The organism is Dyadobacter sp. CY327 (assembly GCF_021390415.1).
Classification (GTDB): Bacteria; Bacteroidota; Bacteroidia; order Cytophagales; family Spirosomataceae; genus Dyadobacter; species Dyadobacter chenhuakuii.
Map to the genome: position 1 here is coordinate 173,015 of NZ_JAJUXJ010000005.1, position 57,671 is coordinate 230,685.

The 57,671-nt window shown below is 46.0% G+C and carries 55 protein-coding genes (2 of these 55 running past the window's edge); 25 read left to right on the plus strand and 30 right to left on the minus strand.

The genetic code is table 11. From position 1 onward, the window contains the following. The 3 genes in view from LZG74_RS14275 to LZG74_RS14285 are tightly spaced (at most 39 nt apart) and all read right to left on the minus strand, a layout consistent with a single transcriptional unit that may run on beyond the window. Window positions 1-219, minus strand: the 5' end (the start) of a protein-coding gene (locus LZG74_RS14275; RefSeq protein ID WP_233797234.1) for a methionine aminotransferase. 939 nt of this gene lie to the left of the window's left edge; the window shows 219 of its 1,158 coding nt (coding positions 1-219); it begins with the start codon at window positions 217-219; its stop codon lies beyond the left edge, outside the window. A gap of 39 nt (window positions 220-258) precedes the next feature. Beyond that, a complete protein-coding gene (locus tag LZG74_RS14280) occupies window positions 259-735 on the minus strand; it encodes an NUDIX hydrolase (protein ID WP_233797235.1) in 477 nt (158 codons plus the stop codon). An 18-nt stretch (window positions 736-753) separates the two neighbouring features. Continuing rightward, window positions 754-1,791, minus strand: a complete 1,038-nt coding sequence (locus LZG74_RS14285; protein WP_233797236.1) for a LacI family DNA-binding transcriptional regulator — start codon at window positions 1,789-1,791, stop codon at window positions 754-756. Between the two features lie 275 nt (window positions 1,792-2,066). On the opposite strand from LZG74_RS14285, the gene kduD reads away from it, so the two are divergent. The 7 genes from kduD to LZG74_RS14320 are packed head-to-tail and all read left to right on the plus strand — an operon-like array spanning window position 2,067 to window position 9,363. Further along, complete coding sequence (kduD, locus tag LZG74_RS14290; RefSeq protein ID WP_255699283.1) at window positions 2,067-2,837, plus strand: 2-dehydro-3-deoxy-D-gluconate 5-dehydrogenase KduD; 771 nt, start codon at window positions 2,067-2,069, stop codon at window positions 2,835-2,837. Between the two features lie 40 nt (window positions 2,838-2,877). Continuing rightward, window positions 2,878-3,708, plus strand: coding sequence for a 5-dehydro-4-deoxy-D-glucuronate isomerase (gene kduI, locus LZG74_RS14295; RefSeq protein WP_233797237.1), 831 nt, complete (start codon window positions 2,878-2,880; stop codon window positions 3,706-3,708). After that, entirely contained in the window at window positions 3,708-4,055 is a 348-nt protein-coding gene (locus LZG74_RS14300) for a cupin domain-containing protein (protein ID WP_035360201.1), read from the plus strand. The genes kduI and LZG74_RS14300 overlap by 1 nt, the downstream gene beginning before the upstream one ends. Window positions 4,056-4,078: 23 nt before the next feature. Next, window positions 4,079-6,019, plus strand: coding sequence for a glycoside hydrolase family 88 protein (locus LZG74_RS14305; RefSeq protein WP_409014485.1), 1,941 nt, complete (start codon window positions 4,079-4,081; stop codon window positions 6,017-6,019). A gap of 13 nt (window positions 6,020-6,032) precedes the next feature. Further along, window positions 6,033-7,556: a tagaturonate reductase gene (locus LZG74_RS14310; protein ID WP_233797238.1), complete on the plus strand. Its 1,524-nt coding sequence runs from the start codon at window positions 6,033-6,035 to the stop codon at window positions 7,554-7,556. Window positions 7,557-7,606: 50 nt separating this feature from the next. Beyond that, on the plus strand, window positions 7,607-8,887 hold the full coding sequence (locus tag LZG74_RS14315) for an MFS transporter (protein WP_026628387.1): 1,281 nt from the start codon (window positions 7,607-7,609) through the stop codon (window positions 8,885-8,887). 44 nt (window positions 8,888-8,931) lie between these two features. Next, window positions 8,932-9,363 (plus strand): nuclear transport factor 2 family protein, encoded by a 432-nt coding sequence (locus LZG74_RS14320; protein ID WP_026628388.1) that lies wholly within the window; start codon window positions 8,932-8,934, stop codon window positions 9,361-9,363. A 45-nt stretch (window positions 9,364-9,408) separates the two neighbouring features. On the opposite strand, the gene LZG74_RS14325 is transcribed toward LZG74_RS14320, so the two are convergent. From LZG74_RS14325 to LZG74_RS14340, 4 genes are all read right to left on the minus strand, one after another. After that, complete coding sequence (locus tag LZG74_RS14325; RefSeq protein ID WP_233797239.1) at window positions 9,409-9,954, minus strand: hypothetical protein; 546 nt, start codon at window positions 9,952-9,954, stop codon at window positions 9,409-9,411. A 117-nt stretch (window positions 9,955-10,071) separates the two neighbouring features. Further along, entirely contained in the window at window positions 10,072-11,286 is a 1,215-nt protein-coding gene (locus tag LZG74_RS14330; RefSeq protein ID WP_233797240.1) for an acetyl-CoA carboxylase biotin carboxylase subunit family protein, read from the minus strand. Window positions 11,287-11,394: 108 nt separating this feature from the next. Continuing rightward, the gene (locus LZG74_RS14335; RefSeq protein ID WP_233797241.1) at window positions 11,395-12,786 is read right to left on the minus strand and encodes a M17 family metallopeptidase; all 1,392 of its coding nucleotides are present in this window, start codon (window positions 12,784-12,786) and stop codon (window positions 11,395-11,397) included. Between the two features lie 76 nt (window positions 12,787-12,862). Next, entirely contained in the window at window positions 12,863-14,413 is a 1,551-nt protein-coding gene (locus LZG74_RS14340; protein ID WP_233797242.1) for a M20/M25/M40 family metallo-hydrolase, read from the minus strand. 64 nt (window positions 14,414-14,477) lie between these two features. Here LZG74_RS14340 and LZG74_RS14345 point away from each other — a divergent pair, with 64 nt between their 5' ends. Both LZG74_RS14345 and LZG74_RS14350 read left to right on the plus strand, forming a co-directional pair. Continuing rightward, complete coding sequence (locus LZG74_RS14345) at window positions 14,478-15,392, plus strand: UbiA family prenyltransferase (RefSeq protein ID WP_233797243.1); 915 nt, start codon at window positions 14,478-14,480, stop codon at window positions 15,390-15,392. A 4-nt stretch (window positions 15,393-15,396) separates the two neighbouring features. Further along, window positions 15,397-16,026 carry a bifunctional 2-polyprenyl-6-hydroxyphenol methylase/3-demethylubiquinol 3-O-methyltransferase UbiG gene (locus tag LZG74_RS14350; RefSeq protein WP_233797244.1) on the plus strand — a complete coding sequence of 210 codons (630 nt, stop codon included), beginning with the start codon at window positions 15,397-15,399 and terminating at the stop codon, window positions 16,024-16,026. On the opposite strand, the gene LZG74_RS14355 is transcribed toward LZG74_RS14350, so the two are convergent. Continuing rightward, on the minus strand, window positions 16,023-16,922 hold the full coding sequence (locus tag LZG74_RS14355) for an EamA family transporter (RefSeq protein WP_233797245.1): 900 nt from the start codon (window positions 16,920-16,922) through the stop codon (window positions 16,023-16,025). The genes LZG74_RS14350 and LZG74_RS14355 overlap by 4 nt on opposite strands. 181 nt (window positions 16,923-17,103) lie before the next feature. Between LZG74_RS14355 and LZG74_RS14360 the strand changes: the two genes are divergently transcribed. Next, complete coding sequence (locus tag LZG74_RS14360) at window positions 17,104-17,901, plus strand: HAD family hydrolase (protein WP_026628397.1); 798 nt, start codon at window positions 17,104-17,106, stop codon at window positions 17,899-17,901. 8 nt (window positions 17,902-17,909) lie between these two features. Here the strand turns inward: LZG74_RS14360 and fabF are convergent, their stop codons facing one another. From fabF to LZG74_RS14395, 7 genes are all read right to left on the minus strand, one after another. Continuing rightward, on the minus strand, window positions 17,910-19,160 hold the full coding sequence (gene fabF / locus LZG74_RS14365; RefSeq protein ID WP_233797246.1) for a beta-ketoacyl-ACP synthase II: 1,251 nt from the start codon (window positions 19,158-19,160) through the stop codon (window positions 17,910-17,912). Window positions 19,161-19,192: 32 nt separating this feature from the next. Beyond that, a complete protein-coding gene (locus LZG74_RS14370) occupies window positions 19,193-19,429 on the minus strand; it encodes a DUF2798 domain-containing protein (protein WP_026628399.1) in 237 nt (78 codons plus the stop codon). A 49-nt stretch (window positions 19,430-19,478) separates the two neighbouring features. Continuing rightward, window positions 19,479-20,228, minus strand: coding sequence for an SDR family oxidoreductase (locus LZG74_RS14375; protein ID WP_233797247.1), 750 nt, complete (start codon window positions 20,226-20,228; stop codon window positions 19,479-19,481). A gap of 70 nt (window positions 20,229-20,298) precedes the next feature. Next, the gene (locus LZG74_RS14380; RefSeq protein WP_233797248.1) at window positions 20,299-20,883 is read right to left on the minus strand and encodes a TetR/AcrR family transcriptional regulator; all 585 of its coding nucleotides are present in this window, start codon (window positions 20,881-20,883) and stop codon (window positions 20,299-20,301) included. Window positions 20,884-21,030: 147 nt separating this feature from the next. After that, a complete protein-coding gene (locus tag LZG74_RS14385; RefSeq protein ID WP_233797249.1) occupies window positions 21,031-22,299 on the minus strand; it encodes a sorbosone dehydrogenase family protein in 1,269 nt (422 codons plus the stop codon). 136 nt (window positions 22,300-22,435) lie between these two features. Then, on the minus strand, window positions 22,436-22,990 hold the full coding sequence (locus LZG74_RS14390) for a DUF2911 domain-containing protein (RefSeq protein WP_233797250.1): 555 nt from the start codon (window positions 22,988-22,990) through the stop codon (window positions 22,436-22,438). Between the two features lie 90 nt (window positions 22,991-23,080). Continuing rightward, complete coding sequence (locus tag LZG74_RS14395; RefSeq protein ID WP_233797251.1) at window positions 23,081-24,673, minus strand: serine hydrolase; 1,593 nt, start codon at window positions 24,671-24,673, stop codon at window positions 23,081-23,083. A 129-nt stretch (window positions 24,674-24,802) separates the two neighbouring features. Between LZG74_RS14395 and LZG74_RS14400 the strand changes: the two genes are divergently transcribed. Beyond that, window positions 24,803-25,945 (plus strand): DEAD/DEAH box helicase, encoded by a 1,143-nt coding sequence (locus tag LZG74_RS14400; RefSeq protein WP_233797252.1) that lies wholly within the window; start codon window positions 24,803-24,805, stop codon window positions 25,943-25,945. Here the strand turns inward: LZG74_RS14400 and LZG74_RS14405 are convergent. The 5 genes from LZG74_RS14405 to LZG74_RS14425 all read right to left on the minus strand — a co-directional run bounded on the left by LZG74_RS14405 (window position 25,939) and on the right by LZG74_RS14425 (window position 32,644). After that, a complete protein-coding gene (locus LZG74_RS14405) occupies window positions 25,939-27,075 on the minus strand; it encodes an exo-alpha-sialidase (RefSeq protein ID WP_233797253.1) in 1,137 nt (378 codons plus the stop codon). The two genes, LZG74_RS14400 and LZG74_RS14405, sit on opposite strands and share 7 nt — an antisense overlap. 57 nt (window positions 27,076-27,132) lie before the next feature. Continuing rightward, window positions 27,133-28,140: an NAD(P)H-dependent glycerol-3-phosphate dehydrogenase gene (locus tag LZG74_RS14410; RefSeq protein WP_233797254.1), complete on the minus strand. Its 1,008-nt coding sequence runs from the start codon at window positions 28,138-28,140 to the stop codon at window positions 27,133-27,135. A 160-nt stretch (window positions 28,141-28,300) separates the two neighbouring features. Continuing rightward, window positions 28,301-29,731: an efflux RND transporter periplasmic adaptor subunit gene (locus LZG74_RS14415; protein ID WP_233797255.1), complete on the minus strand. Its 1,431-nt coding sequence runs from the start codon at window positions 29,729-29,731 to the stop codon at window positions 28,301-28,303. A 67-nt stretch (window positions 29,732-29,798) separates the two neighbouring features. Further along, complete coding sequence (locus LZG74_RS14420; RefSeq protein WP_233797256.1) at window positions 29,799-31,292, minus strand: TolC family protein; 1,494 nt, start codon at window positions 31,290-31,292, stop codon at window positions 29,799-29,801. Between the two features lie 116 nt (window positions 31,293-31,408). Next, window positions 31,409-32,644 carry a nucleoside recognition domain-containing protein gene (locus LZG74_RS14425; protein WP_233797257.1) on the minus strand — a complete coding sequence of 412 codons (1,236 nt, stop codon included), beginning with the start codon at window positions 32,642-32,644 and terminating at the stop codon, window positions 31,409-31,411. A gap of 134 nt (window positions 32,645-32,778) precedes the next feature. On the opposite strand from LZG74_RS14425, the gene LZG74_RS14430 reads away from it, so the two are divergent. Continuing rightward, complete coding sequence (locus tag LZG74_RS14430) at window positions 32,779-33,246, plus strand: hypothetical protein (RefSeq protein ID WP_233797258.1); 468 nt, start codon at window positions 32,779-32,781, stop codon at window positions 33,244-33,246. A gap of 77 nt (window positions 33,247-33,323) precedes the next feature. Here LZG74_RS14430 and LZG74_RS14435 read toward each other — a convergent pair whose 3' ends face one another. The 5 genes from LZG74_RS14435 to LZG74_RS14455 all read right to left on the minus strand — a co-directional run bounded on the left by LZG74_RS14435 (window position 33,324) and on the right by LZG74_RS14455 (window position 38,505). Next, entirely contained in the window at window positions 33,324-34,442 is a 1,119-nt protein-coding gene (locus LZG74_RS14435; RefSeq protein WP_233797259.1) for a T9SS type A sorting domain-containing protein, read from the minus strand. Between the two features lie 408 nt (window positions 34,443-34,850). After that, the gene (locus LZG74_RS14440; protein ID WP_233797260.1) at window positions 34,851-35,498 is read right to left on the minus strand and encodes a hypothetical protein; all 648 of its coding nucleotides are present in this window, start codon (window positions 35,496-35,498) and stop codon (window positions 34,851-34,853) included. A 99-nt stretch (window positions 35,499-35,597) separates the two neighbouring features. Further along, window positions 35,598-36,176 (minus strand): Crp/Fnr family transcriptional regulator, encoded by a 579-nt coding sequence (locus LZG74_RS14445; RefSeq protein ID WP_233797261.1) that lies wholly within the window; start codon window positions 36,174-36,176, stop codon window positions 35,598-35,600. Between the two features lie 109 nt (window positions 36,177-36,285). Further along, window positions 36,286-37,239: a sugar phosphate isomerase/epimerase gene (locus tag LZG74_RS14450; protein ID WP_233797262.1), complete on the minus strand. Its 954-nt coding sequence runs from the start codon at window positions 37,237-37,239 to the stop codon at window positions 36,286-36,288. 6 nt (window positions 37,240-37,245) lie between these two features. Further along, window positions 37,246-38,505 carry a Gfo/Idh/MocA family protein gene (locus tag LZG74_RS14455; protein ID WP_026628416.1) on the minus strand — a complete coding sequence of 420 codons (1,260 nt, stop codon included), beginning with the start codon at window positions 38,503-38,505 and terminating at the stop codon, window positions 37,246-37,248. Window positions 38,506-38,729: 224 nt separating this feature from the next. On the opposite strand from LZG74_RS14455, the gene LZG74_RS14460 reads away from it, so the two are divergent. Next, window positions 38,730-40,325 (plus strand): Na+/H+ antiporter, encoded by a 1,596-nt coding sequence (locus tag LZG74_RS14460; protein ID WP_233797263.1) that lies wholly within the window; start codon window positions 38,730-38,732, stop codon window positions 40,323-40,325. Here the strand turns inward: LZG74_RS14460 and LZG74_RS14465 are convergent, their stop codons facing one another. Next, on the minus strand, window positions 40,326-41,852 hold the full coding sequence (locus tag LZG74_RS14465; protein WP_233797264.1) for a S8 family serine peptidase: 1,527 nt from the start codon (window positions 41,850-41,852) through the stop codon (window positions 40,326-40,328). It lies immediately after the preceding gene. A 132-nt stretch (window positions 41,853-41,984) separates the two neighbouring features. On the opposite strand from LZG74_RS14465, the gene LZG74_RS14470 reads away from it, so the two are divergent. The 11 genes from LZG74_RS14470 to LZG74_RS14520 all read left to right on the plus strand — a co-directional run bounded on the left by LZG74_RS14470 (window position 41,985) and on the right by LZG74_RS14520 (window position 53,722). Next, window positions 41,985-43,274 carry an aminopeptidase P family protein gene (locus tag LZG74_RS14470; RefSeq protein WP_233797265.1) on the plus strand — a complete coding sequence of 430 codons (1,290 nt, stop codon included), beginning with the start codon at window positions 41,985-41,987 and terminating at the stop codon, window positions 43,272-43,274. 62 nt (window positions 43,275-43,336) lie between these two features. After that, window positions 43,337-43,714, plus strand: a complete 378-nt coding sequence (locus LZG74_RS14475; protein ID WP_233797266.1) for a DUF5618 family protein — start codon at window positions 43,337-43,339, stop codon at window positions 43,712-43,714. An 87-nt stretch (window positions 43,715-43,801) separates the two neighbouring features. After that, window positions 43,802-44,431, plus strand: coding sequence for an MgtC/SapB family protein (locus LZG74_RS14480; protein WP_233797267.1), 630 nt, complete (start codon window positions 43,802-43,804; stop codon window positions 44,429-44,431). A 209-nt stretch (window positions 44,432-44,640) separates the two neighbouring features. Continuing rightward, window positions 44,641-45,489, plus strand: a complete 849-nt coding sequence (locus LZG74_RS14485; protein WP_233797268.1) for an EboA domain-containing protein — start codon at window positions 44,641-44,643, stop codon at window positions 45,487-45,489. An 11-nt stretch (window positions 45,490-45,500) separates the two neighbouring features. Continuing rightward, window positions 45,501-46,526, plus strand: a complete 1,026-nt coding sequence (locus LZG74_RS14490) for a TatD family hydrolase (RefSeq protein WP_233797269.1) — start codon at window positions 45,501-45,503, stop codon at window positions 46,524-46,526. Window position 46,527: 1 nt separating this feature from the next. Continuing rightward, window positions 46,528-47,397, plus strand: a complete 870-nt coding sequence (gene eboC / locus LZG74_RS14495; protein WP_233797270.1) for a UbiA-like protein EboC — start codon at window positions 46,528-46,530, stop codon at window positions 47,395-47,397. A 40-nt stretch (window positions 47,398-47,437) separates the two neighbouring features. Beyond that, window positions 47,438-48,601 (plus strand): 3-dehydroquinate synthase, encoded by a 1,164-nt coding sequence (locus LZG74_RS14500; protein ID WP_233797271.1) that lies wholly within the window; start codon window positions 47,438-47,440, stop codon window positions 48,599-48,601. Next, window positions 48,598-49,800 (plus strand): metabolite traffic protein EboE, encoded by a 1,203-nt coding sequence (eboE, locus tag LZG74_RS14505; RefSeq protein ID WP_233797272.1) that lies wholly within the window; start codon window positions 48,598-48,600, stop codon window positions 49,798-49,800. Before LZG74_RS14500 ends, eboE begins: the two co-directional genes overlap by 4 nt. Next, a complete protein-coding gene (locus LZG74_RS14510; protein ID WP_233797273.1) occupies window positions 49,793-51,157 on the plus strand; it encodes an alkaline phosphatase family protein in 1,365 nt (454 codons plus the stop codon). Before eboE ends, LZG74_RS14510 begins: the two co-directional genes overlap by 8 nt. Window positions 51,158-51,213: 56 nt before the next feature. After that, on the plus strand, window positions 51,214-52,419 hold the full coding sequence (locus LZG74_RS14515; protein ID WP_233797274.1) for a sorbosone dehydrogenase family protein: 1,206 nt from the start codon (window positions 51,214-51,216) through the stop codon (window positions 52,417-52,419). A 91-nt stretch (window positions 52,420-52,510) separates the two neighbouring features. Next, entirely contained in the window at window positions 52,511-53,722 is a 1,212-nt protein-coding gene (locus LZG74_RS14520) for a saccharopine dehydrogenase family protein (RefSeq protein WP_233797275.1), read from the plus strand. A gap of 148 nt (window positions 53,723-53,870) precedes the next feature. Here LZG74_RS14520 and folB read toward each other — a convergent pair whose 3' ends face one another. From folB to LZG74_RS14535, 3 genes are all read right to left on the minus strand, one after another. Beyond that, window positions 53,871-54,221 (minus strand): dihydroneopterin aldolase, encoded by a 351-nt coding sequence (gene folB / locus LZG74_RS14525; protein WP_082216098.1) that lies wholly within the window; start codon window positions 54,219-54,221, stop codon window positions 53,871-53,873. A gap of 6 nt (window positions 54,222-54,227) precedes the next feature. Further along, window positions 54,228-55,295: a DivIVA domain-containing protein gene (locus LZG74_RS14530; RefSeq protein ID WP_233797276.1), complete on the minus strand. Its 1,068-nt coding sequence runs from the start codon at window positions 55,293-55,295 to the stop codon at window positions 54,228-54,230. Window positions 55,296-55,399: 104 nt separating this feature from the next. Beyond that, window positions 55,400-56,302, minus strand: coding sequence for a WD40 repeat domain-containing protein (locus LZG74_RS14535; protein WP_233797277.1), 903 nt, complete (start codon window positions 56,300-56,302; stop codon window positions 55,400-55,402). A gap of 57 nt (window positions 56,303-56,359) precedes the next feature. Between LZG74_RS14535 and LZG74_RS14540 the strand changes: the two genes are divergently transcribed. Next, window positions 56,360-56,989: a 4'-phosphopantetheinyl transferase superfamily protein gene (locus LZG74_RS14540; RefSeq protein ID WP_233797278.1), complete on the plus strand. Its 630-nt coding sequence runs from the start codon at window positions 56,360-56,362 to the stop codon at window positions 56,987-56,989. Window position 56,990: 1 nt separating this feature from the next. Here LZG74_RS14540 and LZG74_RS14545 read toward each other — a convergent pair whose 3' ends face one another. After that, on the minus strand, window positions 56,991-57,671 hold the 3' portion of the coding sequence (locus LZG74_RS14545; protein WP_233797279.1) for a transglutaminase-like domain-containing protein. 168 nt of this gene lie beyond the right edge of the window; only the last 681 of its 849 coding nucleotides appear in the window; its start codon lies off the right edge, out of view; its stop codon occupies window positions 56,991-56,993.

Consider the following 57,671-nt stretch of genomic DNA (forward strand, 5'->3'; position numbering starts at 1 on the left):
CTCGCGCAAAGGCATCACCCCAGCCATGGGCGCATATTGGTTTTTCCCTTCCGCAATGTATTTACCCACAAGCTTTTGCAGTTCCGGCGCACAATCAAATTCCGGAAAACCCTGCGCCAGATTAATCGCCCGATGCTCCTCGGCCAGCCTGGACATTTTGGTAAAAATTGTGGTTCCAACGCGTGGAAGTTTGGAGCGGAGACCGGCCTTGACTAACATAAAAAATCTATAAATCGATTGGAAAATGAGCCTTAATGATCAGGCTTTGTCCAAATCTATAAAACCGGAAGCAAATTGTTTTACACGAAGCGGATTTTGTGCCAATTCTGTGGTCAGAAACTCCGGATAAATTTTGATAGTGGAAAGTGCTGCAACCGGATGCCATTTGAATAACAGCTCACCATCGCCTTCCACGCCAATAAAATCGTTTTGATCCGCTAATGACTGAATTTCCATTTTGTAATAAAAACCCAGCTCGTGATGCTTGATGCCATTGTAAACGAAGAAATTTTCCGAAACCCAAAGCATTTCACCCACTTCCACATCCATTCCCGTTTCCTCCTGCATTTCCCGAACCAGTGTGTCCTTAGAAAACTCGAAAAGCGAAGCGCGGCCGCCGGGCAAGCTCCAAAATTTGTCTGACGGTGTTTTATGCAAAAGCACTTTTTCATCCAAGATCGCAACGCCAGCGACACGGTAATTAAATAATGCGCCGTCGATAGCCAGACTGATCATTTGATATCAACATTTAAATTACTGAATAGCTGGTTTTCCTGCCGTAGACTCCCGGATAATGAGCGAGGTTTTCAGGGATCGCGTCTCAAAAACATCTGTTTTTTGCGGATGCTCTATAAGCCTGATCAGCAGCTCCACCGCCTGCTGGCCCATCTCCATGGCTGGCTGCACAACGGCAGTCAAAGGTGGATTAAGCAGCTCAGCGACACTGATGTTGGTAAACCCGACAATGGCGATCTGCTCGGGGACCTTAATGTTGTGTTTTTGAAAAACAGACATGCAACCCGTCGTCAGGCGATCGCTGGCTGTGAAAATGGCGTCGGGCGGCTCGGGCATTTCGAGCATTTCCTGCACAGCGGCCTCATTTTCCTCGGCTACTTTGCCGCCGTGATAGCAATATTTGACATAAGATTCATCAAAAGGAAGCCCATAATCCTCCAAAGCCTGCTTATAACCCGCCAATCGCTCGGTTGTGATGGACAAATAAATGGGACTCGTCAAATGTGCGATGCGCTTCCGGCCGGTTTTGATCAGATGTTCCGTCGCTTCGTAACTTCCTGCAAAATTGTCTACAACCACCTTATGCGTTTCGATATCATTCGGCACGCGGTCCAGAAAAACGATGGGCAAGCCTCTTTCCATCAGGTCCTGAAAATGGAACAAGTTGGTTGTCAGGCTGGAAAGGGAGATTAAAAGGCCGTCCACTTTCCGGGAAACAAGGTAATTCGTATTGGCAACTTCGCGCTCGTAGGACTCGTGGCTTTGAAAAATAACCACGTGATAACCCAGATTATAAGCTATGGATTCAATGCCATTGATGAGTTGCGAGAAAAAATGATTGGCAATTTCCGGAATGATGACCCCTATGGACTTGCTTTTGCTATCCCGCAGACTCAGCGCAATGGGATTGGGCCGGTAATTCATGCGCTCAGCATATTCCATGACCAATTTCTTGGTTTCCGGATTTATTTCATAGCTATTGCGCAAGGCACGGGAAACCGTCGAAGTCGAAAGTCCCAGCGCTTTGGCAATGTCCTTAATTGTGATAGTCTCCAAAGAAAAATTGGTTTATTCCAACTTAATGTTTGATAATATATACTTTATCCAACGGTAAGTCAATGTACTAAAATAGAAATGAATATCGAAACCGATCCGGAGATGTTTGCCCCCTCACACGAGCTGATAACGTTCCCGATAACGATTGCACAAAAAAAGACAATTCAATATTTGATAATTCTAACTATTCGCCCTAAACTGCCGGAGCGTACAGTCTCCTATGATCGACGCGAAATTTAGGGGTTACCCCGAAAAACACAATTTGCCATTCCTTAATGAGTATAATAAATTTATTTGACCTGACGGGCAAAACCGCCTTGGTAACCGGTTGCAACCGGGGAATAGGAAAAGCCATGGCGGAGGCGCTCGCAGAAGCCGGGGCAGATATCATAGGCGTCGCCTCATCAGACATTCAATCCGCCAGCGACTTACAAAATGCCGTCACCCTGGCAGGACGGAAATTCTATCCTTACCAGGCCGATCTGGGCAATCGCGAAAGCATTTACGCATTCATCAAAAAAGTAAAAGCTGAACACCAACGCATTGATATTCTGATCAATAACGCTGGCATTATCCTGCGCCAGCCCGCTGCTGAACACTCGGATGAATATTGGGACCAGGTGCTGAACATTAACCTCGATGCGCCTTATATTTTATCAAGGGAATTTGGCCGCGATATGGTGGCGCGTGGTTACGGGAAAATCATTTTTACGGCTTCGTTGCTCACATTCCAGGGCGGCATCAATGTGCCGGGTTATACGGCTTCAAAAAGTGCGATCGGTGGTCTGGTGAAAGCGCTGGCCAACGAATGGGCTGGTAAAGGCGTGAATGTGAATGCCATAGCACCAGGTTATATCAACACAGACAATACGGAAGCGCTGCGTAATGATCCCGTGCGCAGCAAGTCCATTCTCGACCGCATTCCGGCCGGGAGATGGGGCATGCCCGAAGATTTTAAAGGCCCCGCGTTGTTCCTGTCGTCGGATGCTTCGAGTTATGTCAATGGCACCATTCTCACCGTGGATGGCGGCTGGATGGGCCGGTAAATTTCCCATTTTTTAGATTAACCCACTTAATAGCAAGCACATGCAGATCAGATTCGAAAGCAGCCGCAAAGAAGTTTCGCAAATGGACACGGCCGCTTTACGCGAGAATTTTTTGATTAAAAATATATTTATAAACGACCAGATCAACTTCGTTTACACGCATTACGACCGCGTCATGATCGGCGGCGCCATTCCGGCTACCGGGCCGCTGACACTGGAAACATACGGCCCGCTGAAAGCCGAATATTTCCTGGAAAGACGCGAGATAGGCATCATTAACATTGGTGGAAAAGGCCAGGTGAAGGCGGATGGAGCCACATTTGAAATAAGTAAGCTAGGTTGTGTTTATCTGGGAAAGGGAACCAAGGAGGTTATTTTTTCCAGTGAAAATCAGGCTGATCCTGCTGTATTTTACTTGCTATCCTCCCCTGCACACCAGACATTTCCGGCTACACTTTTCACGAAAGAAGACGCCGCGCCCACGACCATGGGCAGCATGGAAACTTCCAATCACCGGACCATTTACAAATACATTCACGCAGCCGGCATCCAGAGCGCACAGCTGGTAATGGGGCTTACCGTGCTGCAAACCGGAAGCGTCTGGAACACCCTGCCAGCGCACGTGCACGACCGCCGTATGGAAGCCTATTGTTATTTCGATGTGCCTGCTAATCAGCGCATCCTGCATCTGATGGGCGAGCCAACCGAAACGCGTCACTTATGGCTTTCCGACCGGCAAGCGATCATTTCTCCGCCCTGGTCGATCCACTCCGGCTGCGGCACTTCCAGCTATTCCTTCATCTGGGGAATGGCCGGCGAAAACAGGGATTATACAGACATGGACGCCGTGGCAATAACCGATTTGAGATAATGAGCGAGCTAAAAGGACGGGAATTTATTGACGACGCGGACATTCCCTGGGAAGAGCTGGGCGGCGGTTTGAAGCGGAAGATCATGGCTTATGATGACAATCTGATGATGGTCAAAGTGGCGTTTGAGCAAGGCGGCGTTGGCGCGTTGCACAGCCATTTTCATACGCAAATGAGTTATGTGGAAAGTGGCAAATTTGAAATCACCATTGGCCCCAAAACCGGCATACTAAGCGGCGGCGACGCCTATTACATTCCGCCGGACGTTGTTCATGGCGCATTGTGCCTCGAAGCGGGCATGCTTGTGGATATTTTCAATCCTATGCGTGCTGATTTTATCAAAAGCTAATTGACAATGTTCCTTCATTCCTGATGAAAAAACTGCTACGCAGCATTTCTGTAATTGCATTATTTTACTTTGTTCCAAACATTGCATGGCAGGCTTTGGCGCAGGAACTTCCTATGTCGCGGCGCATGGCCGATTCCTTCATGGCGCGTCATAAGGATTCTATTTTAGTAGGAAAAAATACAGCGACGAAATGGGATTACGAGCAGGGATTAATGCTGAAAGCCTTCGAAAAAATATGGAACAGAACGGGCGAAGGCAAATATTTTGATTACATCCGCAAAGACATTGATCAATATGTGAAGCCCGATGGCAGCATCCGGACCTACAAATTTGACGACTTTAACATTGATAACATTCCGCCAGGAAGGGCGTTGCTAACACTTTATCAACAAACACAACCCGACAAAGAGAAATATAAAAAAGCGGCTGATCTGCTGTGGAAGCAGTTAGCAGAGCAGCCGCGCAATAACGAAGGCGGTTACTGGCACAAAAAACGCTATCCCAATCAAATGTGGCTCGATGGCCTTTTCATGGGTGAACCCTTCGCCGCAGAATACAGCCTGCTATTCAATCATCCCGAACATTTCGACGACATTGCCAACCAGTTTGCCTTGATCGAAAAATATGCGGTGGACGAAAAGACAGGCCTGATTTATCATGCGTATGATGAGAGCCGTGAGCAAAAATGGGCAGATAAAAAGACCGGACGTTCGCCGAATTTCTGGGCACGGGCCATTGGCTGGTATGCCATTGCGCTGGTAGATGTGCTGGATTATTTTCCCAAAGACCATCCGAAACGAATTGAACTAATCCAATATCTCAAAAGGTTGGCGCCGGTGCTGGCCAAATATCAGGACAAGCAATCCGGGCTTTGGTATCAGGTTATTGATCAGGGCAATAGGAAAGGAAATTATTTCGAAGCATCTGCTTCCTGCATGTTCATATATGCATTGGCCAAAGGTTCCAGAATGGGCTATATCGATGCGTCTTTCGCTGAAAATGCGAAGCGTGGTTATGCAGGCGCACTGAAAGAATTTGTTGAAATAAAGGCAGATGGCTTGCTAAGCCTGAACAAAACCGTAAGCGTAGGCGGTCTTGGCGGTACACCTTACCGCGACGGCAGTTACGAATATTATCTCAGCGAACCGATCCGCAAAAATGACCTGAAAGGCATTGGCCCATTCATTTTTGCGAGCATTGAAATGGAAATTGCCGAAGAGAATGCGGGTGGAAAGGGCAAAACGGTGGGTTTGGATTATCATTTCAATCATGAATTTAAGAAAGAACCGGACGGTTCGAGCATTCCGTTTCATTACACCTGGGAGGACCGCCTGCATTCCGGCTTCTGGCTTTGGAGTAACATTTACAGGGAATTAGGAGCCAAAACAGTGGCCGTAACCGGCGCACCGACGGCCGAAAACCTGAAAAATATCGACGTGTACATTATCGTCGATCCCGACACGAAAAAAGAATCGGCCAATCCCAACTTTATCCAGCCAAACGACATTCAAGCGATTGAAAAGTGGGTGAAAAATGGCGGGGTGCTGGTGATGATGGCGAATGACACTGCCAATTGTGAGATCACGCATTTCAATGAGCTTGCCAAAACATTCGGCATACAATTCAGCACCAAAAACCGCAATATGGTCCAGGGAACGCAGTTTGAGCAGGGAAAACTGATGATTCCGGCGGATAACAAAGCCATTTTTAAAACCGCCAGCAAGATTTACATTAAAGAACTTTCTCCCCTCCTGCTTACCGCTCCGGCCCAATCTGCTTTAACGGATCAGGGTGATGTGATTCTGGGCATTTCTAGATATGGCAAAGGCACCGTTTTCGCAGTGGGCGATCCCTGGCTTTACAACGAATATGTGGACGGGCGGCGGATTGATACGAGTTTTGAGAATTTTGAAGCAGGGAAAGATCTGGCCGGTTGGTTGTTAAAACAGGTCGTTAAAAAGTAAAAACCGCAATGCTATGAGCCGCCTTTTTCGCGAAAATTTAGGTCAGTTACGCAATCAGCCCGGACTCGTCGTCCCGGACGATTCCATCTTTCAGCTGCCCGAAAAAGTGCTTCAATTCGGCACAGGCGCATTTCTGAGAGGACTTGCCGATTATTTTATAGACAAAGCCAACAGGCAGGGCGTTTTCAACGGCCGCATTGTGGTCGTAAAGTCCACCGATGAAGGGGATTTGAAAGCATTCGAGCGACAGGATAATCTTTATACAATTTGCCTTCGTGGCAGTCGGAATGGCATCATTGAAGAAGAAAACATTATTTCCTCGGCCATAAGCAGGGTTTTGTCGGCCAAAACGCAATGGTCGCTCGTGCTGGACCTGGCCAAAAATCCGGCGATCAGCATTGTGATTTCCAACACGACTGAAATCGGCATTCAGCTTGTGCAGGACGATATTTACCAATGGCCTCCGGTTTCATTTCCCGGTAAACTGCTTGCTTTTTTGTATGCCCGTTACGTGGCTTTTGGCGGAAATCCGGAATACGGTGTTGTCATCATCCCCACGGAACTGATCACCGATAACGGCAAAAAACTTGAATCCATCGTGCTCGAACTCGCGCACAGGAACGGTCTTGAAGGTGCATTTATAGACTGGCTTGAAAACCACAATTCCTTTTGCAATTCACTGGTAGACAGGATTGTCCCTGGCCGGCCGGATGAAAATATTTGCAAAGAACTCGCCGAAGAACTGGGTTACCAGGACGACCTGCTGATCATGGCCGAACATTACCATTTATGGGCGATCGAAGGAGACGCGGCGATTGGTAAAAAGTTACCTTTCAAGGAAGTGGACGAGGGCATGATCGTGGAGCCGGACATTGAACTGCATCGTGAACTGAAACTAAGGCTGCTCAATGGCGCGCATACTTTGGGTTGCGGCCTCGCACATTTGTGCGGTTTCAAAACCGTGGACGAAGCCATGAGCAACCCGCTTTTTGAAACATACATTACCAATCTGATGGAAACCGAAATCGCGCCTGCGATTCCCTATCCGGTTGCTGAGGAAAGAGCATTGCAATTTGGCCGCAGTGTGGTGGAACGCTTTCATAATCCGCATTTGAGACATAAGTGGCTTAATATCAGTCAAAATTATTCTGCCAAAATGCTGTCGCGGGTCATGCCTGTTTTTTATAAATATGAAAAAACGCATGAGACATTTCCGGATCACATTGTCTTTGGTTTTGCGGTTTACATCTTTTACATGAAGGCGGTGCGAAAGGATGGCGATCATTTTTACGGCCTCGCAAATGGTGCCTATTATCTGATCCAAGACCAAAAAGCCGCTTATTTCCATCAAAAATGGCAAATACCTTCGCTGGATGACATGGTGAAGGCCATTTTGAAAGATCAGTCGATCTGGCAAAAAGATCTTTCCAAATCAGAGGTGATCCGCCAAAATATCGTCTCCTATCTCGAATCCCTGAAACAGTTTGGCGCGGTGGACACATTGAAATTATTCCTTGAAAAAACCGAATACGCCTGACCGGCATTAAGACCATTTTAACCTCTTATTTAAATCTGCAAAACCCCTACATGGAAACTCAAATGACCAAATACCGCTGGCGGATCGTGGCCCTGCTTTTTTGCGCAACTACGATCAACTATCTGGACCGGCAGGTTCTGGGCTTGTTGAAACCCACATTGGAAGCAGATTTCGGCTGGTCTGAGCAGGATTTCAGCCACATTGTAATGGCTTTCCAGACGGCTTATGCCATTTCGCTGATTGGATTTGGTGCCATTATTGATAAAATCGGAACGAAACTGGGTTACACCATTTCAGTTGTGGTTTGGAGCATTGCGGCAATGTTGCATGCCGTCGCTACGGGCACATTCAGTTTCGGATTAATGCGCGCATTGCTAGGTCTGGGCGAAGCCGGTAACTTTCCGGTGGCCATTAAGGCAACCGCAGAATGGTTTCCAAAACGCGAACGCGCGCTCGCAACGGGTATTTTCAACTCGGGAGCCAACATTGGAGCCGTCGTCGCTCCCATCATGGTTCCCTGGATTTTGGGTTCCTATGGTTGGCAGGAAGCGTTCTTAATCACCGGTGCCATTGGTTTTGTATGGCTGTTTTTCTGGTTTCGTTATTATGAAGTGCCTGCAAAGCAGCAGCGCATTAATCAAGCAGAATTCGACTATATCCATAGTGATAATGAACCCGATACAAGCAAAGAAGCGCCTGTGAAATGGCTCGATCTTTTCAAAGTGAGACAAACCTGGGCCTTTGTATTCGGCAAAATGCTCACCGACCCGATCTGGTGGTTTTTCCTTTACTGGCTCCCCTCCTATTTCGCCGAAGCATTCAAGCTCAACCTTTCCAAACCCAGCCCGGAGCTCGTGATTGTTTACACAGCAACGACCATCGGGAGCATCGGCGGCGGTTATCTTTCGGGTCATTTTATCAAAAAAGGCTGGCCGATTTTCAGAGCTCGTAAAACTTCTATGCTCATTTTCGCTTTCCTCGTCACGCCTATTATGCTGGCCCAATACACGACTAACATTTGGCAGGCTGTGATTCTGATCAGCTTGGCGGCGGCGGCGCACCAGGCTTGGAGCGCGAACATTTTCACGACGGCTTCGGATATGTTTCCCAAGAAGGCGGTAAGCTCTGTGGTGGGTATCGGTGGGATGGCGGGATCAGTAGGAGGCATTCTTTTTCCGCTTTTGGTAGGGATCATTCTAGATAATTATAAAGCTGCCGGTAACATTGGCGGCGGTTATAACATCATTTTTGTCATTTGCGGATTCGCGTATCTGCTCGCCTGGGGCATCATGCATTTGTTTGCGCCTAAGATGGAAAGAGTGGATATTTAGCAAATCATACAACCAACATCATTAATTCACATTCAAATTCTGAAATGAAAAAGACATTCTTACTGATCGCATTTCTACTTTTCAACATTGCATCATTTGCACAAAGTGCGGACGAAAAGGCAGTTGCTGACGCAGTGGAAAAAATCCGCGTTGCGATTATCGGTGCAAAAGAGGCCGATCTCATGAAACTAACCTCTCCCAAACTAACCTACGGACATTCCAATGGCCTGATGGAAGATCAGGCAGCATTCATCCGCGCACTGGTTAGCGAAGAGTCTAAATTCACAAAAATTGACCTGTCCGAACAGACCATCACCGTTTCCGGCGACGTCGCAATGGTGCGCCACAAACTCATCGGCGACACACACAACAAAGGAAAAGATCCTGCCCCGGTAAGACTAGGCGTCTTTATGGTTTGGCAAAAAGTGAAAGGGCAATGGATTCTGATTGGCCGCCAAGCCTTTAAGTTGGCATAATGCTGATTTTCTTGGACACTCTTTTCCAAAAATATTTTTCAACCCTCATTTTTCATCATAATACGTCAGCGGGCCTTTGTAGTGGGCGGTGACGTGCTTGCCGTTTCTTTCTATGCAATCGACGTCCAGGATGTAGTTGGGGCCGTCTTTTTTTACGGTTAGCTTGCCTTCGTAGAGCTCGTAGTACTCGCCGTCTTCGGCGGCGAAATTGCTGTTAAACACTACGTAAGGTTCAAAGAAGGTTCGTACTTCTATTGTGAAGTCGTTGTCAAATGTGTATTCTCCTTCATCCAAGGCATTTGCCGAAGCACTAACCAGCCTGAAATAAATCGCGTGACCAACCCCGTAAATAGAATCTATATGGCCGCCTGATTCCTGAATTTTTACACCTTCGGAAGATAGGAATAGCACCTGGCCGCTTCCGCCTTCGGGATATTCACCTAAATGAACCAGCAGTCCTTTTGATATTTCAAACTCCCTTCCATCGTGCATCAGGGCATTTTTTGGCTCAATTTCTTTGTCATCCTTACAGCCGGCAAATGCCAGCACCAACATGAAGACGCAGCAAAGTAATTTCGTAAAATTGTACATTGTTCAAAATAGTTAGGTTAAGGATCGTGAATGCAAAATCAAAACAAAAAAAGCACTCTGATTGTACGCGTAATTAATACAATCTGAGTGCTTTAATGATATAACTTAGTGGCTTACCTAATGCGAAGGACGCTCCGGAACAGGCAGCGATGCATGGTAATCCTGCTGGATAATGTCTGCGTATTTATCCAATAACTCAATGACCTTATCACGGGTTTTGGCTCTGACAACCAACCCTACATGGTAAGGCTCGTTCATGCGCCATACGATTTCAGGATCATTGAAAACAGACAAATCCGGCCATTCCTGTCTCGCTAATGAGATAATGATGCCCGAATAATCTTTTCTTACTGGCGGCAACTTGTAGTTGTCGCCTTTTGCCTCGGCAGTCTCCATTTTTGCCCACTCTTTCCAAAGATTGATCCCGGAAGACGCCTCAACCATTTCAGAAAGATTAGCGCCTCCTACGCGTGAAGACGTTTCCAGGAAATAATATTTCCCATCATCATGGCACCGGATCACTTCCGTATGCGAAGCGCTGTGCTTTAATCCAAAGGCTTTCAAAAGATCCACGGCCAATGTTTCCAGTGCATGCTCCTCCGAAGAATCGAAAGGAACAGTTACCGACCTGAAAATGCCGCCGCCGTGCGCTACGTCGAAAGGTGGCGCCAGATATTTGCTGTTCCAGGAAAAGATAACCCGGCCGTTGTAAGAAATGGAATCCACGTGATATACGTCCCCGGGCTTGTACTGCTCCACAAGGTAAGCATGCCTTTTATCGCCGAGCTGGTGAATGGTTTCCCAAAGCTCTACGGCATCTTCCATCTTTTTAATCCCCGTAGCCGAAGCCTCAGACCGAGGTTTGATCATCCACGGACCCGGATATTTTTCAATAAATTCATTAATAGCGTCATCATTGAAAAGCGCCGAAAAACCCGGAACCAGAATACCCGACTCGGCCGCTTTGGTGCGCATGGCCAGCTTATCCCGGAAATAGCGACCAGTGGTTTGCCCCATGCCCGGAATGCGGAAATATTCACGGATATGGGCTGCTTTTTCAACATCAAAATCATCCAGCGCCACTACGCGGTCGATTGGCCGGGAGCGCATGACGTAAGCGAGACCGTTAATGATCTCGTTCATGTTATACTTGCCGTCTTCCCCTTCCTCCACATAAAAAAACTCGTCAACTGAGTCCCTGACCCATGGCTTATGCTCCAACTTCTTGGCCGTAATCAGGAAAACCTTGTTACCGGAATCCTTTAAAGCTTTCAGAAAATCGTTGCCCTTGAAGTATGTCGATATGCAAAGAAAAGTAAGCGCTCGGGTCATAAAATTAAGCTTTCGTGAGTAATAGCTTATAAAAATTCTGAATGTTTAAACCAAAACTTGCTTCTTCAAATCTAGCAAAAAGAACCAGTTAGGCAAGGGAAAGGCATTTTAAATTATTGCTGACAAATAAGCACGCAACAACCGCACGCCATAGGCTGTGCCTGCCCTGCCGGGAGCAAATTCTATATCTCCAAATGCCGTTCCGGCAATGTCCAGATGCGCCCAGGCGGGGTGTTCATCTGTAAATGCTTCCAGGAATTTGGCCGCTACGATGGCTCCTGCCAATGGTTTTCCATGATAATTCTTCACATCGGCGATGTCCGACGCAATTTCTTCTTTATACGAATCCCAAACGGGCAGCCTCCACATTCTTTCGCCTGTGTTGTCGCCTGCTTGGGCCAGTGCTTCTGCGAGCTCATTGTTAGGCGTAAAAAGCCCCGCAGCTTCGTAACCCAATGTCTGGATCACACTGCCTGTTAACGTTGCCAGATCAATGACAACGTCTGGTTTGAAAGTCCTGACTGCATAACTAAGCCCATCGGCCAGAATCAATCTGCCTTCTGCATCCGTATCAATCACCTCGATGGTTTTGCCTGAATAGGACCCAATTACATCACCGGGTTTCATCGAAAGTCCGTCGACGCTGTTTTCGGTGGATGGAATTATGCCAATGATCCTAACCGGCATTTTCAATTGCGCAGCCAGTTCCACGGCTCCCAAAACAGCCGCCGCACCACCCATATCGCTCTTCATCAAATGCATATTGGCAGAAGTCTTGATAGAAATCCCACCCGTATCAAATGTCACACCCTTACCAACCAATGCAATGGTTTTGGTATAATGTTCGGGCTCATATTCGGAAACGATCATTAAAGGTGGAGCCTCACTGCCTTTCCCAACGGCCAGCAATGCGTGCATACCCAGCGCTTCAAGCCTGGATTTGTCCAGCACAGTCACTTTATAACCATTTTTCTCTCCTGATTCGGACGCCCACTGGGCTAATGTTGCGGGGGTTTTATAGTTAGAGGGCGCATTCATCAGGTCCATGATCCGCATCTGAACCAGCGCTGTTTTTTGAGCGACAATCAATGCTTCATCGATCTCCGGCGAATGGTTTTCAGTCAATACAGATAATGTTCCGGTTTTGAAAAAGGCACTTAATAGTTTGGGTTCTGTTTTATAAAGTTGCAGATCGTAACCACCCAAAACGATGCCGTTAAGCGCGTTTTCGATCCATTCCGGCGTGCGGCCTTTGCAATCCAGAACAATCTCCTCAGGCCAGCGGTCTTTACGTTTGAAGAACAGCGACCTGAAAATTTTAATGATAGCCGGAAGCTGTGGCGATTTGCCCAACCCGATCCAGAGCTCACGCGAAGAATACCACCAAATTTCACCTTTTTCGGCCTTGAACATATTTTGATTTTCGGGTTCAAAACCTTGTTCAAACGGACGAATCAGCAACAGATCTTCCGATGCCTCTGTTATTTGTTTAATCTGCATTGTATTTTAAAAAATCAGTAAAAACGTTTTCCACTCCTTGTTTCACAACTGCCCGGCACGACAACTATAACAATTCCTAATCCAAACCGCCGCGACGTGTCGGCTTTCTTGGCTCCGGCCATGCTCCCAGCTCCCCTTTTGAATTTAGTGGCAGAACGCTCTTTTCGCGAGAGGTTTTGGCGGGATCTTCACTGGCTTGGTAAGCCATTATAGCGGCAAGAATTGCATTGCTCCGCACATCATCGAACACGATTTTGTCGTACGTGTCGCGGTTGGTGTGCCATGTATAGGTTCCGTAGGACCAGTTCAAGGAGCTTAATGAGAATGCGGGTGCTCCTGCTGCCACAAATGAGGCAAAATCAGAGCCGCCCGCGCCGGGTGCACCGGGGAATTTGGATTCGATAGGCGCTTTAATGTTCTCCGGAACCTTGGAAAGCCAGCGGCCCAGGTAGTCGTAGGAATTCAGAAAACCTTGACCAGAGAGATTAATAACCCGTCCCGTGCCATTATCCTGATTGAAAACCGCCTGAATATTCTGCACAATTTCCGGGTGATCTTCCACAAATGCGCGCGAGCCATTCAGCCCTTGCTCTTCGCTTCCCCAATGTCCGACCAGGATTGTTCTTTTGGGATTCGGATATACTTTTTTGAGGATACGCATGGCTTCCATCATCACAATGGTGCCCGTTCCATTGTCCGTAGCACCGGTTCCGCCATCCCAGGAATCGAAATGTGCGGAAAGGATCACATATTCATTCGGTTTTTCTGAGCCTTTGATTTCGCCAATTGTATTGAATGTCTGGCTTACGCCCGTTTCTTTCGCATCCGCCCGAACGCTGATTTTGGGCGTATGACCCGATTCCGACAGGCGATATAGCAAGCCGTAATCTTCCAGAGAAATGTCAATGGTAGGGATTGTTTTTGTATAAGCACCAAAAATTTTATTTGCACCAAAACCCTTTGACCAATAAGACATAACCACGCCTGCCGCCCCAGCTTTTTCCAGTGCCAGCGGCAATGTTCGCGCATTATAACCGCTTTTTTTCATGCGGTTTGCCCATGCTTCGGTTTGTGCATCACGGTCTTTTTTCATTTTTTCAAATGACTCTTTTGTCGCAAATTCCTGCCAGTTATAGTCCGGTCGGCCGGTTGGCTGGTTCATGCTGATCATGACAAATTTGCCTTTGGCAGTGGGCAACCATTTCTGGAAAGCCAGTGAATCAGCCACATCCGGGAGAATGGTCACGTCAGCTGTAACCGTTTTCCCTCCCGTGCCAGGGCTCCACGCCAGCTGCATTCCTTCGAGCGATTTGACGCGCGGCGCCACCATATCAATGTGTGACACGCCGCGTTCCCAGCCGCGCCATTCGCCCCACTTTTCGTTTTTCGCTGTAATGTTCCAGCCTTTGTATTTCGCCACTGCCCACTCGTGTGCCTGCATCATTTGCGGCGAGCCTACGAGCCTTGGCCCGATGACGTCCATTAATTCGTGCGCCAATTTTTCCAGTTGTGAATTTTCGGTTGCTTCTTTAACAATGTTTTCAACTACCGGATCTTTGCTTTGTGAAAAGCCAGGCTGGATCTGAACGGCAAAAAACAACAGGAAAACAAAGGAGACTTTTTTCATGGAAATGTTGGTTTAACAATTAATCTAATTCCTAAGATAGGAAATAGCGATAAAGGTTCGGATAATGGTTAGGAAAATTGTTTCGTTTGTTTTCTTCGCGAACTATTTCGTTGGCCTGCTGGCAGTGGCATTGTCGCTCGAAACTATGTTCCAGCTCAGGCTGCCATTTAATGCTGTTCCTTACTACATTCTTATTTTTTGTGCCACGGTTTTTTATTACACCATTGCCTACTCCATCCCACCGGGCACTGCGTTTTCGAGCAACCCGAGAACGGAATGGTATCGCACGCATTACAACTTTACGCGTATTAGTCAATATGTGCTTTTTACGATCTGTGCGGGAATCAGCGGCTGGTTTTTGATCCGGGATTTTACAAAATTGCTGCATTTGCCGCTAGCAAACTGGCTTTTGCTCCTTAGCATTCCCGGCGCGGCAATCCTTTACTACGGACTGCTTCCCAAGTCTCTAATCTCGTTCAACCTTCGCAATACGGGCTGGCTGAAAGCATTTGTGATCGGCTTTGTGTGGGCCGGTTTCGTGAATGTGTTTCCCATTACCATGCTGCGTATCGAGCAGGTAATTGTGGTTCATGAGCCCATTTTCATGTTTTGGTTGTTTGTCAAAAACTGGATGTTCTGTACGGTGAATGCGATTATGTTTGATATGAAAGACTATGAGGACGATGCTAACATTCAACTGAAAACATTCGCGGTGCGGATTGGGCTGAGTAATACGATCGTTTATGTGCTCGTTCCGTTACTGCTGATCGGATTGCTTTCGTTCCTTTCGTTCGCATTTTTCCAACGGCTGAGCACGCCTACATTGATGCTCAATTTGCTTCCATTTGTTTGCTTGCTCGGCGTCGCTTTTGCATTACAAAAACCCAAAAGCGTGCTATTCTATCTCATTGTGATTGACGGATTACTGCTGGTAAAAGCCATCTGTGGAATTACAGGAAGCTTTTTCACTTATCATTAAGGTCATGAAAAATAATTACGACCAGGTTGCGGGGTTTTATGACGGGCTTTCAAAGCTGGTGTTCGGAAATGCGCTGACGGATGCGCAGCGCTCCGTTCTGCACTTCATTCCGGAGAAAGCGAACATTCTCATTGCAGGCGGAGGAACAGGCGCGGTTCTGGAAGAAATATCACGCATAAGGCCGCACAACATTGACATTACTTACATTGAAATCTCGGAGAAAATGCTGGATATAGCCAGGAAGCGCGATGCCGGGAAAAATAATGTCCGATTCATTCACGCAGCTGTCGAGTCATTCCAATCTGCTCCTCAATTTGATGTTATTATCACCCCATTTATGTTTGATAATTTCCAACAGGACAAAGCGGAAGTCGTTTTTCAAAACCTACATAACGTTCTTAATTCGAATGGAATCTGGCTTTTTACGGATTTTAATGTGGAAGAGAAGCCCGGTAAATTTTGGCAAAAATGGCTGCTGAAATCCATGTATCTCTTCTTTGGAGTTCTTTCAGAAGTGGAAGCAAAAAAGCTGCCTGACACCGCAATGTTGTTCAGTAAGGCAGGTTTTAAAACGATTTTTCAAAGATCCTTTTATAGCGGCTTTATCAACTCATTGGTTTACCAAAAACCTTAACCCAAAGCAGCGCGCCTTCTTCCAAATATAAACCGCTCATTAAAAACTACAATTGAAAGTAAGATCAGCGAATAAGCGGTAATCTGAATGGAATTGATGGGCTCATGAAAGTACACAAGCGCAATGAAGAAATTCATCAAAGGATTGATATACAACAAGATGCCCATAGTTGATGACGTTACGCTCTGCAACGCGTACAGGTTCATATACAGCGGAACGATGGTAAAGAGCACCGCGATCAGGAATATCAATGCATAAAATGAAAACTCGGTTGGCATTGCTTCGCTGTACTGCGGATAAAACGGAAGCAGGATCAGGGCCGAGAAAATGATCTGGACGGTCAGGACCAAAAATTTATCCATACCCACATTCTTACGCTGACTGACCAGATAAAATGCATAAGAAAGCGCAACGATAAGACTATAAGCAATATCGGCAACATTACTGAAAGACAGCAACATACAGCTTACTATGCTCAGTGAAACTGCTGCCCACTGCCATTTGCTCAATTTTTCATTCAACACAAAATACGCAATCACGGTTGTCATAATGGGACAGACCAGGTAAGCAAAGGACGCTGCTTTCACGCTGATGTGGTTCATCACGTAAATGAAGAAAAACCAGTTTGCGGTCAGTAATATGCCGCCTGCCAGCGTCAGTAATGTGACCCGTTTTCTCTGCTCAGAAGGCATCTGACGGAATGTTTTCACATTTTCCTTCAACACTTTTACCCTAACGAACAGGCTGATCACCGCCATGATAACGGCACACAAAAAGACGCGGTAAAAGAGAATATCAAGCGAAGCGTAAGCCTTTAACGGTTTCAATGCCAGACTGAAAAACCCCCAAATTACAAATGAGATAAATGCTGCCAGATAGTGTTTCGAAAATTTCATGGAGCTGGTAATGTGTATCAAACGGTGTGGATGGATGTATTGAGGGAACAGCAAAACATTTCCGCGGGTTCGGAGGCGCTGAAAATCATTCGTTTCTCAACTCAGGATATTTTAATAATACAAAAAACGGAACCTTAGCCAGTATATTTGGCTTGATTTAAGCAGAACATTAGCATTCAATATGACTTTTTCCGATATCAGGCTTGTAGCGACCGACATGGACGGCACGCTTTTGAACTCCAAACACGAAATACACGAATCTTTCTTCCCCGTTTTCAGAAAATTAAAAGACAATGGCGTCATTTTCGTAGCCGCCAGCGGGCGCCAATATTTCAATCTGGCCAAAGCATTGGAACAAGTAAAAGACGAGGTGATTTTTGCTGCTGAAAATGGCAGCTACGTTGTCTTTAAGGATGAGGAAATCCACATTCAACCCATTGAAGCAGACATTGTGCGGGAATTGGTGCAGATTTCACGCCCGATTAAGGACACATATGCAGTGATCTGCGGGAAGAAAAAGGCTTACGTAGAAAATGACGAGCCTGAATTCATCAACCATTTGAAACTGTATTTTGAGAGATATGAGATCGTTGAAGATCTGACAAAAGTGGAAGATGACCAATTCCTGAAATTTACGCTTTGCGACCTGGCTGGTTCGGAAGTGAACAGCTATCCACATTACAAGCATTTTGAAGACAATTTGCAAGTAAAAATCTCAGGGCCGATCTGGCTGGATATTTCGCACAAAAAAGCCAATAAAGGGCGTGCTATGGAGGTTTTGCAGGAGAAATTCAACATTACGTTTGACCAGACCATGATCTTCGGCGATTATCTTAATGACCTTGAAATGCTTACGAAAGGACATTACTCGTACGCAATGGCGAACGCGCACCCGGATATTAAAAAAATAGCCCGTTTCATCGCTAAGAGTAACGATGAAAACGGGGTTGTAGAAGTCCTTTCGGAAATTACGGATTAGCCTTCGGGTTACTCCGTGTATTTTTTGAATATAGAAGTCGCCGTGTGGCCGCCGAAGCCAAATGTATTGTTCAGCGCATAATTCACGGTTTGCTTCACAGATTCGCCAAGTATAATGTTCAGCCCTTCCGGCGTAGCCTCATCAAGCGTCTCTGTATTGATCGTTCCCGGGATAATGTCGTGCTTCACAGCCAGGATAGACACAATGCTTTCAATGGCTCCGGCAGCTCCCAACAAGTGTCCGGTCATTGATTTTGTAGCGCTGATCGCCACCGAATGATCCCCAAAAACGGTTTTGATACCATTCAGCTCGCTCATATCACCCAGCCCCGTGGATGTAGCATGTGCATTTACGTAATCAATTTTGTCGGGAGTGATCTCGGCCTCTTTTAAAGCTTTTCTCATGCCCAGCGCTGCGCCCATTCCGTCTGGGGGTGTGCCCGTTAAATGGTAAGCGTCTGCTGCCATGCCGCCTCCGACAATTTCAGCATAAATGGTTGCTCCGCGGGCCACTGCATAGTCGAGGTCTTCCAGAACCAAAGCGGCCGCTCCTTCACCCATTACGAAACCATCACGGTCCTTATCGAACGGACGGGATGCTTTTTCAGGCGCATCATTGCGTTTGGACAACGCTTGCGCCGCACCGAATCCACCCAATGCAGAGTAAATGATCGCTGCTTCCGAACCGCCTGCGATCATCAGTTTCGCCTTGCCCATCTTAATGGTGTCGAATGCACTGATCACCGCCGTATTGGACGATGCACAAGCAGAAACTGTACAATAATTGGGACCGTGCAACTTGTGGCGGATCGAAATGACGCCGGCTGCAATGTCCACGATCATTTTTGGGATAAAGAAAGGACTGAAACGCGGCACACCATTCGACGCATGGAATTCCAGCAGCTGGTCTTCAAAAGTGCCCATTCCACCGTTTCCTGTCGCCCAGATCACGCCCATATCGTAGCGGTCTTCCAACTCAACCGTGCTGAAATCCAGCCCGGCGTCCTTGATGGCTGTGTCCGATGCTGCAATGGCATACTGCGTGTGCAGATCGTATTTTTTCAGCTCTTTTTTATCGATATAATCCTCAGCAACGAAATTGCGGACTTCGCAGCCGAATTGCGTCTTAAACTTAGAAACATCCATTTTCGTAATGGTAGCAGCACCGCTTTTACCATTCACAATATTTTCCCAAAATTCATCTACCGAATTTCCGAGGGGAGAAATAACTCCCAAACCAGTAACAACTACTCTTCTCATAAAAATTTAGATTTTCTCGACAACATCAGGCGTTATTTGTCAAACTCCTGAGTCACTGCATCTTTGAATAAGGCTTCCACCATTTTTTGCACTCTTGGACCAACTATTAGTATCACCGGTATGACCAGCATATAGGCCATGATCCAGGATTTCAGCCAAATCACCAAAAAATTGGCAACAAATCCAATATTTATAGAAACCAAACTGAAGGAAATTATACCCGTAGTAATCACTCCCATAATCATGGCAAACGCAATTTTCCGCTTCATTTTCTCTTTTTATTCAGTTTTGAAATTGTCACCGGTCGCTATGTGAATATCAGGCTGCACTTCCCGGGTTCATTGCCAGCAGCGCTTGGTCTGGCGATTGCAGGAATAATCCAAATAGCTCGGCAGTCCTGCCAACCCGGATTTCGTATGTATCTGTCTCAAATGCATGAACCAAAGCCTCGGCTACTTCGCGTGGCGGAATGCCATTTTCTCCACCGATTTCGGTTGAAAAATCTGTGTTAACCAATGGCGGCATCAGTTCAAAAACCTTTGTGGAAGTTGTTTTGGCTAATGTCAACCGCAGTGATTGCGTGTAGGAATGCAATGCTGCTTTACTCGCGGCATAAGTCGGGATCACGTGATTAGGCACGTAAGCTGCAATGCTTGAAACATTGACGATTGCGGATTCCGCCTGTTTGCTTAACAGTAGCGCCAGTTTTTGATTTATCCCGACAATTGATAAATAGTTGGTCACAATTTCTTCCTCTGCCCGTTCGTAAACATTGTCCACGCTATCGAGCAGATAATAAGATGCCGCGCCCGCGTTGTTGATCACAATGTTCAGGTCTGGAAAATCGCTTTTTAATGTTGTCACCAGCTTGTCCACATCCTGCTTGTCAGCAACGTCACTCACAATGGCCGTTGTGTTTTTCAGTTTTGCCACGGCGCTGTTGAGCCGCGCTTCGTTTCTGCCCGTGATGATCACATTGTTTCCCTTTTCCGAAAAAATCTTCGCTATCTCAAATCCGATTCCAGCGCTTCCTCCCGTGATCAAAATTGTATTTCCCGTCGTTTTCATTTTTGTCTTTGTTTAAATAAATCAAATATTAAAATATACCGATCGGTATATTTATGTTTAAAAAAATTGGTTATAAATCGTCAACCATCTTTTTTACTGCCTTCATTATCGCCGTCCTGTATTGCAGCTTACCCGTAACTTTACTGATCATAATCCCTCCTTCGACCAATGCGATCAATGTGATAGCCACTTCTTCCGGTTCCAGATTGGCACTCAGCTCATTATCTACAATCCCTTTTTTAATCAAGGCTTCGATTTTATTTTTCCATGAATAAATGGCGTCAGCCGCTTTTTGGCGCAACGGGGGGTGTGTGTCGTCGGCCTCGATAGAAGTATTGAGAATGGGACAGCCGCCTTCGGGAAACGGGTAAGTCAGGAAGTTTTCATAAATGCGCACATACACCAGCAACTTTTCCTTCACCGATTTCTGCGCATCCATTTCAGCCTGGACGGCGGTGAACATTTTTTTCAGGTTAAAATCAAAAGCCGCCAGGGCCACTTCGTCCTTGTTACGGAAATTTCCGTAAATGCTTCCTTTCGTAAGGCCTGTTGCTTCAATCATATCATTAATTGAAGTTCCCGAATAGCCCTTTACATTGAAAATCGGTGCCGTTTTTTCAATAATAAATTGCCTGGTTTTTTCTGCCTTATTCATATGCTTCTAATTAACCATACAAAAATATACCGATTGGTATATTATAACAAGCAAAGCTTCATTTATTTTCAAATTTATTTTATTACAAAAACAAAAAGCGGCCTGGTTTTACACCAGGCCGCCATTTTATCTCCCATAGCCAATTTTTTACTTAGCGCTCACACGCCAGATCGTCCCAGCCGAGTCATCATTGACCAGCATCGAACCATCTTCCATAACGGTCACTCCCACCGGGCGGCCGTACACTTTCTTTTCACTTTCTATAAATCCCGTCAAGAAATCCTCGGGCTTTCCAGCTGGTTTGCCGTTTTTGAATGGGATAAATACAACTTTGTAACCCGTTAGTTTCGAGCTGTTCCATGAGCCGTGCTGGCCTATGAACGCACCGTTCTGGTATTTGGCTGGAAACTGTGTTTTGTCATAGAATGCGAGTCCGAGTGAGGCTGTGTGTGATCCTAACGGCACATCGGGCACAAGGGTTTTGGCTACAAGATCGGAGCGTTCACCCTTTCTTCTCGGATCCTCATTTTTTCCAAAATACGCATACGGCCAGCCGTAAAAACCGCCTTCTTTCACACTTGTAACATAATCCGGCACCAACTCATCACCGAGCTTATCCCGCTCATTTACAGCCGTCCAGAGCACATTAGAACCAGGCGCCCAATCCATCCCAACCGGGTTACGCAAGCCGCTTGCATAGATTCTTTCCCCCGAGCCGTCCGGATTTATTTCCAAAATATTGGCCCTGCGCTTTTCCTCATCCATGCCATGGTCCGCCACATTACTGGCCGATCCTACCGAAACATAGATTTTAGACCCATCCGCATTAGCGAGCAAGTTCCTTGTCCAGTGATTGTTATATCCGCCAGCTGGCAAATCAAGGATTTTTTCGCCTTTGCCCGTTATTTTGGTTTCCCCTCCTTTATAAGGATATCTGAAAACGCCGTTGGTATTGGCCACATAGAAATAATTTTTGAGCACCAGCATTCCCAATGGCTGTTTGAGATTTTCAATGAAAATCTCTTTGATTTCAGGCCTACCGTCTTTGTTGACATCACGTAAAATTGTGATTCTATCGGCGCTCTTTTTCGTATTGGATTCCGCAACGAAAACGTCACCATTCGGTGCAACGTAAGTCCAGCGTGGATTTTTTAGCTTATCTGCATATTTGCTGACCGTGAAACCTGCTGGCGCAGTTGGCATTTTTCCTTCGGGCCAGCCAGCCTCCTCGGGTCTGTTTTCAACCGACTCGGTGGTAAATGGTGCAGGTAATGTAAGGCTGTCTGTAACTGTTTCAACTGAATCAGGGCCACTTCTTGCGGCAGCTTCTTTTTCGTCATCGCTTACTTTGGTGTTGCATCCCCCCAGCGTTAGGGCCAGGCATGTGCATGCAATTATGAGGCAATTTGTCTTCATTCTGTGATGGTATTAAAAGTAAAAAGCAGATCATCGGTTTCTCAACCTGTGATCTGCTTTTTACAATAATGATGCCACTTTGCTATTCAAGCATATTTCGTCCTTTGACTTAGTAAATTACCGCTTGAAGAGCAGTTTAAAAGCTAACCGGAACCTCAATCACTGCATCGGCCCAGCCCATAAACATCTTCGCAGAAGTGTCTGAAACTTTCTCAAATACGATAGAAAAATTCTCGATCGGTGCTTCTGCTTTTTTCACAGGAGCCGTTACCCGAAGGACATCGCTGCCTTCTTTGTATTTGTAAGCGCCCCAGTAATCCAGGTCTGAGCTCAGGATTACGGTCCATTCTTTTTCGCCAGGAATCGAGAAAAGCGAATAAGTGCCTGCTTTGACTTTCTTGCCACCGAATGTCGCATCCTGATAAAATTTGACCTCGGTCGCTTCGTCCGCGCCCGTTCTCCATACTTTTCCGTAAGGTTCCAGTTTACCAAAAACTTCTCTTCCTTTCAAAAACGGGCGGCTATACGAGACTTTCACCAAAGCCTTTTCACCATCTTTCCGGTCATGCGCAAAGTGATCCGGGAAATAAGCAATATCACGCGGACTTTTATCCAAAGGCCTGAATTTCTGCGCCTGAGCAGCAAAAGCGATCAAGATAAATGTCAGAGAAAGAAGAATTTTGTGTTTCATACAAGTTGATTTAGTTGGATTAGTTTCTGATTTGGGCAATTTCGCTTTTTATAATGGTGCCTGCATTTAAGCTGTATATCCTTATAACGTCTAAGCCATCATCTTCCCACTCAAAACAGGGCGGGAATCTTTTGTTTTTCCCAGGATAGCCAGGCTGCGTTTGAATTCAATGATTACGTTGTCGGCTTCGAACTTGCAGGTTACGGTTTCGTAGTGGGCGGTTTCGATGAAGCGCCAGGTCATTTCGAATGTGTTTTCATCGACCCAAGCTCCGTTGCCTGCTACTTTGGTCAGCTTTTCACCGGGAACAGGCGTTAGTACGAGCTTCAAAGGCATAACGGAAAGATCCGTTAACCCGACTTTCCAGTTACCCAACCCATTCACGACCAAATGCTCCCCCTTATCGTCGTACAACCGGAACAAGCACCAGCCTTTCGCGAATTCAAAGGATACTTTATTCACTTTCAAACTGTTATCGGCTATTTTAAAGCTTTTATTGGTAAGTTTTGTCGCCAACTCGGCGGTTGGTTTCCCAGGCGTCAGCGGCAATGCGAGTGATGTTAATTTCTTTTGAAGTTCCGCCTGTGTATCCTTATCCGACTGCACGCGAGCCGACTTCACAGATGCAAGAACGTGGTTCCAGACGTGGTCGAGAATGGCTTGCATATCACCTGTTTCGCTGGTAATTGCCACCACCATATCCTCCTTCGGCATCACTATGCAATACTGTCCGTAAGCGCCATCGCCCCGGTAAGCATCGTTCCGGCAACGCCAGAACTGGTAACCGTAACCTTGCAGCCAATCGTTTTCTTCCGGTTTCCGGGCTCCGCCTTTGGACATAATGTGAGAACGCGTGGCTTCTTCTACCCAGGCTTCGGACAAAATGCGCTTGCCGTTCCACTGGCCCTTCTGCAAATAAAGCTGGCCGAACTTGGCAATATCCTCGGTCTTGACCCTCAGTCCCCAGCCTCCCGTATTGATGCCGTTCGGATCCACTTCCCAATCCGGATCGTCAATGCCCAGTGGTTCGAAAAGACATGGCGTCAGATATTGCAGCAATGTCTGGCCGGTGATTTTCTGGATGATCGCGGACAGCATATACGTTGCTGCGCTGTTGTATACAAAGAATGTCCCCGGCTCATGTTCCACGGGCAAGGATAGAAATGCTTTTGCCCAATTCTTTTCCTTGGATTCCCTGACAGGCCCGGTGGCATCCTTATCGTGCCCGGTAGACATGGTAAGCAGATCTTTTACCCGCATCGCGGCCAGATTCGCACTCACTGTTGCCGGTTTGTCATCCGGAAAGAATGATAGAACTTTGTCTTCAACACTTAACTTCTTCTCTCCTACTGCCAATCCGATGGCCGTAGAAGTGAAACTCTTGCTCAGCGAATACAGCGTATGCTTCATATCAGGCCCGTATGGAGCCCACCAACCTTCCGCAACCACTTTTCCCTGGCGTAGGATCATTAAACTGTGCAAATTGAGCTTGTCTGCCTCCACAGCGTTGGTGAAATCCAGAATATTTTTAGCCGATAATCCCTGCAATTCGGGTGAACTGCGTGGTAAAGAACCGGAATGTAATGTTGCAGCCCAGGCCGATGCCGGAATCGCGCTGATTATGCCTAATTGTAATGCACCAAATCCAAGTTGTTGTAAAAATTCCCTGCGATTGTAAGACATGTCTATGGAGAATAAATGTTCAGAAAAGTCAAATGGTCGGGTGGCTGCGGACTGGGCATGGACGATTTGTCTGCGGTAATGGTATCTTTGTGCTTACAAAAATATTTTTGACCAACTGCGCAGCACTTTATGTCTTTCGAATCGCTTGGCTTGTCCGAACCATTATTAAAAACCATTGCCGAACAGAATTATACTCAACCTTATCCGATTCAGCAGGAAGCAATTCCGGCTATTTTGAAAGGAAATGATGTGCTGGGCATTGCCAAGACTGGTTCGGGAAAGACGGCCAGCTTCGTCCTGCCGATTTTGGAATTATTTCAAAAAAAACCGGCAGCTGCGAACCGGCATATTTCTGCATTGGTCCTGGTGCCTACGCGCGAGCTTGCGGTGCAGATTGCCGTTGTTTTTCAAACATTTGGCGAAAGGCTTCCACGGAAAGTGAAGACGCTGGCTGTTTATGGAGGTGTTTCGATCAATCCGCAAATGATTGGTTTGCAAGGTGTTGAGATTCTGGTGGCAACGCCCGGCCGGTTAATTGATTTGCTGTCGCATAAGGCGCTTAATATCTCAGAAACGCAGATTTTAGTCCTGGATGAAGCCGATAAAATGTTGAATCTTGGCTTTGCAGAGGAAATGAAGGACATCTTTTTCCTTTTGCCCAAAAAACGCCAGAGCATTCTGTTTTCTGCCACATTAGGAGAAGAAGTTGACCAGATCAACAAAACGCAGCTCCGAAACCCGGTGCGCATTGAGATTGAGGAAGAAGAACAAAACCTGGATCTGATCAAGCAAACGGGTTATTTCGTTGATCCGGACCGCAGAGGACCGTTGCTGAGATATTTAATCAAAACGCAGGAAATGAAGCAAGTGCTGGTATTTGTGTCGGCAACCAGAACGGCTGATAACCTGGTTGAAAAGCTGAATAAGAACGGAATCCAGGCGATGGCCATGCACAGCAAAAAAAGTCAGGGCGCCCGTACGGAGGCTTTAAACAAATTCAAAGCAGGAAAACTGACCGTGCTTGTTGCCACAGATCTTGTTTCCCGCGGGATCGATATTCAGTTTCTTCCCTATGTGATCAATTTTGAATTACCCAGATCGCCAAAGGATTATGTGCACAGAATAGGCCGGACGGGCCGGGCAGAAGCGTCGGGAGAAGCGATTTCCCTGATCTGCCCGGAAGACGTGCACCATTTCAAGATTATCCAGAAGAAAATGGGCAAGCGCGTTGAAATGCTTGAATCTTATGATTTGGAATTAATGGGTTACTGAGCCGCCTTGGTCTTATTTTTTGCCGCCAGTTCTATAATCTCTTTCTTGCTGCCCGACCAGAATGCAATTTTCCGGCGGTTGAATGTATACGTCACCGCCACAGAGTCCCCGAAACTGATAATGGCCGGATAGGAATATTCGTCTTCCTTTTTACCCGTTGCAATGTCAATGCGATCCGTCCAGTTTTGACCATTATCATATGACATGATCAGTGAAAGCGGCGATCTCGAACCCCAGTCTTTATCATTCGGGTTGTAAGCGAGCACCAGTGTTCCGTCGGGCAGTTTGGCCAGGTCAATGCCGCTGTTCGGGTTAGGAAGCGATGTTTTCTTGATCGTCGACCAGGTTTTTCCGTTATTAAAAGAATCGCTTCTGCCGATCACGCCGCCCGTTGTTCTTACCAGCATATGCACAGTGCCGGGCTTGGATTCCCACAATGTAGGCTGGATTGCGCCTTTTCCTTTTATTTCTGTTGTATCAATTTTAAAGTAAGGGCTTGCTTTCCAGGTTTTACCTTTGTCCGTGCTTCTGTCTACAAAAACTTCCCAGCGATTTACTTCATTGGACGCGCCGGCCAGCCAGTCGCCATTGGACAGTTCGATCAGCTTGTCTTTTACAGGCCCTCTTCCTCCTTTATCGCCTTTTACCAACTCATAGGCATCCGACCACGTTTCACCATTATCAGTCGAAGTCTTAACCCAGGTTTCCCAATGCGCAATTTCTTTTCCTACTTTGAAATATAAAATAATTTTACCGTCCGAGGTTTTTTGCAAAACCGGGTTCCAATGTGCGTCTTCGCGGATTTTGGCCACTTCTTTGGGCGCACTCCAGTTTCCCGGCTGACCTTTGGAAACCCAAATCCCTACATCCGGATTCTTTTCCTCTGTCCCACCAAACCACGCGATCAGATATTGACCGTTATCCAGCCTTACCAATGTGGATGCATGGCACTGCGCAAAATCCCGTTTATCTCCAAAAACAAATTCCTTATCGCTTGCCAGTGAATCCTTCAACTCTTTATTCTCATTTTCCGCTTTGTCCGAACTTTTCGAATTACAGGAAGTCAGCATGACGGAAGAAAGCAAAAGACCGGTTAACAGGCCGGCACACAGGTTTTTTGGAATGCGCATAGGAAGTTGAAATATTGATGTCTGAAAAATGTACGTAGGATTGGGCGGAACGGGCTATTATTTGAGCAATTTCTTTAACTCGTCCATCACCATGCCCGGCGCTTGCTCTTCGTATAAAATGCGGTAAACGGCACTTGTTATGGGCAGGCTTACCTGGTGGATCTTGTTCATTTCGGTAATGCTTTTGGTAGCATAGTAACCTTCCGCGATCATTTTCATCTCCAATTGCGCCGCCTTGACGCTATATCCGCGGCCGATCATATTGCCAAAAAGCCTGTTCCTGCTAAACTGTGAGTAAGCCGTCACAAGCAGATCTCCCAGATATGCGGAAGAGCTCATATTGCGTTCGCGCGGGTCGAGGGCAGTAACGAAATTCCCGATTTCCTGCATGGCATTGGAAACCAGCACGGCCTGAAAATTATCGCCGTAACCCAGTCCATGCGTTATGCCGCAGGCCAGCGCTACAATGTTTTTCATCACAGCCGCATATTCAACGCCGTAAAGATCGTCGAGCGGGTTCGCGGTCACGTAGCGGCAGGTCATCAGTTTAGCAAAATCCTCCGCGCTCGGACATTCCGTGGAAGCGATCGATAAATAGGATTGCTTTTCCAAAGCCACCTCTTCCGCATGGCAAGGGCCGGCTATCACACAGGTTTCTTGCAGGTCAATGCCGTATTCTTTGGCAACCCAGTCCGTAATAAGCATATTCTGGTCCGGAACCATGCCCTTAATGGCCGAAACAATCCTTTTTCCCTGCAAATGTTTCGAAGAAAGATCGCGCAATGCTTCCTGAATAAATGCGGCGGGAACTGCCAGGATCACGTAATCAGCACCTTTGACGGCTTCTGTGGTCTTTTCAAAGACCTTCACTTTCTTGGGAGAAAGCACCACGTCGCTCAGATAGCTGGGATTATGATGGAATTTACGGATATGCTCAATGTCTTTCTGGTTTCGCAGCCACCACCGGATCTGGACGTTATTTTGTTCACAAAGGATTTTGATCAGCGCAGTTGCCCAGCTGCCCCCTCCTATCACGGCGATCTTAATGTTGTTTAAAAGACTCATTTTTGAGGCCTGAAAAGGTGTTCAGGCATAAATTGGATATGAATGAATGTTTTCAAAAATGAGAAGATTTTGACAGAAAATAAAAAATCCTTGCAGCAAAGCCGCAAGGATTTCTTTTTTAACCTAAACTAAATCGAACTTATTACACTTTTACAACGTATCAGTTCGCGTTTTCATTTGATTTCTTACCGTCTTTTTTCACTTCTTCTTTCTTTTTTTCTACCAAGTCGCCGTTCTTCAGGTTTTTGGACACCGCAATGTAAGGCCCGGAAATAATGGTATCGCCCGGTTTAAGGCCGGAAAGAATCTCGATATTCTCAAAATCGCTGATGCCTGTTTTCACTTCTTTCATTTCTGCCTTACCATTCACATCCACAAACACAACTTCTTTGATCGCTTCCTCTTTCTTAGGCTTTTTCTCATCCTCTTCCGGAGCCTGCTCTGTCTGCTCGCCGGGGCGCGCACCAGCGGCAACGGGAGGCGTGCTGTTCCGTGTGGTTACAGCGGCTATTGGAACAGAAACCACACCATTTTTACGTTCCGTAATGATCTCAACCGAGGCGGTCATGCCCGGTTTGAACGGGTAGGATTTTTTAGATTTGGAAACCATCAGATCCGCAAAGGACTCATTCAATATCTTCACCTTCACTTCAAATTCGGTCACAGCATCGGCAGAGGCACTGGAAACGGCTGATCCTGTGGAAGCTGCGGAAGCCAAGCCGGCCGCTGTATTTGCAATCTCCTTGACAATCCCCCTGAACTTCCGTCCGGAGGCGCTATATGCGTCTACATCTATTTCGGCCGTGTCGCCCAGTGCAACCCGGACAATGTCGTTCTCGTTCACATTCACACGCACTTCCATGTTGCTCAGGTTGGCAATGCGCATCATTTCGGTTCCTGCCATTTGCGAAGTTCCTACCACGCGTTCACCCGCTTCTACATTCAATAAGGATACAACCCCCGTTACGGGTGCAAAAATGCTCGTTTTACGAAGGTTTTCTGCTGCATCCTTCAAGCTCGCCTCGGCGCTTTTAATGTTGTACAATGCGGCCGAAACATTGGCTTTCGCAGATTCAACATCCTGCTGCGCAACACCGAATGTTGAGGCAAACTGCTCGTAATCAGCAGCCGAAATCACCTTATCATTATATAGTTTTTTGTTTCTGTCAAAATTCGCCTTCGCTTGCAACAGCCGCGCTTCGGCTTGGGAAACCATTGCTTTTGTCTGTTCGTAGTTGGCTTTGCTGGAATTGACGGCTGCCTGTGCGCGGGCCATCAAGGATTCATAGTTGTCGGGACGGATTTTTAATAAAAGTTGCCCTTTCACCACCGAATCGCCTTCCGCAACATTCAGGCTGATAATCTCACCTGAAACGTCCGGGCTGAGCTTAACTTCAACCTCCGGCTGAACTTTGCCCGAAGCGCTTACGCGCTCAATGATATCCGTCTTTTTAACATTGGTATACTCAACCTCCGTTGCTTTGGGCTTGCCAATGTAACCGGCTTGTTTTGCTCCAAATAAACCTGCCACAAGAAGTGCGACAATGCCTGCTGTGATCCACCAGATCCGTTTCGAAGATTTACGTGCCATATTTTACTTTGTTACAATTAATGTTGATTGAGGATTAGAGGCATTAGGCTAAAAATGAAAGCCTTTTTTAAAAATCCGATAACGGACGATTCATATAAAAATCAAGGATCTTGGTCCGGAAAACGTAATCATATTTAGCCTGAACAAGATTACCATTCGCTCTGTCCAGATTTGCCTTAGCAATGTTGTATTCCACGGAGTTGATTGCGCCAACATCAAAACGAACCTGTGAAACGCGGAATGTTTCCTGTAATGCCTGCACCTGATTGGCCGTTGCCGAGTAACGCTTGGCTGCATTGTTCATATCAATGTAAGCCTGCTCCACATTTTTACGGATCGTCAACTGAACCTGCTGCGCCTGATATTCATAGGTTTTTTGCTGAATCTTGGCATTGGCAACATTGTATTTCACCCTGAAATTGGTAAAAATCGGTATGGTGAGGTTGAGGTTGACAGCCGAGTTTCGGTTGAAGTTCAATTGATCCAGATAGCGGAAAGTCCGCATTTCCCCGTTCTGAGTTCTTATTTTCTGAACGAGTGGGACTTGTTTATTGTCAATAACAACATAGTCGGTCGGGGAAATCACATCTGTAATCGTGAAACCCGTTCCATCTCCAACGAAACGTTCATCGGGCGCAGCACTTGAAAATGCTGTGTAAATCCCTCCGTTTAATGTTAAGGAAGGTAAAGCTGCGCCTTTTGCCAGATCAATGTTCGTTTTTGCTGCTGCAATGCGTAATTCCGCAGCTTGCATTTGTGGCAGATTACCGAGGGCTACTTCAAATATCTCCTGGATCGTGGCATCATAAGCTTGCAAAGTTGGGTCAGCTACCTGGATCATAACCACGTTAATAGGCTCACTGCCGGGCATATTCATAAACTGTTTCAAATTCAACTTCGCAGTTTCGAGGTTGTTTTCGGCATTAACCAATGTGAGCTCGTCGTTAGCAAGCTGCGCTTTAAGGTCGAGCAGATTGCTTTCTGCCAATGTTCCTGCCTCAACGAGTTTGGCAGTCCGGTCGACTTGAAGCTGGGAAGCTTCCACTTGCAGCCTCGCCACTCCGATGAGCTCAATGTTGGTCATCACTTGCAGATAGGACAATGCAACATTCAGCATAATGTCATTCCGGGCAGCATCCAGGTCTTTGGCGCTTGCCTTGTAATTTTCATTATTGAACTTGATATTATTTTTAATCTGAAAACCATTGAACAATGTAAGCTGCCCGCCCAGCTGATAGTTGTTCGAGTTCACATTCTGCTGCACAAACTGGTTGGTAAAAGGATCGATATTTCTACCCGAACTGAAACCCTGGCTGGCGCTGAAACTAATGCTTGGCCAGCGCTGCCATTTGGATTGGGCGTAAATGTTGCCGTTGGTCTGAACGGTAAGCTCTGAAATTTTTATGGAAGGATTGGTTTCCAGCGCAATCCGGATGCAATCTTCGAGTGAGTAAGTGTTGGCTGCCTGGCTGGTATCTTTCTGTGCGAAGGCTGTGTTTCCCGCAACACATACACAAAATACAATAAACAGCAGTGCGGATTTGCGTAACGATTTCAACATAAGCAGGTCAGAGTTAGATAATCAATATTAGTGTTTACCAGAAAAAACAGCCATCCATTTTGTACGGACGGTTGCATAGGAAGGGTAAAGGGCAATTCGTGCAGAGGTGCAAAAAATCAGTGAAAAAATAAATATCCCAGCCATATTCCGGCCAAAACGCCTATTAAATCAGCAATTAATCCGGCCACGATGGCGTAGCGGGTGTTCTTAATGCCTACTGAACCAAAATACAGCGCAACAATATACAAGGTCGTATCTGCCGAACCTTGAAAAATACACACCAAACGCCCAACGAATGAATCGGGCCCGAATTCCTTCATGGCGTCGATCATTAATGCCCGCGCGCCGCTTCCGCTGAGCGGCTTCATGAGTGCTACGGGCAATGCATCCGTGAAATCGGTGTTCATTCCGGTTGATGCAAACATCCATTTCAGTCCGTCGATCAAATAATCCATCGCTCCGCAAGCCCTGAATGCGCTGATCGCAACAAGCAATCCGACCAGATAGGGAATAATGGTTACGGATGTCGTAAAACCACCTTTTGCTCCTTCGATAAATGTTTCAAACACATTGATTTTCCGATACATTCCCCAAAACAGAAACCCTGCCACAACGCCGAGCAGCACCGAATTACCCACGAAAATGGATACCGTTTCAATCTGTTCTTTGGGAAGGCCGGATAAATACCACAGCATCAGCGCGATAATGGTCGTGATGCTGCCAAGTCCGAGCATGACAGTCCTATTGAAGAGGTTGATCTTCTGCCAGGCGGCCGTGATCAGCATGCTCGTTACCGTTGTAATGTATGTGCCCACGACACAGGGAATAAATACGTCGGAGGGGCTTTCCGCACCCAGAATGGCCCTTTGTGCAATGATAGAAAGCGGAATGATTTGCAAGCCTGAGGTATGCAAAACCAGGAACATGATCTGCGCATTGCTGGCCGTATCCTTACTTGGGTTCAGCTCCTGCAAACTCTGCATGGCTTTTAGCCCGAAAGGCGTTGCGGCGTTATCCAACCCCAGGAAATTGGCGGAGAAGTTCATGATCATCTGTCCGTTTGCCGGGTGATCTTTGGGAACCTCGGGGAAAAGTTTGTTAAAAAAAGGCCCTATAAACCTGGCGAGCGCATTAATGATCCCTGCTTTTTCACCGACATTTAGAATCCCCAGAAAAAATGTCATCACGCCGGTAAGCGGCAAAGCGATGTCCATCACCGCAACTTTGGCCATTTCCAGCATTCCTTCCGTAATTGCCTTAAAACTCTGCACATCACCGGTAAGGATAAATTTCAGAAGCGCAATGATGAAAGCAATGACAAAAAAGGATACGAAAATGTAGTTTAACGCCATAGTAAAAGTCCGGGGTGATAGGCAGGATTGGTAAAGATTTGTTTATTATGCCGAAAGTAAATATTTTATTTAATGCAAATAACAAAGGTATATTGCAAAGTAGTATCAGCGTCTCCAACCAAATTGTGAATCCAATGAAGTATTGCAGCCTTTTTATCCTGCTCACCTTATTTGCCTGTAATTCCAATACCAAAAATGAAACCAAAGACGCCCAGGGAAACGAGATCGTAAACGACACCATTCCTGCGGAAAGAAAAGTGGTCGAAAACAGCCCGGTGGCGAGTTATAGCGAAAAAGTGAAAGATCCGCTCAACGACTGGCGCTTTTCGGTGGACGTGTATGAGACGAAATCGACTTTTGATTTTTTGGTTAAAATAAAATACAAGGAACTGGACGCTGAGGACAACATTAAGATCCCGAATTTCGGCATTATGCCCAAAGTGGAAGTCCGCAAGGGAAAAGAAGAGCAATCCTGCATCATTGGTTTCTTGGATAAGGCGGGTGAATTTAAAGAATACAAGCTGGTTCAGGTGAAGAATCAGGAGTTGAAGATTTCCACCATTAAGCATTACGCAAGAACATTGTATAAAAAGAAGAAATAAAATTTAAAAAGCTTTTAAAACGCAAAAGAGCCTGATATTCAGGCTCTTTTGTCGTTCATTATGTGAGAAAAAAAAAATTAATTCAACACAACCCGCACATGCTCCCCGGCTTTCTTATTGTGAATAATTTGCAAATAATACGTGCCTCTCGGCAGATCGCTCACCGGAATGGAAATCGTCTTTTTATCATTCAAATCGTTGGTTACGACAAACTCCTCCGCTGAAACAGATTTCACTTCCTTCGTGCTTGCTTCGCTGAAAAGCTTCACCATTTCAGGCAGCACGTCGTTTTCAACTTTGTTTTCAAATGTAATGTAAATGAAGTCCTTGGCTGGATTGGGGTAAATTTCATAAACAGGCCCATTTTCCAAACAATTGTCCACGCATATCGTAACACCTTTCTTCACCGATCCAAAACAGTTGCTCGCCGTCACATCCACGCCATAGCAATTATTGACATAGGAATTGAAGTAAGCCGTGCCACCATTCGAGTTGATGATCGTATTCGCAGGATCGGAGGTGGTCCAGACGCTGAACTTCGTTTCCGGCTCGCTCGTGTAAGCATTCAACGAAACGCCCGCGCCGTTACACATGAAATCCGGAGACCCGCCACCATTCTCTGTGACCAGCAATGCACCCGGCAAAGGCGCACTCCTTTTCACCTGCACCGGCGTACTGTAAGCCGTAGTAACCCCACAAACCGAATTCGTAGCCGAAACCTTCACCGTCCCATCACTCACGCCCGTCAAATGTGCCATATTCGTACTCCCTGGCGAACTAACCGTTATCCCACCAGAAGCAACCCAATTATAAGAAGTCGTATTACTCGCCGAAGCCGTAATGTCCTTCGGAGCACAAAGTAGGATTGGACCGGAGTTGATCGTAGGAACTGTCGGGAGCGGGCGGGTGATGGTAAGCTGCGAGGAGGTTGCCAGCCCCGGAACATCGCTTCGGCTAGCAACCACTTTAATAACACCGCCAGAGCCTGCAGCCGGAGTCACCGTAATTGTATTTCCACTGCCGCTGTGACTCCACCCGGCAGGATAAGACCAAACATAACTTGTTGCATTCGTCACAGCAGGAACCGAAACCGTAATCGGCGTTTTGCCACAAGCCAGCTGATAACTGCCGGCATAAGCAATGTTATTGATCTTAATGCTGCCTGGCGTGCCTAAATATTTGATTGGGATTTCCATAATGATGGATTTCCCTGCTGGGCAAGTTGAACAATCAACGCCCTGACTAGGTACAGCTGATGTTACTTTAATTTTTCCCTTACCATTAAAATTGTCCCATTTGACATCAATGTAGTACTTTCCATCTCCTTCATATTTTGAAGGATTCATGCCATACCCTCCCAAAATAACTCCATTATTAACTTCCCAAGTGTATTTGCAATTCACACCTTTGTTGCAACTTGTAAAGGGCTCGATCTTAGTTTCATATCTGTAAACTTTTGGTCGGGAAGTGCATATTGGCAGTTAGTATTTGCGGCATTGCAGACTATACTCATGTCCTGGCCGTACGTTGAAATAGTTATGCGAAATATTGCCAATAAGAAAGTTGCGAAAGTGTTCGTGTAATTTCTCATTTTTATTTCTAGTTTACAGGTGATAGGATATGTTAATTACTTTAAGCGGATTGAAGGAAGTGTAGATATTTTTACTTTTCCACCTTACAAAATTGTCATTTAAGTCATGTGCGCGCGAAGCCTCAAATTTGACTGAAAAGGAGGTTTCGGCAGATACAGATAGACGATTTAGGATTCTGTACTTTAGTCCTATAAAAGGGTTGAGTCCAAGACCGTATATTCTTAATGGATATGACGTCTGCTTATGGTCGGTGTAATTATTTATTGAAGGCTGCAAGTCAACACCATAGAATATTTGTTGCTTTCCTGAATTGCGACGAAACTCATATCCGACTATTGCTACCACATTGAACGACTCATCCTTGACAACAGGGCGATCAATTGGATTACCCAATGTATCCGTGAGAAACCAATCTTTGGTTTTCCGAGAATCATGATTTTCTAGTGAAAACCGGAATGCACCTTTTTGTTTTGGAGAATATCTAATCATTAGATTGCTAAAAGCCCCGACCCAGCCGTGTAAACCAATATTTACATCCCACTTGTAGTCCTTAAATTCCTTACTCGCTTTTTTTGTTGTCTCAGGAGGTTTTTCCTGTCCATATACATGAATACTCAGCCAGAGCGTCCCGGCTAGAAGAAGGATAAATGTTCTCATCATGACTTTTAGATGTTTATTTGATTGATACAAATAAAACATCCATTAATCATACAATACGCACCAAAAACCCAGCTTCGTTCCTACAAAAACCCAGAAAAATCAGCGTTTGGCTTTTAGTTTGCTTACGTAATTTTCGGAGATTCCGAGGTAGGAGGCGATGTACTTTTGAGGGACACGAAGGAAGAGTTCCCTGGATTGCTGATGGAAAATATTGAGCCGCTCCTGCGCTGAGTGAAGCCGCATTTCGCGAAGCCGTTCTTTATCATGAAGGCCGAAACGCTCGGCGATGATCCTGCCGAGATGGCACATTTCCGGATGTTTGGCGTAAAGATTATACAGATCTTTGCGTGATATGCAAATGAGCTGGCAGGGTTCTAATGTCTCGATGTATTCCCTTGAAGGAATCTGGCAGACAAAACTTTCAAAGGCAAGAAAGAAATCGTTTTCGCTGGCAAACCATTCGGTAATTTCCTGACTCTTCCCAAGCTTATGGATAATGCAGCAGCCACGGGCGAGCCCGGTTTTAACGAACCAAAGTTTGTCGCAAATCTCGCCTTCGGAGAGCAGCAGCTTTCCTTTTGGCACATGTATCAGTTTGAACGCTTGCAGGAAATCCGAATAAACGGTGTCACTTATAGGGGTTAATGCCCCAAGGAAGGAAAGTAATTGTTTAGGCATAAATGGCATAGTGTGTCGTAATAATTAAGCAAGAATAATAAATTTTCTTGCTATAACGCAAAATAGCCCGGAAATTCCGGGCTATTTGCATTTATTACAATTCGTATGGTCACGCCTTAAAAACCTCGTCCATCTTCTCCCGAATGGTGAGTAACCGTTTCCGGTCGCCGCCGGCAACTTCTGCCGATGCCCAGCCTGAGTATCCGATTTTTTGAAGCGCTTTGTTTACTTCGGGCCAATTATTATCACCCTCCATAAACTCAACGTCGAACCCTTTCCAAAGACCCAGGTCGTTTTGTTTTTTAAAACTGAATTCTTTCAAATGGAGCTTTAAAATGCGCTTATTCAACGCTTCGATCCAGGAAGCCGGCCAACTGTAGCGAAGCACATTTCCAACGTCAAAATACCACCCTACCATGGGATGCTTGAAATCATCGACATACTTTGCAGCTTCCAGTGGACTTAGCAAAAATTGGTTCCAAACGTTCTCAATCGCTATTTTGACACCTGTTTTTTCCGCTATGGGAAGCAGTTTACGAATCTCGGCCTGTGACCGTTCATAGGCTTCTCCATAAGTTACAGTGGCATTAACCACACCTGGCACGACCAACACGGTGCTCCCGCCATATTCTTTGGTGTCCCACAACGCTTTTTCAATGGACTTGGCGCATTCTTCCCTTTTCTTCGGATCGGGATCCGATAATGGCAGCTTCCAGTGCATTGAATTAACAGTGCCGGGAATCAGCAAACCGGTTTTATCTCTGGCCGCAAGGACCTCCTTCATATCCAGTTTGTCTGGAGAATCCAGCTCCACACCGTCGTAACCAAGATCCTTTAACAATTTAAACTTGTCCATTACAGACAAATCCTCTTTTACCATCCCCCACATCAGGCTCTTTTTCACCATTGGTCTGGCCAATGAACTAGCAGACGTTAAGATGGGTGACCCCGGATTTGTTAGCAGTGATGCATTAGCAGCCGATGCAGTGCCAACTGTGGCAGCACCAACCGCAACGCCGGTTGCGGCAAGCGCTGAGTTTTTCAGAAAATTTCTTCTTTGCATAAAATATTATGAAAACGCCGTGATACCAGGTTTAGCAACTTCAACAACCGGCGGCTTCATATCGAAGCTGTAAGTGTCCGGACCTAATTTTTCTGTTGAGTTCATTGCTTCATCCCAGGTTACGCGCTTTCCTGTGTACGCAGCCATTCTTCCCATGATAGCGATCAATGTGCTTTGCGCCATGAATTCACCATCATTTACGTGCTTACCGCTACGGATCGATGCGAAAAGCTCGTTGTGCTCAGTTTGGTACATATCATTCTGTGCACCCGTGTATTTCCATGGATTTTGTCCAAAAATTTCATGCACGTTTCTTGCGCAGTTTACCATAGCGCGACCTTTTGTCCCGATCGTTTCTACAAGATAACTGTTTTCGCAATTGGCTTGCTGCCTTGAATGGTGGAAACCTTTTGCGCCGTTTTCATAATCGTAAACCACTGAGAAGTGATCGAAAATGTTACCGAAAAGGGAATCCGTGCGAACCTGACGGCCGCCCGTTCCTACTGCCGAAACTGGCAATTTGCCGCCCATTGCCCACGACATCATGTCAATGCTGTGCACAGCCTGCTCTACGATGTGGTCACCGGCAAGCCAGGTGTAATAAGTCCAGTTACGCAATACATATTCTGCGTCCGTCCAGCCTTGTACGCGCGGGAAAGACCACAATGTGCCTGTATCGTAAGTGTTATAAATCGCAGAAATATCACCAACGGCGCCATCCAAGATCTTTCCGAAACTCGCACGTTTTGGCTCATGATAGCGCCAGCAGAAGCCGGACATTAAGGCTACATTTTTTTGTTTGGCCAATTTAGCCGCTTCCAAAACCTTGCGGACACCGGGTGCATCCACCGCCACAGGTTTTTCACAGAAAACGTGCTTGCCTGCATTGATTGCTGCTGTCAAATGTTCCGGACGGAAATGCGGAGGCGTTGCAAGGATCACAACGTCAACACCCGAATCAAGCACCTTTTTGAAAGCATCAAAACCTACGAACTTATGACCTTCGTCCACTTTCACTTTCGCGCCGTGTACTTTGGTCAGGTTATCGAATGAAGAATCTAATTTGTCTTTGAATATGTCTCCCATTGCGTGGAGAACAACATTAGGATCTGCTTTCAAAGCTTGGTTTGCTGCACCGGATCCGCGTCCGCCGCAACCGATCAAACCTACTTTCAGCGTTTCGGCATTAACGCCTGCAAAGGCACGGTTTGGATTAAGAATAGTAACAGCTGGTAATGTGCTGCCTGCCAGCGCAATGCCCGCCATTTTCAGAACATCTCTTCGAGAAGTACTCATTGTTAATTAAGGATTAGGTGATAGATTATATGATACATACCAGATCTTTCGGAGCAATAAAGATAGAAAAATCTGTTATTTTTCCAGCAAAAGGGAACCAAAAAATCATTTTGCGTGCTCGATAACACACAAAATGTTATAACGCTGGTTTTGATTTTTGTATACATTTATATTCCGAAACTTCTCATCCCTCTATGATTCACGATAATTTACTATTAATCATTTCCCTGCTTTTCATCGTTTCAATGCTCACCATGCTGAGCGAAAAAATCGGGGTCTCCTATCCTATCTTTCTGGTAATCGCAGGCTTACTGATCAGTTTTATTCCCGGAATGCCGCATATGCAACTGGAACCCGACTGGGTTTTTCTGATATTCCTGCCCCCGCTTTTATACTCCGCAGCATGGAATACTTCCTGGAAGGATTTCTGGGAATCGAGGCGGCCGATCGGTTTGCTTTCAATTGGCCTGGTGGTTTTTACAGCGACAGCGGTCGCCTATCTTTCGAGCGCAATTATTCCCGGATTTACATTGGCAATGGGCTTTTTGCTTGGCGGTGTTATTTCTCCACCGGATGCTGTGGCTGCGACTTCGGTTTTACAGGGACTTAAAGTTCCGAAACGGGTGGTTACCATTCTGGAAGGGGAAAGCCTGGTGAATGATGCTTCCTCACTGATTGTGTTCAGGTTTGCGCTGGCGACCATTGCTACGGGTGAATTTGTACTCTGGAAAGCGGAAGTCAACTTTTTTGTAGTGGCCGGGATGGGCATTGTGGTAGGGCTTGTGATCGGGCACATTCTTTATTTTGTACACAAATATTTTCCAACTACGCCAAGCATCGATACTGCGCTTACATTCATTACACCTTATATGATGTATATCGCGGCAGAGCATTTTGAATACTCGGGCGTGCTGGCCGTTGTAAGCGGCGGGTTGTTTTTGAGCTTCCGTGCCCACGAAGTTTTTGCTTACCAGTCGCGTATGCAGAGCACTTATGTGTGGGAAACGGTTATTTTTCTGCTCAACGGCATTGTTTTCATTCTCATCGGGCTGCAATTGCCGGAAGTCATGATAGGGCTTCAAGCATACACATTGGGTGAAGTGATCTCTTATGCGGTCATTATCAGCATTGTTACCATTATTATCCGCATTATCTGGGTATATCCGGGAACATATTTACCGCATTTATTATCAAAAAAAGTAAGGGAGAAAGAAGCCAGGCCGAGCTGGCGGACGACATTCATTGTGGCTTGGAGTGGTATGCGCGGCGTTGTTTCTCTCGCATCCGCCCTGGCGATCCCGCTCACGCTTGATGGAAAAGCTTATCCGCACCGAGACCTGATCCTGTTTATCACATTTGTAGTGATCCTTTTTACGCTGGTTTTGCAGGGACTCAGCCTTCCCTGGCTGATTCGTCTGCTCAAAATTGAAGATCCGGGTGAGAACATGACCGAACAAAAAGCGATCATTAATGCGCGCCTGGCCACGGTGAGTCTGGAATATATGCAGTCCAACTATGAAGGTGAAATCTCACAATTCGAGCCTTTCAGACTTTTGAAAGACCGCTATGAAAAGATCATCGAGCTGGCCGACACGCGTTATCTGGATATCGACAACAATGCGACCATTGGTTTTGCAAGAGCTTACCGGAAAATGCTCGTGGAAATTGTGGGCATTAAGCGCGAGGAGATAAGAAAAATTCGCCGGGACAAGGTTTGTTCCGACGAATTGATAAGGACGAAAGAGAGAGAATTAGACCTGGAAGAAGCCAGGTTGAGAAACTCGGGCTGATCAATCCCAGGCCACTTCTATCACATAATTTTTCAGGTCAATGGTCGTGAAGCGCTCGCCATTCTGACGTTTCAATGCGATTTTACCATTCTGAACTTTGGCTACTTGTTGCGCCAGAACATCCTTCTCGGACTTCTTGCGGTAAATCGCTACCATTTGCTCGTCCGTATTCACATCTACATCACAACTGCGTCCTTTTGCATTGATAAGTTTTGCATTATCAGGCAAATAGGGCGCTTTTGCCAATGCCAGCGCACGTGAAGCCTGCGGCACGCCGTACCCTACAAAATTATTTCCGTATGGATACAAATGCGCCGATTTTTCAATCAGAGAAATCAGTTCTTTGTTGGTCAGTTTGGGATTTGCCTGTAACAAACAAGCTGCAAAACCTGTAATGACAGGCGCTGATAATGAGGTTCCATATAGCGAAAAGCAGGAAACATTAGGCTTTACATAAGATAAAAACTCAGGCCCTACACTGCTATAACCGATTCGGTTCCAAAGTTTTCCATTGGTAGCACCTACTGCCAGAACGCCTTTTGCATCAGCCGGGGCCGAAACTATTTCCCAGCTCTTATCATCACCTTCATTTCCGGCGGAAACAATCAGCATAATGCCTTTCCTATCCGATGCAATCTGTGCTGCCCTCGAAATAGCAGAAGTTTTACCGTCCATTTGGGAAGGGACATAATTTTCTTTTGGATCTGAAAATCCTTTGGCATAACCCAATGAAGTGTTGATCAGACGCACGCCAAGGCTGTCCATCCATTCCATGGCAGCGATCCAGTTATCTTCCTCGCCTCTGTATTCGCGCAATGAATAATCTGTTCTGGCCAAATAAAACTTGGCATTGGTAGCCATGCCATACTGGATCTCATCCTGAAAATCAACGCCGGCGATCGCTGCTAAAACCTCGGTTCCGTGCATGTCCGAAAACGATTCAGCAGTGCTGAAAAGCAATTCTCCGGCACGGCCCGGCTTTACATAATCGCGGATGCCCAGAATCCTTTTGTTCTTAAAAATCTGTGTGAGGGAAAGCGAAGAATCTGCGCCATAAAAACCAGCGTCGATCACGCCTATGGTCACGTCTTTGGCTGAAATGTTCTCTTTTGTAAAAGCATTGGCCTGAACTTGCGACATTACGGGTGCCATTTGTGCTTTTTCAATGGCTTTGGTGCGCGCAATGTAAAATCCGGGATCAATAGGAACCACTTCCTGAACAAAATCCAGCTCGCGCACTTTCATGGCCTGCTCGCTGGTCATAATGGCAGACACTGCATTCAGCCATTTGGAACGATTGATAATGCTGACAGATTGTTCGCGTAGTGCCCGCTCGTACTCGCCCTTTACAGGCAGGTCCATTTCGTCGGAAGCGACAAGACCTAGTTTGAGGCGGTTTTCAAGTGTTAATGCAGAAACAGCCGGTGCGGCGTTCAGGTCCTTGTTTTTGAGGTAAATCCAGTATTTCGGACTCGCCGACAAAATAAAAGGTGCAAAAACAAACGCAAGCAGAAACAATCTTTTCATGAATATGATCATAGTTAGGTTATATCAGTCAATCAAAAAAAGCGACGGATTTTTGCAAATTTGCCGCTCTACTATTGAACAAGATAAACGTAATTTTACAAATTAAATTACCAGTTACAAAATTTAACCCCTATGCGCTACGCCCCCATCGGCAAGGAGCTTTTTATAGAAAACCGCCGCCGACTTACCCAATTATTGAGGCCAAAATCCCTGGTTATATTGAATTCCAATGACCTTATGCCTACGAATGCAGACGGCACAATGGGTTTCAAGCAAAGTACGGATCTGTTTTACTTAACCGGCGTAGACCAGGAGGAAACAATCCTCGTCCTGTCTCCCGAACATCCCGATGAAAAGCTTCGGGAAGTCCTTTTTTTAAGGGAAACCAATGAAACTATTGCCGTTTGGGAAGGAGAGAAGCTGACCAAAGAGCAAGCCAGGGAAGTAACGGGCATCAAAACCATTTACTGGACGCATCAATACGAAACCATTTTCCGCAACATTGTTTTTGAAGCGGATCAGGTTTATTTAAATACCAATGAACACACCAGAAACGATTCTTTGGTACAAACGCGTGAGACACGGTTTATAAACGAGTTCAGGGAAAAATATCCTATCCATACATTGGCAAGGCTGGCTCCTTTAATGCACCAGCTGAGGGCTATTAAGCAGCCCAAAGAAATTGAGTTGCTTCAAAAAGCATGTGACATTACCAAACTCGGTTTCGAACGGTTACTAACATTCGTAAAACCTGATGTTCAGGAATTTGAGATAGAGGCTGAGCTGCTCCATGAATTTGTCCGCAATCGTTCCAAAGGCTTTGCTTACCAGCCGATCATAGCATCGGGTGCTAATGCGTGTGTGTTGCACTACATTCAAAATGACCAGCCGTGCAAAGATGGTGACGTGCTTTTACTGGATGTTGCGGCCGAATATGCCAACTACGGAGCAGATCTGACGCGCAGCATTCCGGTGAATGGCCGCTTTACAAAAAGGCAGCGCGACGTTTACGATGCGGTTTTGCGTGTTTTCAAAGCGGCAAAGGGAATGTTGGTTGCAGGGAATATCTGGGATGAATACCATCTGGAAGTCGGCAAAATCATGGAAAGCGAACTGATAGGGTTAGGCTTGATTACCAAAGATGACATCGCCAAACAAGATCCCGAAACGCCTGCCTACAAGAAATATTTCCCGCACGGAACTTCCCATTTTCTGGGTCTGGACATTCACGACGTAGGCAACAAATACCGCCGTTTTGAGCCTGGAATGGTGTTTACATGTGAGCCTGGAATTTACATTCGCGAGGAAGGACTAGGCATTCGCCTGGAAAATGACATCCTCATCACAGAAGATGGTAACCGCGATTTAATGGCACATATTCCGATTGAAGCGGAGGAAATTGAGGAGATGATGAACAAGTAAATGATTGCTTTTTGTTTTGTAGATTTGGTGCAGTTATTAACACACTAAAATCATCACATTACATGGGTTCTATTCAGGAAGCTAAGCGCTACATTGACAATGCAAAAGAGATTCTTCGCGACAAAGCACGGAAGGAAGACGGTTACTATCAGGATTCCAAATACGTAAAAATGGCCGGTCACACGGCTTACACCGGAATTCTGGTCGCGCTGGATGATTTGCTTGGCAAGAAAGGGAAAGGGCGAAAAGATGTGGATTGGTACAAACAGCATCTTTCCCAACTCGACAAAAAAGCATTAAATGCATTCCTGACCAGTTACCAGGTCCTCCATCTGGACATGGCTTATGACGGAGCCAAAAGCGCCAAACTTGCCGCGATTGGGCTAAACGAAGCTGAAAAAATCATCTCCTGGGTTGAAACCAGAAGTGAGGCAGCCTAGCATTGTAATAAGCATTAGTAAATCAAAAGCCGGGAGATTTAGCGTCTTTCCGGCTTTTGGTTATTTAACAACCTTTGGTTTTAGAAAATGGAGTTTTTGCCCGAAGACATTTATAAGCTGCTAGCTTCCTTTTTGCTGGGAGCTGTGATCGGTATGGAACGGGAATACCGGAGTAAGTCGGCGGGGCTGCGGACCATGATCCTGATTGCGGTGGGATCGACATTGTTTACAATCCTTTCCATTAAGATCAGTGCAGATGCGGGAAGAATTGCGGCGAATATTCTGACAGGGATTGGCTTTATCGGTGCCGGGATCATCTTCCGGGAAAATAACCGGGTCGTAGGCATTACAACGGCTGCCATTGTCTGGGTGACGGCGGCGATAGGAATGGGCATCGGTGCTGGTTTTTACGGGGTTACCATTGCCACATTCGTTATTTCAGGGCTATCGCTGGTAATCCTCGCCCCTATCCAGAAATTCATTCGCAAAAAAAGCCAGATCCGCAGTTATAGAGTCGTATGCCCTTACCAGAAAAAGACGCTGAAACTGTACGAGGAACTGTTTAAAGAGCATGACCTGACAATCCTTCAGGGCTCGCAGAGCCGTTCCGGCGGACAAATCACGGGAAACTGGACATTACAGGGCTCAGAAAAGAAACACGATAAGCTGACGCATCATTTGCTGAATGACCAGGGGATCATTGAATTCGATTTCTGATCCGTTTCCAGCAAGAGCGGGAACATTAGATTTTAATTAAAAACACATATAAAAACCCTTCTCATACGTCTTTTTAAAAGCGGGAAAGCGTTATAACCCGGTGAAGGGAAACTTTATAGTTAAAAAAAACTTTATCATTAATATAACCCACATTCAAGAGTGATTTACAAAGCCACAACCCGCGTAAATCGGAATTTTATTGCTTCGTTATGTCCGATATCATAAAACAGAATCTTTGGGATATCATCGTCCTCAACACCTCTGAATCTGAGGCTGAATGGTTACAAAACAGAGCTGCGTCGAGCCGGATGGATTTGATGACGGCTTTCGTTGCGGCACCCAGGTTTCTTTCCAAAAAGATCATTTTCATAAATCAAGATCAGCAATTTGCGCTGAATGCCGAAATCCCCGGATTTTCGGTGGAAGGCTGGTCGCTGGTCCGGCTTGCAAGGGTTTGGTTACTTACCCAGCTTGATCCTTCGGACAAAGAGGAGTATGTCAAAAACATTGAAACGCTCTTCGACACGGCTGAAATGAATGAACTGGTGGCGCTCTATGCTGCATTACCCGTGCTTTCCTACCCAGACCAATGGCTTTTCAGGGCCACCGATGCGGTCCGTTCTAATATGGGCTTCGTTTTTGATGCCATAGCATTGCATAACCCTTACCCCGAGAAACATTTCAGCGAACTGGCCTGGAACCAGCTGGTTTTGAAAACCATATTCAATGATAAGCCCATTCATTTCATAGAAGGCCTCGACAATCGTGCAAACGAGAAACTTGCAATGACACTTTCCGACTTCGCGCACGAACGGTGGGCGGCAGGAAGGAGCGTTCCGGCGCAGGTTTGGCGGCTGGCAGGCAGGTTTATGAATACAACATTACTGGCTGATATGCAGCATTTATTTGATTCGGAACAAGTTGAAGACCGCAAAGCTGCTGCGTTGGCTTGCAATGATTCCTCACTTGCCCCGGCTCATTATCTTTTGGCAAAATATATTGACCTTGAAAAATCGGTTAAGTCCGGCGCTCTTACCTGGGCCGATCTTGAACACTGACACCTAAACCTATGTGCCTTAACACTAACGATATAGCACCCAATCCTTCGCATTTTGAAGACAGCGAAGAAACGGCAACACCCGCGCACCGCGACATTGCCTGGAATGACTACAAAGACCTGATCAAAGGAATGCGCTTTTTTGACCCGCATATCCACATGGTTTCGCGAACAACCGATGATTACCAGGCCATGCATCAAGCCGGCATTGTGGCATTGATCGAGCCTGCATTCTGGGTCGGGCAGCCGCGTACGGGGCTTTCGAGCTTTAAAGATTATTACAGCAGCCTCGTTGGCTGGGAAAGATTCCGCTCTTCGCAGTTTGGCATTAAACATTATTGCACGATGGGGCTTAACTCCCGGGAGGCGAACAATGAGCCGCTGGCTGAGCAGGTGATGGAAATTCTGCCCTTATACATTTACAAAGAGGGCGTCGTAGGCGTGGGTGAAATTGGTTTTGACGACCAGACGCCCGCCGAAGAAAAATATTACCGTTTGCAGCTGGAACTTGCAAAAAAAGCCAAGCTTCCCGTGCAGATCCACACGCCGCACCGCGACAAGAAAAAAGGAACGGAACGCAGCATGGCCATTGCATTGGAACACGGCATCGACCCTTCGTGGGTGATCGTGGATCACAATAATGAAGAAACGGTTAAAAGTGTGCTGGACAAAGGTTTTTGGGCAGCATTTACCATTTATCCTTTTACCAAAATGGGCAATGAGCGGATGGTAAAAGTAGTGGAACAATATGGTCCTGAGCGTATTATGGTCAATTCGGCGGCTGACTGGGGCATTTCAGATCCGCTGGCCATTCCTAAGACGGCTGCATTGATGAAAATGCGTGGCATTTCAGATGAAACAATTCGCCTTGTTACTTACCAAAATGCGATTGATGCATTTGGCAAAAGCGGACAGATCGATGTGACTGATTTCGAGTCGGGTTATGCCATTGACCATACTGAAAAGTTTCATGGAAACAGCATTTTGAGAGGCGGACAGCAACCTGTGCCGGCCAAAGATTCATTAGTTATTAATTAAAGTGAGCAGCATAAAACCCTATCTGCAGCTAACCCGTCCTGCTAATGTTGTAACCGCATTCACCGACATTTTTGCGGGAATGGCCATTGTACAATTTACTTTTTCAGATTACAACCCTGCCCTGCTGCTCATTTCAACCATGGGTTTGTACGGCGGCGGCGTGGTGATGAACGATGTTTTCGACGCCAAGCTCGATGCCGTCGAGCGTCCCGAGCGTCCTATCCCGAGCGGAAAAGTGCCGCTGAGATCAGCGACGATGATGGGTTTAACATTGCTTTTCCTTGGCGTGCTCGCTGCTACAATGTTTAGTGCATTAAGCGGGATGATCGCCATTGTGGTGGCATTGCTAACCGTGATTTACAACCGTTTCGCGAAGCATAGCCGGATTTTAGGACCATTAACAATGGGCATGTGCCGCGGTGGCAACCTGATTTTAGGTATGAGTGTGCTACCCGAATCGTTGCAGCAATGGTCCTGGATTGCCATTTTTCCAATCTTATACATTGGTGCTATCACGCTGATCAGCCAGGATGAGGTGCACGGCGGCAAGAAAACGACGCTTTACATTGCGGCGCTCTTATATATGATCGTGCTGTTTGCCCAGTTACAATTCGCTAATGAGCATGGCAACCTGCTGTACACATTACCATTTATATTATTACATGCCTGGCTCATATTCAGGCCCTTATGGAATGCAATGCAAAATCCCGTCGGGCCGTTAATTGGTAAGGCAGTGAAGGCGGGCGTTATTTCTCTTATAGTGATGAATGCTTCGTGGTGCGTTGCCTTTGGGCTTTGGCCGCTGGCATTGCTGGTTTTGGCGTTATTGCCCTTATCAATGCTTTTAGCAAAGGTTTTTGCGGTAACTTAGTGTTAAAAATTTCTTTTTTGCGTGTTCAATGTCGATTTCAATGCAAACCATACAACAGCGTTTCCAGGTAGAATACAATTATTCTGTATTCTTTACCGAAAATTTATTTGATACCAAAAACCCTTTGCTTCAAGACTTTTTCAACCAATACACCGAGCAGGGCTTCCAGCGCAAGGCGTTAGTGATTGTGGACGAGGGGTTTGCTCAATATCATCCCGATTTATCCAACCAGATCCAGTCCTATTTTGCTGCATCGGTTTCCCATATCCAGCTTGCCCCGGAAATCATTATCGTGCCCGGCGGTGAAGCTTGTAAAAATGATCCGGCCCTTTTCGAAAGCCTTGTTGAGGCGGTTGACACTTATGGCATTGACAGACACTCGTTTATCATTGGCATAGGAGGCGGCGCGGTACTGGATCTGGTCGGTTACGCAGCCGCTGTTTCACACAGGGGCATTAAACTGATCCGCATCCCGACAACGGTTTTATCTCAAAACGATTCTGGTGTCGGCGTTAAAAACAGCATCAATTTCCGTGGCAAAAAGAACTTCCTGGGCACATTTGCGCCTCCGGTTGCCGTATTCAACGATCTGACTTTATTAAGAACGCTGGATGACCGCGACTGGCGGGGCGGCGTTTCGGAAGCGATCAAGGTTGCATTGATTAAGGACGCTTCATTTTTTGAATGGATAGAAGAACACACTTCCGCATTGGCAAACCGCGATGAGGCGGCTATGGCTTACCTGATCCATCGCTGCGCAGAAATGCACACGGACCATATAGCAGGCGGTGATCCTTTCGAATTCGGTTCTTCCCGGCCACTGGATTTCGGTCACTGGGCAGCGCATAAGCTTGAATTTCTGACTGGTTTTCAGGTGCGCCACGGAGAAGCGGTGGCGATTGGCATTGCGCTGGATTGTGTTTATGCTGCTAAAATCGGGAAGCTGTCAGAAACAGAACTGAACCGCATCCTGGATGTTCTGGGAAAATTAGGTTTTGACCTTTTTCATCCAAAACTCTCTGAAAACGATAAAATAAACCTGCGTAATGGCCTGAACGAGTTCCGTGAGCATTTGGGCGGAAGACTTACCATTATGCTTTTGGAAAAAATAGGAAAGGGCGTCGAAGTTCATGAGCTGGATGCCGACATTATCGCACAATCTGTTGATTATCTGGAAGGAACAAAAATCATTCATGCATTATGATCACGCCTTACGGACATTTAACTTATTGTAGCAACATTCATCCCGGTGAAAAATGGGCTGACCATTTCAAATCGCTGCAAGACAACATTCCATACATCAGGGAGCAACTGGCGCCCGGGCAGCCGTTTGGCCTTGGCCTTCGCGTTGCGAATGAAGCGTCTGTGGAACTGAGCAAGCCGGAGGTTTTGCAGGAGTTCAAAAACTGGCTTAATGAACAGGATGTGTATGTTTTTGTGATCAACGGCTTTCCTTATGGTGGCTTCCACAACACGGTGGTCAAGGACAATGTGCATACACCCGACTGGACAACGACCGATCGGTTAAACTATACAATCCGCCTTTTTAATATTCTTTCCGAACTGCTTCCGGAAGGAATGCATGGAGGCGTTTCTACGCCGCCGCTGTCTTATCGCTTGTGGTGGACAACGATGGAGGAAAATATCAATGCTACCGAGCAGGCAACCGATCACATTCTGCAATTGCTGGACGAGCTGATCGAAATTGAAAAAACAACCGGCAAGCTGCTGCATCTTGACATTGAACCCGAACCGGATGGCATTCTTGACAATGCCGTTGATTTTGTAAAATGGTATCGAGATGTGCTTTTACCAAGAGGAACTGCTTATCTATCAAATAAATACAATGTAACTTCCGAGGAAAGCAGGGGCATTATTTTAAAGCATATTCAGCTTTGCTACGACATTTGTCATGCAGCGGTGGGTTATGAAAATCCCGAAGAAATCCTGACTTCGCTGGATGAGGTCGGAATTCAGGTGGGCAGGATCCAGGTGAGTTCGGCGTTGAAGGTTAATTTTTCAAATGAAAAGGAGATCAAGCTCAAAGCGATTGAAACATTCGACGAGCCCGTTTACCTGCATCAGGTTGTGGCTTTGAATGAGGACGAAACGAAAACCCATTATCCGGACCTGAAAGAAGCATTAACGGACTGGAATGATAGGCAGAAAGAATGGCGCGTCCATTTCCACGTTCCGCTTTTTATCCATTCCTATGGCGTGCTGGAATCGACACAAGGCGATATCATTAAAACACTTGCTATTCACCGGGAAAAGCCTTTTTCGGCATTTTTGGAAGTCGAGACATACACCTGGGGCGTTTTGCCGGAAGATATGCAGAAACCCATTGGCGATTCAATCGTTCGTGAAATTGAATGGGTGAAGAAAATACTTAGTTATGAATAAAACAGTCGTTATTGACATCGTAGGTTTAAGTGCAAACCTGATCGGTGAACATACTCCGTTTCTTGCCAAATATTTAAAGAACAGGCATTTAACGCCGATTAAGCCAGTTCTTCCTGCCGTTACGACCACATCTCAAAGCACTTACATTACCGGCAAATGGCCCGCTGAAAACGGGATTGTCGGGAATGGCTGGTATGATCGTGAGGATTCAGAAATTAAGTTCTGGAAACAGTCCAACAAGCTTGTAAAAGGGGAAAAGATCTGGGACGCGGCCAAAAAGCTGGATCCGAATTTCACTTGCGCGAAGATGTTTTGGTGGTATAATATGTACTCAACCGCCGATTTTTCGGTAACACCGCGCCCGCAATATCACGCAGATGGCGTGAAAGCGCCCGATTGTTACGCCTATCCGCCCGAAATGCGGGATGAGCTGCAAAAAGATCTGGGGCAATTTCCACTCTTTAACTTTTGGGGGCCTAATGCCAACATTAAGTCTACAAAATGGATCGCAGACTCGTCGATGTGGGTTGAAAAGAAGCATAATCCAACATTAACGCTGATTTACCTGCCGCACCTGGATTATTGTTTACAGAAATTCGGGCCTGACTTTTCCAAAATCAGCAATGAGCTGAAAGAGATCGACGACGTGGTTGCGGAGCTGATCCAGTTTTACGAGGCGCGCAATGCCAAGATCATTTTACTTTCAGAATATGGCATTAATCCGGTGAGCAACCCGATCCATATCAACCGGATTTTAAGAAATGAAGGCTTGATTTCAGTCCGGACAGAACGCTGGTATGAATTGCTGGACGCGGGAATTTCAAAAGCATTTGCCACTGCGGATCACCAGATTGCGCATATATATTTGAATGATGAATCTGTGAAAGATCAGGTTATCAATGCATTAAAAAAAGTCCCGGGCATTGATCTGATTTTAGATAGAGAAGCACAAAAAGCATATCATATTGACCACGAACGCGCCGGCGACCTGGTTATTATGGCTAAGCCCGACAGTTGGTTTACCTATTACTACTGGCTTGACGACGCCAAGGCGCCGGATTACGCACATTTGGTAGATATTCATCGGAAGCCTGGCTACGATCCTGTGGAAATGTTTATGGACCCAAAAAATCCGCTGATTAAGCTTCGTGCCGGATATAAGTTAGCACGTAAACTAATGGGTTTCAGATACTTAATGGACGTTATCCCGCTTGACGCAACATTGGTAAAAGGCTCGCACGGAAGCATTCATGTTCCCAAAGAATATTATCCGATCCTGGTTACGGATTCTGCTCCCGAAAAATCCCAGATCGAAGCAGTAGACGTTTATGATGTGATCTGGAAGCATCTGACTTAAAACACTTTGCTGAAACAAATAGAGGCTCATAACGTTGTTAAATAAACTTCAACGTCATGAGCCTTTATTCTTTTCCAATATTCTTCCTTCTGTTATTAGGCGTCGCAACCACTTCCTGTTCCAAGGACAAGGACATTACAGAGGACCCCGGCACAATCGAAAACGCCGATACGACCCTTAAAACCAAAGATGCGTTCCCTGCCTTGAAATTTGTAGATCCGGTGGATATGAAGCAGATTCCCGGAGATAGCACCCGTTTTTTCGTTGTTGAGCAGTCGGGTGTTATCAGGGTTTTTCATAACAATGCAACTGTTTCAAGCAGCGCTGTTTTTTTAGATATTAAAAACAAAGTGCAGGATGGCGGAGAACGCGGTCTGCTTGGGCTGGCTTTCCATCCGGATTTCAAGACCAACGGCTTCTTTTATCTTAACTACACGGCCGGAAATCCTTTAAAAACCGTCATAGCACGCTACAAAGCCTCCACAGCCGCAGCTGAACGCGCCGATCCTTCCAGCGAAACGGTCCTGTTTACATTCAACCAACCTTACGATAACCACAATGCCGGCTCGATGCAATTTGGTAAGGATGGCTTTTTATACATTGCCACAGGCGATGGCGGCAGCGGCGGTGACCCGCAAAACAATGCGCAAAACCGTAAATCAATGCTGGGAAAAATCCTTCGTGTGGATGTCAACGGGACTGGAAAAGGCAATTATGGCATTCCGGCAGATAACCCCTATCCAGTAGGGAATAATGATGGTTTCCTAACTGAAATATATGCTTATGGTCTGCGGAATCCCTGGCGGATCAGCTTTGATATGGATAATGGTCGCCTTTTTGCCGGGGATGTAGGACAGAACAAGCGCGAAGAAATTGACATCATTACCAAAGGTGGAAATTACGGCTGGAAGCTCAAAGAAGGTGTGGATTGCTACGAGCCTTCATCCAATTGCAATGGGCAGGGCCTTATCGAACCGATCCATGATTATGTCCAAAGCAATGGCGACAGATCTATTACCGGCGGCTACGTTTACAGGGGAAATTCCATTAAAAGTTTGGCAGGCAAATACATATATGGCGATTTTGCCAGCGGAAGAATCTGGGCACTGGAACTGGATGGTGATAAAAAGAAGAGCAATGCCATGCTGTTTGAAAGCAAAGGTGCTATTTCTTCCTTCGCCCAGGATCTGAGCGGTGAGATTTACTATCTGAATTACGGCGAAGGCAAGATAATGAAGCTGGTTAACGGAAATTTAAATTGAAAGTTTAAGCGGTCATTCTATCTTTGCGGGATATCGACAAGACTTTCCAGGTTTCAAAACCTGGGAAGTCTTTTAACTTAAACGAAACAAAATGTCTAAGGTTCTGATCATTGGTGCAGGTGGGGTTGGAAGTGTTGTAGCCCATAAATGTGCGCTAAACAGCAATGTTTTTACGGAAATTATGCTGGCCAGCCGTACCAAATCGAAGTGCGATAAAATCGCTGCTGAAATTCAGGAAATGCACGGTGTCAACATTCAAACGGCACAAGTTGATGCAGATATCGTTGCAGAAACAGTGCTTCTGATCAAACGTTTTCAACCAAAGTTACTGATTAATGTTGCCTTGCCTTATCAGGATCTGACGATTATGGAGGCATGTCTGGCAACGGGTGTACATTATCTGGACACAGCCAATTATGAGCCAAAAGATGTTGCCAAATTTGAATACAGCTGGCAATGGGCTTATCAGGAAAGATTTAAAGAGGCTGGTTTAATGGCCGTTTTAGGCTGCGGCTTCGATCCGGGCGTAACGCAGGTTTTCACTGCATATGCCAATAAACATCATTTTGATGAAATGCATTACCTGGACATCATCGACTGTAATGCCGGCGATCACGGGAAAGCGTTTGCAACGAACTTCAATCCGGAGATCAACATCCGTGAGATTACCCAGCCAGGTCGTTACTGGGAAAATGGCGAGTGGATTGAAATTCCCGCTATGTCCATTCACAAGCCTATCGAATATCCGGGAATCGGACCGAAAGAGAGCTATGTGCTTTACCATGAAGAACTGGAATCCCTTGTAAAAAACTTCCCGACATTGAAGCGCGCGCGTTTCTGGATGACATTCGGCCAAGCTTATATCACGCATTTAAATGTGCTTGAAAATGTGGGTATGACAAGCATTAAGCCCATCAAATTCAATGGCATGGACATTGTCCCGCTTGAATTCCTTAAAGCTGTGCTTCCGGCACCGGATTCGTTGGGAGAAAATTATTCAGGCCAAACATCCATCGGTTGCCAGATCAAAGGCATCGAAGGCGGTGAAGAAAAAACCTATTACGTCTGGAACAACTGCGACCACGCCGAATGCTATCGCGAAGTGCGCGCACAAGCAGTAAGTTACACCACCGGCGTCCCAGCCATGATCGGCGCAATGCTGATGCTGACCAACGAAGAATGGATGAAGCCAGGCGTTTACAATGTAGAAGAGCTTAACCCGGATCCATTTATGGACTTGCTAAACCAGCATGGGTTGCCTTGGAATGAGCGAATCAATGTGCCGCTGCCGCATGAGTATTAATTAATATCCCCTGTCATGCTGAGCGGAGTCGAAGGCACGCTACTCCTTGGTAACGCGTCTTCGGCTCCGCTCAGGCTGACAGGGGCTTGATGTCACGCTCAGGCTGCCAGGGCTTTAACTACGCTTAGCATGACAGGGTCATATTACCCTACCCTTCCATAGTAATCATCGCTCTGGTACAAACTCCTCCTACCGGGGGATTGAACTTGGATACCCGGACTGTGATGTTGGCTACAACCGGGTAATGCTCCCTTATTTTTTCAATAACTGTAAAACCGATGTGTTCCAGCAGCTTGGCTGGTTCTTTCATTACTTTTGACGCGATTTGGTAGATCGTTTCGTAGTTCACTGTTTCGCTTAGCTTATCTTCTTGTGCAGCCTTGATGAAGTCGGCTGTAATGATGATGTCTAATGCATATTTATTTCCAATTCGTTGCTCCTCAGGATAATAGCCGTGGTATGCAAAGAACTCCAGACCTTCAAGGCTTATTGTTCCCAATGTATTCTAGATTTGATCAAAAAATGAACCTCCGGTTTTCTTCGGCTGGTTTTCAGGAACGCGTGGACGATTAACCGGCGTATTTTCTCTAACCCGCTCGTTTTCCCTTACTCTCTCCGTTTCTCTGTTTAGCTCCGCTTCGCGCTCGCGGGCTGTGCGTTGCAGCTCAGCTAATGCTGCTGCCGAATCCTCAGCTGCGGTTCTTGGCTCTTCTTTTAAGCTGTATGCAATTTCCTCTTCAACAGGCTCCGGTTCCGAGAAAGCTTCCGGCTCTACTTCAACGACTTCATTCAACATTTCCGGTTCCTCGTCTTCATAGGCTATTTGCGGAACAAATTCTTCTTCCTCATCCACCACGACTTCATCCTCCGCATCAACAACTTCAAATAACACCTCAGGTTCGTCATCCTGCAAAACCACTTCCGCCTCTGTTTTTGACGCTTCTTCCAATTGTGGAACAACTCTTGGTTCAGTCAGGAACGAAGCTTTCTTAGGAATTTCAATTTCAGAAATATGCTGCTTGATCTCTTCCATTTTATTTAAAACGGACTGCTTATCATATTTCTGCTCAAACCTTTCCACCGTTTCAATGGTGTTGTTGGCCAGTGAAGAAAGCTGCACAATCAGGTTATCCCTGAAATTCTCTATCGCACGGAAATCACGTTCCTGCAACTTCACCTCGGCAGCGAAATCTTCTTTGAAACGTTTCAGCCTGTCCTCCGTTTCACGGATGATCAGGTTCGTCCTGTTTTCGGCTTCGCTTACCAGATCATTGGCAGTTGTCCGGGATTCTTCAATTCGTTTTTCAGCATTTTCATTGGCTTCTTTTTCAATCAGCTTGCTGGTGTCTTCTGCCGCTTTTAATGTTCTGAACAGTGTAGATTCAATGTCTTTTAGCTTGCTAAGCTCCTTCTCAGCATATTCAAGCTGCATTTTCAAAAGACTGTTTTCGCTTGAAAAACGCTCCCATTCCTGGGACAACGAATTAAGAAAAGCATCTACTTCGTCCGGGTCATAACCTCTGAAAATCTTTTCAAAAGTGTGCTTGCGTATGTCTATAGCGGATATTTTCATGATGCAATCTATGCTTTGTTACTTAGTTAAAAACGGTCGTGTAAGTTAAAGATATATGGATCATTTTTCAAAGTATTTACCAATAATCCCATATTATAAGTATACTATTCAGCCACTTCCCAAACCGAAATCATCCGGTCGTCGCTGCATGAAATCAACTGGTTTTCATAGCTCGTCCAGAGCAGTTTGTTAACCGAAGTCCCATGCCCCGCATGCCTGGCACGGTCAATGATCTTTTTGAGTTTAAAAGTAACAGCATCCCAAACCTTTACCGATTTGTCCATGCTGCAGGAGGCGAATAATGTGCGGTCGGGGCTGAAACTAATGTCGTTGACCGCATATAAATGTGCCGGAATGTCTAAAACCATCCCATAGGCGTCATTTACGTCCCATATTTTGATGTGTGCGTCCCGGCCCGTTGTAAAGAGATATTTGCCGTCCGGTGAATACTTAACGGAAAATACTGAGTTACCATGCGATTGGATCGTCTTTTTTAACACAAAACCGTCTAAATCGAAGATATTGACATTAAAATCGCTGTCACCGACCGCAAAATCACGTGTTTCATGGTTGATTGCAATGGTCCGGATGCTCTTGCCGGAGACTTTAATGTGCTTTTGAACCGCAAAAGAAGCAATGTCCATGACCACAATTACACCGTCGCCCAATGCAATCAATGCTTTGTTGTCAAAAAACTGAATGTCAAAAATAGGCGCTGTGGTGATCTTTGAGGTTTTTTCAATCTTGTTTTCAGCAATGTCGAGCACCTGGATGCCTTCGTAATTCTGCCCGATCCAAAGTGCATTGTTTTCTTTTTCAAGACCTAATGCATATACCGACACCCCCACGCGGGCGACGAGATTTCCCAGGTCGGGTTTATTAAGATCCCATTGAATTACAAAACCATCGCCGCCAGCAGAGTAAAAGCCATGAGAAGTGTTGTCAGAAATAATTGTATAAACACTGTCTCTATGACCGGAAAAAGTATCTACTTTGCGAATGTTCATGCTTTACTTGCGATAGGGGATTGAGCGTCAAAAATAGAAATTGTAAACAGAATAATTATGCCGCTCGTTCATTCCGAAATGATCGAAGAGTCCAGTACGCTGCTGCTTTGGGAGCTTACCGAAACTGAAACGGAGCTCAAAGAAACGCTGGGTTATGCCTATAATGCGGATGAACTTTCAGCGATCACGCATCCGCAAAAATTGCGTGAGTGGCTGGCCAGCAGGCTGCTGATCAAGATTATTGCTGAACAATTTGACATTAATTACATCGGGACTTACAAGGATGAGCACGGCAAGGCGTTCCTGATCGATAACGATTCGCACATTTCCATCACCCATACCAACGATTTTGTTGCCGTTGCCATCAATCCGCCTGCGGCTGTAGGCATTGATATGGAGAAAATGGATGCGAAACTGCAGCGCACATCCAAAAAATATCTATCTCAACCGGAATTTGAGCATGCCGGCGATGAAATTGCACTCCTATGCATGTATTGGTGTGCAAAAGAGGCGCTATATAAGTTATATGGCAAGAAAAAGGTCAGTTTCAAAGATTCCATTTATATAGAACCTTTTGACAAAGACGCACTACTATTAAAGGGCAAGCTGACAGATCTGGGCAGGGATATCGAGGCAAATATAACTGTCAGGTGGTTTGATCAACATTGCCTGGCCATTGCATTATAGCCTACAAATCAGGCATATCGTCCAATGTGGATTTCAGGATCTTCTCAATTTCCTTTATTTTATCCTGCTCACTCGTTTTTTCGTATGATAAAATCAAGTTACGCAACACCCGCTGCACAATTTCGAGGTTTGTGCAAGGCTGGTAAAATATTTCCTTTGACTTAATATTAAGCTGCGCGATATAATGGTCAATGTCTGTTTTGGAAAAAATAATTCCCCTGTTAAAGACATTGATATAAAACTGCGTCTTGTCGTTTTTGTAAGTCAGCACGAATAGATTCGGCAGGTTCACGCCATAAACAGGCATTCCCAGCTTTCTGGCTATTAAAAGATAGATAACGCACAATGTGATCGGGTTTCCCCTCCGGCTTTCCAGCACAACATTAACCATAGAATTGGAAGGTGAGTGAAAGTTCTTGGTATTCGCCGCGAAGTTCATCACCCCAAAAAAGATGCTGTTAATACGCTTGATCTGGTCCACAGCATTCATTTCTTCCTGAAACTGGATCCATATGTCGTAATAAAGCTGTTCAATCGTGGTCCGGAGTTTTTCCATGGAAAGGTCCGGATAATGGTAAGTCGAAATGATCCACATTCCTTCCAGCAAATCCAGCGCACCGCCATTTTTCCACGATTGCAAGCGCTCAATCATGATGCTCAGCTGCAATTCGTGTATCAACTC

Coding starts and splice junctions, on each gene's coding strand:
- LZG74_RS14280 (WP_233797235.1), bottom strand. CDS start 735: ATGATCAGTCTGGCTATCGACGGCGCATTATTTAATTACCGTGTCGCT.
- LZG74_RS14315 (WP_026628387.1), top strand. CDS start 7,607: ATGGAAACTCAAATGACCAAATACCGCTGGCGGATCGTGGCCCTGCTT.
- LZG74_RS14300 (WP_035360201.1), top strand. CDS start 3,708: ATGAGCGAGCTAAAAGGACGGGAATTTATTGACGACGCGGACATTCCC.
- kduD (WP_255699283.1), top strand. CDS start 2,067: ATGAGTATAATAAATTTATTTGACCTGACGGGCAAAACCGCCTTGGTA.
- LZG74_RS14390 (WP_233797250.1), bottom strand. CDS start 22,990: ATGAAACACAAAATTCTTCTTTCTCTGACATTTATCTTGATCGCTTTT.
- LZG74_RS14475 (WP_233797266.1), top strand. CDS start 43,337: ATGGGTTCTATTCAGGAAGCTAAGCGCTACATTGACAATGCAAAAGAG.
- LZG74_RS14540 (WP_233797278.1), top strand. CDS start 56,360: ATGCCGCTCGTTCATTCCGAAATGATCGAAGAGTCCAGTACGCTGCTG.
- LZG74_RS14355 (WP_233797245.1), bottom strand. CDS start 16,922: ATGAAATTTTCGAAACACTATCTGGCAGCATTTATCTCATTTGTAATT.
- LZG74_RS14325 (WP_233797239.1), bottom strand. CDS start 9,954: ATGTACAATTTTACGAAATTACTTTGCTGCGTCTTCATGTTGGTGCTG.
- LZG74_RS14480 (WP_233797267.1), top strand. CDS start 43,802: ATGGAGTTTTTGCCCGAAGACATTTATAAGCTGCTAGCTTCCTTTTTG.
- LZG74_RS14335 (WP_233797241.1), bottom strand. CDS start 12,786: ATGCAGATTAAACAAATAACAGAGGCATCGGAAGATCTGTTGCTGATT.
- LZG74_RS14445 (WP_233797261.1), bottom strand. CDS start 36,176: ATGCCTAAACAATTACTTTCCTTCCTTGGGGCATTAACCCCTATAAGT.
- LZG74_RS14470 (WP_233797265.1), top strand. CDS start 41,985: ATGCGCTACGCCCCCATCGGCAAGGAGCTTTTTATAGAAAACCGCCGC.
- LZG74_RS14415 (WP_233797255.1), bottom strand. CDS start 29,731: ATGGCACGTAAATCTTCGAAACGGATCTGGTGGATCACAGCAGGCATT.
- LZG74_RS14500 (WP_233797271.1), top strand. CDS start 47,438: ATGCAAACCATACAACAGCGTTTCCAGGTAGAATACAATTATTCTGTA.
- LZG74_RS14320 (WP_026628388.1), top strand. CDS start 8,932: ATGAAAAAGACATTCTTACTGATCGCATTTCTACTTTTCAACATTGCA.
- LZG74_RS14535 (WP_233797277.1), bottom strand. CDS start 56,302: ATGAACATTCGCAAAGTAGATACTTTTTCCGGTCATAGAGACAGTGTT.
- LZG74_RS14485 (WP_233797268.1), top strand. CDS start 44,641: ATGTCCGATATCATAAAACAGAATCTTTGGGATATCATCGTCCTCAAC.
- LZG74_RS14405 (WP_233797253.1), bottom strand. CDS start 27,075: ATGCGCATTCCAAAAAACCTGTGTGCCGGCCTGTTAACCGGTCTTTTG.
- LZG74_RS14455 (WP_026628416.1), bottom strand. CDS start 38,505: ATGGCGGGCATTGCGCTGGCAGGCAGCACATTACCAGCTGTTACTATT.
- LZG74_RS14330 (WP_233797240.1), bottom strand. CDS start 11,286: ATGACCCGAGCGCTTACTTTTCTTTGCATATCGACATACTTCAAGGGC.
- fabF (WP_233797246.1), bottom strand. CDS start 19,160: ATGAGAAGAGTAGTTGTTACTGGTTTGGGAGTTATTTCTCCCCTCGGA.
- LZG74_RS14375 (WP_233797247.1), bottom strand. CDS start 20,228: ATGAAAACGACGGGAAATACAATTTTGATCACGGGAGGAAGCGCTGGA.
- LZG74_RS14310 (WP_233797238.1), top strand. CDS start 6,033: ATGAGCCGCCTTTTTCGCGAAAATTTAGGTCAGTTACGCAATCAGCCC.
- LZG74_RS14395 (WP_233797251.1), bottom strand. CDS start 24,673: ATGTCTTACAATCGCAGGGAATTTTTACAACAACTTGGATTTGGTGCA.
- LZG74_RS14340 (WP_233797242.1), bottom strand. CDS start 14,413: ATGAAAAAAGTCTCCTTTGTTTTCCTGTTGTTTTTTGCCGTTCAGATC.
- kduI (WP_233797237.1), top strand. CDS start 2,878: ATGCAGATCAGATTCGAAAGCAGCCGCAAAGAAGTTTCGCAAATGGAC.
- LZG74_RS14370 (WP_026628399.1), bottom strand. CDS start 19,429: ATGAAGCGGAAAATTGCGTTTGCCATGATTATGGGAGTGATTACTACG.
- LZG74_RS14380 (WP_233797248.1), bottom strand. CDS start 20,883: ATGAATAAGGCAGAAAAAACCAGGCAATTTATTATTGAAAAAACGGCA.
- LZG74_RS14345 (WP_233797243.1), top strand. CDS start 14,478: ATGGTTAGGAAAATTGTTTCGTTTGTTTTCTTCGCGAACTATTTCGTT.
- LZG74_RS14360 (WP_026628397.1), top strand. CDS start 17,104: ATGACTTTTTCCGATATCAGGCTTGTAGCGACCGACATGGACGGCACG.
- LZG74_RS14425 (WP_233797257.1), bottom strand. CDS start 32,644: ATGGCGTTAAACTACATTTTCGTATCCTTTTTTGTCATTGCTTTCATC.
- LZG74_RS14400 (WP_233797252.1), top strand. CDS start 24,803: ATGTCTTTCGAATCGCTTGGCTTGTCCGAACCATTATTAAAAACCATT.
- LZG74_RS14305 (WP_409014485.1), top strand. CDS start 4,079: ATGAAAAAACTGCTACGCAGCATTTCTGTAATTGCATTATTTTACTTT.
- LZG74_RS14490 (WP_233797269.1), top strand. CDS start 45,501: ATGTGCCTTAACACTAACGATATAGCACCCAATCCTTCGCATTTTGAA.
- eboE (WP_233797272.1), top strand. CDS start 48,598: ATGATCACGCCTTACGGACATTTAACTTATTGTAGCAACATTCATCCC.
- LZG74_RS14515 (WP_233797274.1), top strand. CDS start 51,214: ATGAGCCTTTATTCTTTTCCAATATTCTTCCTTCTGTTATTAGGCGTC.
- LZG74_RS14510 (WP_233797273.1), top strand. CDS start 49,793: ATGAATAAAACAGTCGTTATTGACATCGTAGGTTTAAGTGCAAACCTG.
- LZG74_RS14385 (WP_233797249.1), bottom strand. CDS start 22,299: ATGAAGACAAATTGCCTCATAATTGCATGCACATGCCTGGCCCTAACG.
- LZG74_RS14460 (WP_233797263.1), top strand. CDS start 38,730: ATGATTCACGATAATTTACTATTAATCATTTCCCTGCTTTTCATCGTT.
- LZG74_RS14520 (WP_233797275.1), top strand. CDS start 52,511: ATGTCTAAGGTTCTGATCATTGGTGCAGGTGGGGTTGGAAGTGTTGTA.
- LZG74_RS14435 (WP_233797259.1), bottom strand. CDS start 34,442: ATGGAAATCCCAATCAAATATTTAGGCACGCCAGGCAGCATTAAGATC.
- LZG74_RS14350 (WP_233797244.1), top strand. CDS start 15,397: ATGAAAAATAATTACGACCAGGTTGCGGGGTTTTATGACGGGCTTTCA.
- LZG74_RS14530 (WP_233797276.1), bottom strand. CDS start 55,295: ATGAAAATATCCGCTATAGACATACGCAAGCACACTTTTGAAAAGATT.
- LZG74_RS14465 (WP_233797264.1), bottom strand. CDS start 41,852: ATGAAAAGATTGTTTCTGCTTGCGTTTGTTTTTGCACCTTTTATTTTG.
- LZG74_RS14410 (WP_233797254.1), bottom strand. CDS start 28,140: ATGAGTCTTTTAAACAACATTAAGATCGCCGTGATAGGAGGGGGCAGC.
- LZG74_RS14450 (WP_233797262.1), bottom strand. CDS start 37,239: ATGCAAAGAAGAAATTTTCTGAAAAACTCAGCGCTTGCCGCAACCGGC.
- LZG74_RS14420 (WP_233797256.1), bottom strand. CDS start 31,292: ATGTTGAAATCGTTACGCAAATCCGCACTGCTGTTTATTGTATTTTGT.
- LZG74_RS14440 (WP_233797260.1), bottom strand. CDS start 35,498: ATGATGAGAACATTTATCCTTCTTCTAGCCGGGACGCTCTGGCTGAGT.
- LZG74_RS14430 (WP_233797258.1), top strand. CDS start 32,779: ATGAAGTATTGCAGCCTTTTTATCCTGCTCACCTTATTTGCCTGTAAT.